The 46,178-nt window shown below is 38.8% G+C and carries 33 protein-coding genes (1 of these 33 running past the window's edge); 26 read left to right on the top strand and 7 right to left on the bottom strand.

All coding sequences use genetic code 11. The annotated features are described in order from the left end of the window. The first annotated feature begins 228 nt into the window (after positions 1 to 228). From NYP67_RS04545 to NYP67_RS04505, 9 genes are all read left to right on the top strand, one after another. The gene (locus tag NYP67_RS04545; RefSeq protein WP_016831259.1) at positions 229 to 1,113 is read left to right on the top strand and encodes a GIY-YIG nuclease family protein; all 885 of its coding nucleotides are present in this window, start codon (positions 229 to 231) and stop codon (positions 1,111 to 1,113) included. Positions 1,114 to 1,410: 297 nt separating this feature from the next. After that, entirely contained in the window at positions 1,411 to 1,758 is a 348-nt protein-coding gene (locus tag NYP67_RS04540; protein ID WP_102704549.1) for a hypothetical protein, read from the top strand. Between the two features lie 214 nt (positions 1,759 to 1,972). Further along, positions 1,973 to 2,827, top strand: coding sequence for an Abi family protein (locus NYP67_RS04535; RefSeq protein WP_032815546.1), 855 nt, complete (start codon positions 1,973 to 1,975; stop codon positions 2,825 to 2,827). A gap of 78 nt (positions 2,828 to 2,905) precedes the next feature. Further along, positions 2,906 to 4,384 (top strand): Lsa family ABC-F type ribosomal protection protein, encoded by a 1,479-nt coding sequence (locus NYP67_RS04530; protein WP_115761907.1) that lies wholly within the window; start codon positions 2,906 to 2,908, stop codon positions 4,382 to 4,384. A 1,132-nt stretch (positions 4,385 to 5,516) separates the two neighbouring features. After that, a complete protein-coding gene (locus tag NYP67_RS04525) occupies positions 5,517 to 5,696 on the top strand; it encodes a hypothetical protein (RefSeq protein ID WP_004123693.1) in 180 nt (59 codons plus the stop codon). Positions 5,697 to 5,814: 118 nt separating this feature from the next. Then, complete coding sequence (locus NYP67_RS04520; protein WP_016828761.1) at positions 5,815 to 6,207, top strand: hypothetical protein; 393 nt, start codon at positions 5,815 to 5,817, stop codon at positions 6,205 to 6,207. Between the two features lie 4 nt (positions 6,208 to 6,211). Then, on the top strand, positions 6,212 to 7,084 hold the full coding sequence (locus NYP67_RS04515) for an ABC transporter ATP-binding protein (RefSeq protein ID WP_016828760.1): 873 nt from the start codon (positions 6,212 to 6,214) through the stop codon (positions 7,082 to 7,084). After that, positions 7,053 to 7,703: a hypothetical protein gene (locus NYP67_RS04510; protein ID WP_004114692.1), complete on the top strand. Its 651-nt coding sequence runs from the start codon at positions 7,053 to 7,055 to the stop codon at positions 7,701 to 7,703. The genes NYP67_RS04515 and NYP67_RS04510 overlap by 32 nt, the downstream gene beginning before the upstream one ends. A 3-nt stretch (positions 7,704 to 7,706) precedes the next feature. Further along, positions 7,707 to 8,069: a thioredoxin gene (locus tag NYP67_RS04505; RefSeq protein WP_248901207.1), complete on the top strand. Its 363-nt coding sequence runs from the start codon at positions 7,707 to 7,709 to the stop codon at positions 8,067 to 8,069. Here the strand turns inward: NYP67_RS04505 and NYP67_RS04500 are convergent. The 3 genes from NYP67_RS04500 to tkt all read right to left on the bottom strand — a co-directional run bounded on the left by NYP67_RS04500 (position 8,066) and on the right by tkt (position 11,987). Then, the gene (locus NYP67_RS04500) at positions 8,066 to 8,287 is read right to left on the bottom strand and encodes a hypothetical protein (protein ID WP_004138138.1); all 222 of its coding nucleotides are present in this window, start codon (positions 8,285 to 8,287) and stop codon (positions 8,066 to 8,068) included. The two genes, NYP67_RS04505 and NYP67_RS04500, sit on opposite strands and share 4 nt — an antisense overlap. A 286-nt stretch (positions 8,288 to 8,573) precedes the next feature. Then, positions 8,574 to 9,677, bottom strand: a complete 1,104-nt coding sequence (gene tal, locus NYP67_RS04495; RefSeq protein ID WP_016798447.1) for a transaldolase — start codon at positions 9,675 to 9,677, stop codon at positions 8,574 to 8,576. A gap of 210 nt (positions 9,678 to 9,887) precedes the next feature. Continuing rightward, positions 9,888 to 11,987 carry a transketolase gene (gene tkt, locus NYP67_RS04490; protein WP_473411207.1) on the bottom strand — a complete coding sequence of 700 codons (2,100 nt, stop codon included), beginning with the start codon at positions 11,985 to 11,987 and terminating at the stop codon, positions 9,888 to 9,890. Between the two features lie 343 nt (positions 11,988 to 12,330). On the opposite strand from tkt, the gene hrcA reads away from it, so the two are divergent. From hrcA to fmt, 3 genes are all read left to right on the top strand, one after another. Continuing rightward, a complete protein-coding gene (gene hrcA / locus NYP67_RS04485; RefSeq protein WP_016801376.1) occupies positions 12,331 to 13,347 on the top strand; it encodes a heat-inducible transcriptional repressor HrcA in 1,017 nt (338 codons plus the stop codon). A gap of 71 nt (positions 13,348 to 13,418) precedes the next feature. Continuing rightward, on the top strand, positions 13,419 to 14,576 hold the full coding sequence (locus NYP67_RS04480) for a DnaJ C-terminal domain-containing protein (RefSeq protein ID WP_473411206.1): 1,158 nt from the start codon (positions 13,419 to 13,421) through the stop codon (positions 14,574 to 14,576). A gap of 43 nt (positions 14,577 to 14,619) precedes the next feature. After that, on the top strand, positions 14,620 to 15,600 hold the full coding sequence (gene fmt, locus NYP67_RS04475; RefSeq protein ID WP_415695195.1) for a methionyl-tRNA formyltransferase: 981 nt from the start codon (positions 14,620 to 14,622) through the stop codon (positions 15,598 to 15,600). Positions 15,601 to 15,617: 17 nt separating this feature from the next. Here the strand turns inward: fmt and serB are convergent, their stop codons facing one another. Then, positions 15,618 to 16,325, bottom strand: coding sequence for a phosphoserine phosphatase SerB (gene serB, locus NYP67_RS04470; RefSeq protein ID WP_415695193.1), 708 nt, complete (start codon positions 16,323 to 16,325; stop codon positions 15,618 to 15,620). A 272-nt stretch (positions 16,326 to 16,597) separates the two neighbouring features. On the opposite strand from serB, the gene NYP67_RS04465 reads away from it, so the two are divergent. The 3 genes from NYP67_RS04465 (at position 16,598) to NYP67_RS04455 (ending at position 19,721) form a co-directional block, all read left to right on the top strand. Beyond that, positions 16,598 to 17,440, top strand: a complete 843-nt coding sequence (locus tag NYP67_RS04465; RefSeq protein ID WP_016635339.1) for an inositol monophosphatase family protein — start codon at positions 16,598 to 16,600, stop codon at positions 17,438 to 17,440. A 180-nt stretch (positions 17,441 to 17,620) separates the two neighbouring features. Beyond that, complete coding sequence (gene ppgK, locus NYP67_RS04460) at positions 17,621 to 18,391, top strand: polyphosphate--glucose phosphotransferase (RefSeq protein ID WP_004130916.1); 771 nt, start codon at positions 17,621 to 17,623, stop codon at positions 18,389 to 18,391. A gap of 103 nt (positions 18,392 to 18,494) precedes the next feature. Further along, positions 18,495 to 19,721 carry a pyridoxal phosphate-dependent aminotransferase gene (locus tag NYP67_RS04455; protein WP_415695192.1) on the top strand — a complete coding sequence of 409 codons (1,227 nt, stop codon included), beginning with the start codon at positions 18,495 to 18,497 and terminating at the stop codon, positions 19,719 to 19,721. Between the two features lie 48 nt (positions 19,722 to 19,769). On the opposite strand, the gene NYP67_RS04450 is transcribed toward NYP67_RS04455, so the two are convergent. Then, positions 19,770 to 21,998: a beta-carotene 15,15'-monooxygenase gene (locus tag NYP67_RS04450; RefSeq protein ID WP_415695190.1), complete on the bottom strand. Its 2,229-nt coding sequence runs from the start codon at positions 21,996 to 21,998 to the stop codon at positions 19,770 to 19,772. Positions 21,999 to 22,012: 14 nt separating this feature from the next. After that, on the bottom strand, positions 22,013 to 23,614 hold the full coding sequence (locus NYP67_RS04445) for an ABC-F family ATP-binding cassette domain-containing protein (RefSeq protein WP_018615781.1): 1,602 nt from the start codon (positions 23,612 to 23,614) through the stop codon (positions 22,013 to 22,015). A gap of 295 nt (positions 23,615 to 23,909) precedes the next feature. On the opposite strand from NYP67_RS04445, the gene uvrA reads away from it, so the two are divergent. From uvrA to NYP67_RS04400, 9 genes are all read left to right on the top strand, one after another. Then, complete coding sequence (gene uvrA / locus NYP67_RS04440) at positions 23,910 to 26,888, top strand: excinuclease ABC subunit UvrA (RefSeq protein WP_415695210.1); 2,979 nt, start codon at positions 23,910 to 23,912, stop codon at positions 26,886 to 26,888. 40 nt (positions 26,889 to 26,928) lie between these two features. Further along, complete coding sequence (gene uvrC, locus NYP67_RS04435; RefSeq protein WP_415695189.1) at positions 26,929 to 29,223, top strand: excinuclease ABC subunit UvrC; 2,295 nt, start codon at positions 26,929 to 26,931, stop codon at positions 29,221 to 29,223. 57 nt (positions 29,224 to 29,280) lie between these two features. Next, the gene (locus tag NYP67_RS04430; protein ID WP_004130903.1) at positions 29,281 to 30,411 is read left to right on the top strand and encodes a GuaB3 family IMP dehydrogenase-related protein; all 1,131 of its coding nucleotides are present in this window, start codon (positions 29,281 to 29,283) and stop codon (positions 30,409 to 30,411) included. A gap of 426 nt (positions 30,412 to 30,837) precedes the next feature. Further along, positions 30,838 to 31,401 carry an alkyl hydroperoxide reductase subunit C gene (gene ahpC, locus NYP67_RS04425; protein WP_004130901.1) on the top strand — a complete coding sequence of 188 codons (564 nt, stop codon included), beginning with the start codon at positions 30,838 to 30,840 and terminating at the stop codon, positions 31,399 to 31,401. Positions 31,402 to 31,502: 101 nt separating this feature from the next. Beyond that, positions 31,503 to 33,140, top strand: coding sequence for an alkyl hydroperoxide reductase subunit F (gene ahpF, locus NYP67_RS04420; RefSeq protein ID WP_004130899.1), 1,638 nt, complete (start codon positions 31,503 to 31,505; stop codon positions 33,138 to 33,140). A 78-nt stretch (positions 33,141 to 33,218) separates the two neighbouring features. Next, positions 33,219 to 34,121: a LysR substrate-binding domain-containing protein gene (locus NYP67_RS04415; protein WP_004130897.1), complete on the top strand. Its 903-nt coding sequence runs from the start codon at positions 33,219 to 33,221 to the stop codon at positions 34,119 to 34,121. Between the two features lie 245 nt (positions 34,122 to 34,366). Further along, the gene (locus NYP67_RS04410; protein WP_060785970.1) at positions 34,367 to 37,663 is read left to right on the top strand and encodes a tetratricopeptide repeat protein; all 3,297 of its coding nucleotides are present in this window, start codon (positions 34,367 to 34,369) and stop codon (positions 37,661 to 37,663) included. Positions 37,664 to 37,718: 55 nt separating this feature from the next. After that, the gene (gene ligA, locus NYP67_RS04405) at positions 37,719 to 40,655 is read left to right on the top strand and encodes an NAD-dependent DNA ligase LigA (RefSeq protein WP_346284288.1); all 2,937 of its coding nucleotides are present in this window, start codon (positions 37,719 to 37,721) and stop codon (positions 40,653 to 40,655) included. A gap of 4 nt (positions 40,656 to 40,659) precedes the next feature. After that, positions 40,660 to 41,787: an Mrp/NBP35 family ATP-binding protein gene (locus NYP67_RS04400; protein ID WP_060785972.1), complete on the top strand. Its 1,128-nt coding sequence runs from the start codon at positions 40,660 to 40,662 to the stop codon at positions 41,785 to 41,787. An 83-nt stretch (positions 41,788 to 41,870) separates the two neighbouring features. On the opposite strand, the gene NYP67_RS04395 is transcribed toward NYP67_RS04400, so the two are convergent. After that, a complete protein-coding gene (locus NYP67_RS04395; RefSeq protein WP_060785973.1) occupies positions 41,871 to 43,238 on the bottom strand; it encodes a DUF349 domain-containing protein in 1,368 nt (455 codons plus the stop codon). A 96-nt stretch (positions 43,239 to 43,334) separates the two neighbouring features. Here NYP67_RS04395 and hisS point away from each other — a divergent pair, with 96 nt between their 5' ends. Then, on the top strand, positions 43,335 to 44,735 hold the full coding sequence (hisS, locus tag NYP67_RS04390) for a histidine--tRNA ligase (RefSeq protein ID WP_060785974.1): 1,401 nt from the start codon (positions 43,335 to 43,337) through the stop codon (positions 44,733 to 44,735). A 142-nt stretch (positions 44,736 to 44,877) separates the two neighbouring features. Beyond that, a protein-coding gene (gene aspS, locus NYP67_RS04385; protein ID WP_020758970.1) for an aspartate--tRNA ligase crosses the window boundary here: on the top strand, positions 44,878 to 46,178 show its 5' portion. 496 nt of this gene lie beyond the right edge of the window; only the first 1,301 of its 1,797 coding nucleotides appear in the window; the start codon lies at positions 44,878 to 44,880; its stop codon lies off the right edge, out of view.

Below are 46,178 nucleotides of genomic sequence, written 5' to 3'. Positions count from 1 at the left end.
AGGAGTTCTCTCAATCCACGTCGAGAGTGTCGTATTGATGTCAAAGGCTGATTAGGTGGGTGCATTTTTGCCCTTGTGTAGCAGGGCTTAGCGAGAGTTATCGTTAAAAGGTTTAATGCGTGGCGGCTTTAGGCTGGGTTCTCGAGATTCTAGATGTGATTTAGCTGTTGTTAAAATCCCTACTCTTTAAGTATAATAAGCATAAATCTGTAGATGGTGAGATAGATTATGAATAGCAGCAAGAATTTAAATATATTTTTGATGGATGGCGATGTTACGGGCAGGATTAAATGCACGATGCCTGGCTGGAGCGGTTTAGCATATAAAATTCCTAGAATTTATTTAGATAAATGCAAAGATAGGGAACAGTTAAAACAGAGTGGTGTTTATTTTTTATTCGGTAAGAACAATTTTGATGAAGATGCGGTTTATATTGGACAGGCTGGTATTAGGAAGAATGGCGAAGGTGTTTTGTTTAGAGTCGCTGAACATTTGAAAGATGACTTTTATTTTAATGAAGCTGTTATGTTTACAACTAGCGGTAATTCTTGGGGTCCAACTGAAATAAGCTATCTTGAAAATAAGTTTACTAATTTAGCAATCGATACAAATCGTTATAAGGTTCAAAATGGAAATGATCCTAATCCTGGTAATGTAACTGAAGAAAAGGAAGCTGAATTAGAGATTTACGTTGAGCAGTTTAAGATAATGCTTGGCGTATTAGGATATAGGATTTTTGTGCCGTTAGTGAAAACACCGGAATCTGTAGTTGAAGAGCGTGATGATGAATTAATCTTAGGTCTTTCTAGGAAAATCAAGAGGTCTCAAAGAAATATTGAAGCGTATTGCAAAAGAACTAATGAAGGTTTTGTTGTTTTGGCTGGTAGTCAGATAGAAGAGACGGATTCTGGATCTATACCAGATGTAATCAAAGAACTTAGAGAGCGTTGTAAGCAAAATAATGAGATAAAAGATGGTGTGTTGACTAGGAATTATCTGTTTAAGAGTCCTTCATATGCAGCTTCATTTGTTTTAGGTATGACTACCAATGGTAAAGTTGATTGGAAAACAGAAGATGGCACATCACTCAAAATGATAGAAGAAAACGCTTAAATCTGATATGAACATAGATGTTGCAATCATATACATATTTAATACTGTTGTAAGTAGGTAAAAGTCATATTCTTATTACTTACAAATTTTGTGTTTTATACAGTATGTTGGTTTAGGTGTTATTTGTAGGACGGGAATTAGGCGCATTGACGAACAAATAACGTGCTTTTTTGGGAATTATGATTAAGGCATTTATTAACTATATCTTTTGAAAACTCAATTTGTTGAATATGAAGATTGAAGTAGCATAGTGAAAAACTAATTAGGGCATGATAGGACAGGATTAAATAATGATCCGTGGGAGGAATAGTTGTGAATAAGTTTGAATTGTTTTCTATGATTTATTACGCGTTAAATCATTATTGGAAAGAAAATAAAAGTGAAGAATTGACTTCATTTTTAAGTGATATGAATCCTTTTTTATTTGATGATATTGGCTCTGCTGTTCCTTCTGTTTATGAGAAGTATAGTTTGCTAGTAAATGAAGAGATTAGCATTGATAATAGTTTTAGTATTGCTTGTAAGTATGTTGAAAGTTTAGGTTTGCAGTCTGTAACGGATGCGTTTGCTTGCGTTAGTGAGGATGATTGGAAAGCACGGTGTGTAAAATACATGTCATCAAGTCATAAAGGGCAAAATATTTAGTACTCTGTGATAGTTTGTGTTTTCGTTCTATATTTGTTTATGTTCATGAAGTTGAGTGTAAGACTAAATAATCTTGTTAGAAAGAAAAATTTGTGTTAGTTTGAAAGATTTAATAAAATACTCTCATTGGTGTAGCATATGTAGATAACAGTACCCGACGCGCCTCTTAACAATGCGGACCAAGTCGGGTCTTTTGATTTTTGATGAGAGAAATATGAAGAAATCCTATCAACCTTCTATAAGCATTGATAAGCAAATAGAAAATTTAGTGTCTTTGGGATTAGAGATAAAAGATACAAGTTATGCTAAAGATGTACTTAATAGGGTTTCTTACTATCGCCTCATTAAAGCATATAGTATAACTCTAAAAGAAGATGGTATATACATAGAAGGTACTACTTTTGAGAATATAGTCGAGTTATATCTATTTGATATGGAGTTTCGTCATATTTTATTTTCGTTGATAGAACATATAGAAGTTTATTTAAGGGCTGTAATCACTAATTACTTTTCATTAAAATATGGGAATTTTGGTTATAAGAATCTTAATAACTATGCGAAAAATAATTATCAGAAGAATACTTTAGATGAGTTAGAAAGAGAAATTAATAGGAATAGGAAATCGCCTTTTATACGTAATTTTAAGGATAATTATGATGGAGGGGAGATTCCTTTATATGCTGCTATTGAAGTAGCAAGTTTTGGTACTCTTTCTAAAATGTATAAGAATATGAAGAATGATGATAAAAAAGCAATTGCAACAACATTTGGCGTTGATTACGTTTATTTAGAGTCATGGATTGAAAATTTAGCTTATGTTAGAAATATTTGTGCTCACTACGGTAGATTATATGGTTCAAAATTAACCAAGACACCAAAATTATATAAAGAGTATTTAAAGAAAGGTGTATTGAATAATACTATTTTTGCTAGTATTCTTAATCTTAAAGTATTAGCTGAAAACGAACATTACAAGGAATTTTCTAGTAAGTTATCAAAGATAATTGATAAATATCCGTTAGTGGATTTGAAGCATTTGGGATTTGTTAATAAATGGCAAACCTTTTAACGATAGCTTTTCCTATCGTTAAAAGGTGCACCCACTTTGCACCCAGGGCGGTAAATGATAAGTTTAGGGAGGCGTTTTATGTCAGTAATTAAAATTGAAAACCTCACTTTCTCATATTATGGATATGTAAAACCCATATTTAAAAATGTATCGTTTTCCTTTGATACAAACTGGAAAACGGGATTGATAGGAAGAAATGGAATCGGTAAATCAACTCTATTTAAGTTACTTTTAAATCAAGAAACTTATCAAGGTAAAATAAGCAAGGATGTTGAATTTATTAAATTTCCACCAAATATAAGCGATACTTCAAAATTAGGAATTGAGTTATATAAAGAACTAATATCAGATGAGGAAGAATGGAAATTATTTAGAGAACTCAGTTTGCTAAATGTAGATGAGAACCTTGTTTACAGAGAGTTTGAAACGCTTTCTAAAGGAGAACAAACAAAAATCCTTTTAGCTATTTTGTTTACAAGAGGAGATGGCTTTTTACTTATTGATGAACCAACAAACCATTTAGATATGAACGGAAGAAAAATTGTAAGTGAATATCTGAAAAGTAAAAAAGGATTTTTGCTCATTTCTCATGATAGAGATTTTTTAGATGGTTGTATCAATCATGTTATTTCTATTAACAGGAATTCTATTGATGTCCAATCGGGAAATTTTACATCATGGTATGAAAACAAAGTGATGAAAGACCAATTTGAAATTAGTCAAAATGAGAGATTAAGAAAAGATATTAAACGATTAAAAGAGGCTGCAAGACAAAGTCAAATTTGGTCTGATAAAATTGAAAATACTAAAAATGGTGTGAAAGTATCAGGTGTAAAACCAGACAAAGGACATATAGGTCATCAATCAGCCAAGATGATGAAAAAATCTAAGAATTTGGAGAATAGACAAAACAAGGCAATAGAAGAAAAACAGAGTTTACTAAAAGATATCGAAATAAAGGAAAGCCTATTACTGCATCCGCTACATCATCACAAAAATCCCCTAATATCGGTTAGCAATTTATCAGCATACTATGGAGAAAGACAGATCCTAAGTAATGTAAGTTTTGAGATAAAGCAAGGCGACATAGTGGCTATATATGGGGGTAATGGTAGCGGAAAATCAACCTTGATTAAAATTTTATTAGGTATAAATCACGAGTATACAGGTGAGATAAAATTAGCAGGTAATTTAAAAATCTCGTATATTCCTCAAGACACATCTAATTTAACAGGTAGCCTAAATGAATATATTCACAAGCAAGATGTTGATGAAACATTGTGTAAAACAATTCTAAGAAAATTAGATTTTTCAAGAGAATTATTTGAAATGGATATGAAGAATTATAGTGATGGACAAAAAAAGAAAGTTTTAATTGCTGTAAGTTTCTCAAAGCCAGCTCATATATTTGTTTGGGACGAACCACTGAATTATATAGATGTAATATCAAGAATACAGATTGAGGAAATTATAAAAGAAGCAAAGCCTACACTCATATTTGTGGAACACGATAAGCGATTTGTAGAAGATATAGCTAATAAAATCATACAATTTTAATTAAAATCCAAATCCCAGTTTGTAGTGCCTTAGACTTTTATCATCATACGACATTCCCCTTGTCAGCTTCTTTCCTGCAACGAACGTTAAGGCTCTTTTCTTGATGCATGGTTATCATCAGGGTAGTTTTGATACGTTGAGAGTGTCGTATTGATGTCTAGGGCTGATTAGGTGGGTGCATTTTTGCCCTTGTGTAGCAGGGCTTAGCGAGGGCTATCGTTAAAAGTTTAGTATACGATGGCTGTAAGCTGGCTTTGCGAGATTTTTGAGTGCGATTTTTCTGTATGAGGGAACATGTCTACGCTCTAGGGTTGAGTGCACAGGATGTTAACGTACTTCGCTTGCGTTGAAAGCACACTGTGCTTTCAACTTTGAGCAAGCTCAGCGAATCGAAGTGCATTCGCGAATTATATTTAATCGCTCATGCAAGTCGATTCGCCACTTTGCACCCAGCTGGTGAAGTGGGAAATTGAAGTCATAAAACAAAAATAAGGTAAGATTTCACATATAAGGTGTGGTCGTACCTTATTTTTTGGCATATAACCCGATAATTGAGAAAAATGAGCAATCGTAATAGAGGATAGTCTGCATATTTTCATGTGAATTTTATCTTCAAAATCATACATAATTCGCGATAATTACATGAATTCCAGGATGAAAGTTGGTGGAAATATCTGGTATATATGTGTTATAACATTTTCGTTACAGTGTATTAACAAGACATCATAAATGCTTTACAATTATGGTGAGAGTTGAGAATGCAACATTCGTTTATGATGTTGCGGATTTAGCTCTATAAGAGGTTTTTTACCTGAAAGAGAAGAGATGATTATTATGAAGGAGCTAACGCTAGAAGAATCTCGTTCGATTAGAGCTGGATGGATGTGTGTTGTCTGGGGTTTCATCTGCTGGGGATGATTCTCTAGTTCTGCATGTGATTATATTACCAGATTTCATTACAACAGTATATTAGGTTAGTCTCATTATAGTGTTCTAATTGTAATCTATTTGCGTAATTTAGTATTTGAGAAAATTGATTTGATTGTATGATGCTTTTTAACATTTGTGATTAAATCTGTAGCGTGGAGGCTATGATAGCCTCCACGCCTTGAAACTTTGAGGAGCTCAATAGATGGTGGCTTATCCTTACAATATGCAAAATTTGACTTCAGATTGCGGTATTGCAGTTATCAAATCATTGCTAGAAAATTATCATAGATTTAATGAAAGAAGTTTTAAATCGGTTGTTTCTAGTTTAGATATTGAGCAAGGTTTATCTTTGTTTAATATTGAAGAGGTTTTGAAACAATGAAGATTTTTATAGACAAAGTCTTGGAGTTAAAAAAGACTGCGATGTTTTTTATTGTTACTCATGATGCAATGTTCGATAAAATTGCTGATGAAATAATAGATTTGGATGTGATTAAGAAATGAAAAGCAAAAAATGGATATTTGCAGCTACCATAGTAATCCTAGGTCTTGTCAGTCTGCTGTATGTAGGGTATAAGACAAATAATGTTCGTTTTGGTATGGTTCGTGATGATTTGCCAACACTAGTTTCAGGAGATTATAAGAATAACGATAACTTATCGTTAAAGCCAGGAGTGTATGCTATTTATGCAAAGAGAGGCAAAGGAGAGATACGCTTTGCTGGAAAGCTGTACAAGCTTGATGATGCTCTTTTTGTGCGTGCTCAGAAACAGCCAGGAAATGTTAAAAATGCTGTTATCTACGAAGAGAGTCCTAAAATTTTTATTGGTGAAGATAGTAAGATTTCTGTAAAAGGAGATCGGAAATTTTTAGTTTCATTTGTTAAGAGGTAATCTTATGAAGATATCTCATTTGAAAAAATCATATGGGGGAAAAGTCGTTTTAGATGACATTTCTTTGGAAAGCAGTGCTGGGCAAATTATTGCGTTAGTAGGCAATAATGGTTCAGGAAAAACCACGTTAATGAAGTGCATTGCAAATTTGATAGTTGATTATCAAGGCAATATTGAATTGGACGGTTCACTTTCATTTGCTATTGAGAATCCATCTTTTTATGACGAATTTTCTGTACAGGATAATCTTAGAGTGTTTGCTGCTTTGATGGGGAGAAAAGACTTTAATTGTGATAAATTATTGCATCAGGTGAGTCTCGACGAAGCAAAAAATAAAAAGTTTAAACAATTGTCGCTAGGTATGAAGCAAAAATTAAATATTGCTAGAATATTGCTCTCAAATAGTGAAATTATTCTTCTTGATGAACCTTTCAATGGATTAGATGTTCTTACTATAAAGCAGTTAAAAGACACTATCTTGTCATTGCGCTCACAAGGTAAAAGCCTTGTAATTTCAAGTCATATATTAGATGAGTTAGGTGAAATTGCTGATATTGTATGGTATTTAAAAAAAGGGAAAATTCAAAAAATTGTTAATTTTAATGATAATCTAAGAATTTATAATGTGATTGTTGTAAATGGTGTGGATATTAGTGAATTGCTTTCTAACAGATATGAGGTTTTTTGTCGTAGCAAAGATAACAAAGAATCAACTTTTAGAATTAAATTGCCTAGAGAGGATATTGCCAAGGTTCTTAAATTGCTGATTGAGCATGGGGTACAAATCGTGGAATACAGTGATATTACGCATGATATTAAAGATTTTATGTTGGAGGAAGATGATGATGAAGTACTATATAAAATCAGAAATTATTAAGTTTAGTCATCAGAAGCTTTTCTTATTGTCTTTTGTTTTGTATTTGGCATGTTGCGTGTTTATAGTATTTCAGGCTAAAAGAGGTGCATTTTTATCACAATATAAATTCTTTTCAACGATAACTATACTATTTTTAAGCCTATATCAGATATTATCAATTGGTGAATGGCAAGAGAAGAAAATTATTCATCATTATCTAGAGTATATTCCTAATAGGATTAAATTATTGTGTTTTATATATGGTGAATACGTAAGCATTTATCTAGTCGTAAATTTGGTATTTTTGTCACTAAAATACTCGTCTCTAGGGATAGTTATGCATCAACTGCTCGTATATCCGATAATTTTCCTTTTGTATATTGCTATAAATATGAATCTGTTGATATATTTTGAAAAAGTTGGTGTTACAATGATTCTTTCCTTTATATTATTATGGATATTGCCGAATTTAATAAACATAATATTGTCTCAAACATCCGTGTATTCTTTTCAGATATTTTATTATTTATCACCAGACTCGTTCACCGCTCTTACGTCTGCAACTTGTATTATTGCTCTAATGTATATTGTTGTGTTTTTCCTATTGTCGTTATTACAATTTACGAAAAAGGAGTACTGAGTTATGAAAAGTGTAGTATCTCGTATACTTCCAGCTATTGTCATAATGTTATTCGTTGGTTTTATTGCATATATTCATTTGAGTGGCTTAAGACCCTCATTTTCAGTATTACAGGAGAATAATATCTCAAATCTTAAAACTGGAGAAGTGCTCTATTTTGGTAGTTCAGGCTGTGGAGCATGTCAGGAATTCAATAAAGTTCTAAAAGAATATCAAGATGAAACGCATACTAAAATTTATTATTGGGATGCCACAGACACGAAAATTGTGAGAAAGGCAGCTGAAATAAAGATTTACAAAGCAAATTGGCGCATTTGGTTTATTAATCATCTATCCCAGCCCCATATAAAAGTAACTCTCATTTAAATTTCATCATATTTCTTTTTTAATTTATCCATATTTTCAAGGTCAATCCACTCCTCGCTAAAACCACAGGCAGTGCAAATATACCTATCAACAGGTACTGCCGACATAATTGTATGTCCAGTCATAACATTATTTCCAGTCCCATAAGCCCCAGCAGATCCAGGCACAAATATAATTTCACTTCCCCCACACTTTGGGCATTTTTTCGTATTTTTCATAGATCCTCCTTATTAATCTAATAATGTTCTTTTTATTGTTTTGAAAAATTGCATAAAAATAGGCAGGAACACATACCTATCCATCATATATATTTCTGCCGATTAAAAAATTCTACGTGAAAAGAGACAGCACTACACTGTCTGTCTTTCTCAATTACTTAGCTTAGAAAATAACACTGGGTAGCTTTTTTATTGCGATTGATAAAAACGCAAAACAAAACCGCACATGCAAGTGGATTAGTTCACACATGTGCGGTTTATGTTTAGCTATTACTGATTAATCAAATCAGGCGTTTACGCGATCGATGCCAGACTGTACGTCTGCAATCACGGAATCCCAAGACTTGATGAAGGCGGCAACACCGTCGGCCTCAAGCTTGTCGGTAACGTCCTTAATGTTAATGCCAAGCTCAGCAAGCTTGTTCATAACAGCGTGGCTCTCTTCGTAAGTGCCCTTAATGGAAGCAGCACCGTTGCCGTGATCAGCAAGAGCGTTCAAAGTCTTCTCTGGCATGGTGTTAACAACATGCTCAGCAACCAACTCGTCAACGTACTTGCAATCGGAGTAAGCTGCGTTCTTGGTGCCAGTGGAAGCCCAAAGTGGACGCTGCTTCTTAGCGCCCTTGGCCTCAAGCTCAGCCCAACGTGGGTCGGCAGCGAACTTCTTCTCGAAGAGTTCGTAAGCCAAGCGAGCGTTAGCAACAGCAGCCTTGCCTTCAAGAGCCTTAGCTTCAGCAGAACCGTTAGCTTCGAGGAGCTTGTCAACAGCGCTATCAACGCGGGAGACGAAGAAGGAAGCTACGGAACCAATGTGCTTCAAGTCGTGGCCGTTAGCAGCAGCTTGAGCAATACCTTCGATGAAGGCGTCGATAACCTGCTCGTAGCGCTCGAGGGAGAAGATCAAGGTTACGTTCACGGAGATACCCTTAGCGAGGGTAGCGGTGATAGCTGGAAGACCTTCCAAAGTTGCAGGAATCTTGATCATAACGTTTGGACGATCAACCTTTGCCCAAAGCTCTTCAGCCTGCTTTTCGGTGTTAGCAGTATCGTGAGCCAAGCGTGGGTCAACTTCGATGGAGACGCGGCCGTCAACAAAGTCGGTCTTTTCTGCAATCTCACGGAAGATATCAGTTGCGTTACGAACGTCGGTGGTTGTCAACTCGCGAATAGCGGTCTCAACGTCAACCTTGCCGAGTTCCTTAAGCTGTGCGTCGTATGGGCCAACCTGGCTCAAAGCCTTCTGGAAGATAGATGGGTTGGTAGTAACACCAACAACATTCTTGTTAGCAATCAAATCTTGCAAAGAGCCAGACTCAATGCGGGTACGGGACAAATCGTCCAACCAAATAGAAACGCCGGAATCGCTAGTGCGCTGCGTTGCTTCAGTCATGTTATCTCCTTAACACTGTGCTCCACCAATTGGAACACGTTGGTAGTGTTGGCGTTTTACAGGAAACAGCGGTTGATGTTAAACAATTTGTAGCTTAACATCAACACGCCTTTGCTGTTTCCAGTGAAGTTGCTAAATTAGCACTTCGAGTTTTTGTGATGAATCAATTTTATTTTGACACATCAAGTTTTATTTTGATTACTTGCTATCTTAAGCGCGTGCTTCTTCGATAGAAGCCTTAGCAGCTTCTACTACGTGCTCAGCAGTAATGCCCAAGTCGATCATGTTCTGACCGCCGTCACCCTGCAAGCCGTACTGTTCGATAGAAACAGCCTTGCCGCAATCGCCAAGATACTTGTACCAAGGCAATGCCAAGCCAGCTTCGATGGAAACGCGAGCTTTAACAGACTTTGGAAGGATTGCTTCCTTGTACTCTTCGTCTTGCTCTTCGAACCATTCGAGAGATGGCATAGAAAGAACGCGAGCCTTAATGCCTTCAGCTGCCAAAGTCTTGGCACCAGCAACAGCCCACTGAACTTCGGAGCCAGTAGCCATAATGATTACGTCTGGAGTGCCTTCGCAATCAACCAAAACGTAAGCGCCATGCTTTACGCCTTCGCGAGCCTTCTGAGCAGTTTCTGCGAGAGTTGGAACGCCTTGGCGAGTCAAAATCATAGCGGTTGGGTAGCTGTTCTTCTTCTCGAAGAAGTAGCGGTAAGCTTCAGCAGTCTCGTACTCATCTGCAGGGCGCACAACCTCAAGCTGAGGAATAGCGCGGAAAGCAGCCAAGTGTTCGATTGGCTGGTGAGTTGGACCATCTTCACCCAAAGCTACGGAATCGTGAGTCCAAACGTAGAGGTTTGGAATCTCCATCAAAGCTGCCAAGCGAACTGCTGGACGCTCGTAGTCAGAGAACTGGAAGAATGTGCCGTTGAATGGGCGAGTGTTAGAACCAAGCAAAATACCGTTGGTAATAGCACCCATTGCAAACTCACGCACACCAAAGTGAAGCTGACGACCGTACTCGGAAACGTTTGGCCAAGTGCGAGTTGCATCCTCGGATGGGCCGAAGGAGTCAGCACCCTTAATGTTGGTGTTGTTGGAGCCGCCCAAATCAGCAGAACCGCCCCAAAGTTCTGGCATGACAGCAGCAATTGCGTTAAGAACTGCGCCAGAAGCCTTACGGGTAGCAACCTTGGAACCAACTTCGAAGCCAGCAACCAAGTCGTCAATAGCCTTGTCGAAGCCTTCTGGAAGCTTGCCAGCCTTAAGACGATCGTAAAGAGCAGCCTTATCTGGGTTGGCAGCAGCCCACTTTGCAAGAGCTTCATCCCAAGCCTTGTGAGCAGCCAAACCGCGCTCGGCAACCTTGCGAGCATGAGCCAAAGCTTCTTCGTCGATTGGGAACGAAACTTCTGGATCGAAACCGCAAAGTTCCTTCAAGCCCTTAACAGCTTCTTCACCAAGCTTAGAGCCGTGAGAAGCTTCGTTGTTGGTCTTACCTGGGGTTGGCCAAGCAATCAAAGTATTAACCTTAATGAAGTGAGGCTTATCGGTAACTTCCTGAGCCTTTTCGATAGCAGCAGCCAAAGCCTGAACGTCTTCCTTGTAGGAACTGTCTGGCTGAATGAAGCTAACTTCGTCGGTGTACCAACCGTATGCACGGTAACGAGCAAGAATATCTTCAGAGAAGGTGAGCTTAGTATCGCCTTCAATCTGAATGTGGTTTGCATCGAAGATTACAGTCAAATTGCCAAGCTTTTGGTTTCCAGCCAAGGAAGCAGCTTCAGAAGAAACGCCTTCCTCAACGTCGCCTTCACCACAAATAACCCAAACCTTGTGGTCGAATGGGGAAGTGCCAGCTGGAGCTTCTGGGTCAAGAAGACCGCGCTCAAAGCGCTGACCATAAGCGAAACCAACAGCAGAAGCAAGACCCTGACCAAGTGGGCCAGTAGTCATTTCAATGCCTGGAGTTAAGCCATATTCTGGATGACCAGGAGTACGCGTGTCTGCACCGCCACGGAAATACTTAAGATCGTCAAGAGTTAAGCCGTAACCAGAGAAGAACAATTGCACGTATTGCGTAAGCGAAGCGTGACCGCCAGAAAGAATAAAACGATCGCGGCCAGCCCACTTTGGGTCAGCAGGATCGTGCTTAATGAAGTGCTGGTACAAGGTGTACGCAATTGGTGCCAATGAAACAGGGGAGCCAGGATGTCCGTGTCCTGCTCGCTCAACAGCATCAGCCGAGAGAACCTTCGCCATCTTTACGGCGCGCTCGTCTAATGCAGACCAGTTGAAATCGGTCATGTAATCTACTTTCCTTCCAATAATTCGGGTTTTTGCGCACAGCTTGCGCTGGCCATTACCCTCACATTGCCCTTTAATCCTATCTTTTATATCAGACGAATTTTTAACAAAGTGTGTCAAAAGTTAACAAAAGTTTATATTTATAGTTAGTTGTTATTCTGTAAAAGTGATTTATTAAAAATACTTAATAATACTTAATCACATATTGTTATCACATATTATTTTGGCATATATAATAGTTAGCAGTGAATTAATAAACGATTAGTGCTATTTATAAAAATTATTAGCGCTATTTAATCGAGTTTGATGTTTTAATAAAGGAGAATCAATGCAATCACGACGCATGATGATATTGCGTGCGGTTGTTGAAGATTATATTCGTTCGCATGAGCCTGTTGGGTCTGCATCTTTAGCTAAAAATCACAAATTAGGCGTTAGTTCTGCAACGATTCGCAACGATATGTCTCTTCTAGAAGAAGAAGGCTACTTGATTCAGCCACATACTTCTGCTGGAAGAATTCCTACAGAAAAAGGCTACAGGTATTTTGTTGATGGCTTAGCTGCGTTAATCCCGCTTTCTAATGCGCAAAGACGAGGGATTCGCACGTTTTTAAGTGGATCTGTTAGTTTACAAGACACTCTACAACGCTCAGCGCGACTTCTTGCAAGCATAACTGGTCAAGTCGCACTCGTTGCGTCTCCTGCATTGTCGAAGTCAAAAGTAAAAAGAATTGAGATTGTTCAAGTATCGTCTTCAACTCTTCTAGTTGTTGTTATTACAGACGCTGGAGGAGTTGCGCAACACATGATTCAAGCCTCTAACATAAATCCAGACGACTTATTGCATTTAGTTAATATGGTTAATGAGAGCTGCGTTGGAGCCTCTCTTTTAGATGCTTCTAAGCGTGTTTATTTGCTTGCAAATCGCAAGGATTTAGCGTCTGCTTTGCAAGTTATTAGTCAACTTGCTAACGCATTAGAAGATATGCATAATGGCGAGCATTCTCACGATTTGTATATGGCTGGAGCTTCTCAACTTGCGCATAGACAAAATATTGGCGATTTTGCGTCTCTTTTTGACGCTTTAGAAGAGCAAGCTGTTATTATGCGTTTAATGACTTCGCTAAGTGAGGAGGCAAATGATTGCGCAAGTGGCGTTAGCGTTGCAATAGGCTCGGAAACTCACACGCCTGGTCTTTTAAATGCTTCTGTTGTAACAAGCGCTTACGGATACAATTCAGATTCCGATTCGGCGTTTATTGGCTCAATCGGACCTACGCACATGGATTATGCTGCAACAATGACGGCTGTTAAAGCTGTAGCAAAATATCTTAATACGTTTATATCTGAAAATTCATAAAAGCAAATTCATAAAAACTAGCTGGCTGTGCCTTATGCAAAAATAATTTTAGAACATAAAAGGGGAGTTAAGTGACTGACTATTACAAGATTTTAGGTGTTGATTCTAACGCTAGCGACGATGAGATTCGCAAAGCTTATAGAAAGTTAAGTCGAAAGTATCATCCAGATATTGCAGGTCCTGAGTTTGAAGACAAGTTCAAGGAAGTTAACGCTGCATACGACGTTTTGTCTAATCCAGAAAAACGCAAAATGGTAGATATGGGCGTAGATCCAAACAATTTATCGGCATCGGGTGCTGGTGCTGGCGCTGGCGCGTATGCCAATATGAATATGGATATGGGAGATATTCTAAACCAGTTCTTCTCTGGGTCTTTTGGTGCTAATGCTGGATCTCCTATTCCGCGCGTTAATCGCGGTGAAGATTCGCTAACAGAAGTTAAGGTTGACCTTAAAACTGTTGTTTTTGGCGGAAACGCTAAGGTTCATGTTTCAACTTTCGGTCTTTGCCAAGATTGTGCTGGAAAAGGTTCGGCAGATAAAACAGATCCTGTAACTTGCTCAGAGTGCAATGGTGCTGGTTTTGTGCAACGAGTTACTCGCACAATGTTTGGTCAAATGATGTCTTCGGAGCCGTGCCGTGCATGTGAAGGCCACGGAACGATTATTAAAAATGTTTGCCCAAATTGCCACGGCCATGGTCGCGTTCGTACTTCTCGAGAAGTTGGAATCACGATTCCTGCTGGAATTAAAGACAATTCTCGCTTACGACTTGCGTCTCAAGGAGCAATAGGCGAATGTGGTGGTCCTGCTGGCGATTTGTATGTTGACGTTCGCATTCGTAAAGACGAGCAATTTACTAGAGACTTAAACGATTTACATTGCTGGATTGACGTTCCAATGAGCTGGGCTGTGCTTGGTCACAATGTTGATATTGATACTTTTGATGGCAAAAAGAGTGTTGAAATTCCTGCTGGAACGCAAAACGAAGACACGATTCCTCTTTACGATTTGGGTGTTACTGTTTTTGGAAGTAAAGATAGAGGAAATATTATTGTTCACATTCTTGTTAATATTCCAACAAAGCTTAGCGAAGAAGAGCGTAGTTTGATTGAAAAGTTTGCAAACTTGCACGATGAAAAAGTTAGAGAAGTAAAGCAACATGCTATTGCAGAGCCAGTGGGCAATAAAAAGGGATTCTTTAGCAAGCTAAAAGATGCATTTTGCTAGGATTTAGGATTTTACGGATTCTTATATTTTAAGGAGTTAACTTATGGTATTGCCTATTTTATTTGCTGGAACTCCAGATGTTGCTGTTGCTCCTTTGCGCGCGCTTGTTGAAGATAAAGAGCATTTTGATGTGCGAGCTGTTCTTACTCGCCCAGACGCTCCGACTGGTAGAGGTAGAAAGCTTGTTCCTAGTGCTGTTAAAAAAGCTGCGATTGAGCTTGGAATTCCTGTTCTAGAGGTTAATCCTAGCAATGAGCAAGAGTGCGTGAGTGCTCTAAAAGCTACTGGCGCAAGGATTGCGGCCGTTGTTGCATATGGAAAGATTCTTAGGCAGTCTGTTTTAGATGCTCTTCCTTTAGGATGGTACAACTTGCATTTTTCGCTTCTTCCGCAGTGGCGAGGTGCTGCTCCTGTTCAGCGCGCAATATGGGCTGGAGACGATATTACAGGTGCAACAGTTTTTAAGATTACGCGCGGAATGGATGAAGGTCCGATTCTTGCACAAATGACTACAAAGATTGGACCACACGAAACAGCTGGCGATTTGCTCACGCGATTAAGCAATGATGGCGCAAATCTTCTTTGCTCTGCTCTTGTTGGCATGGAATCTGGTCAAATTGTTCCTGTTGAGCAAGACTCTACGCCTTGCCAAATTGCTCAAAAAATCACTGTTGAAGATGCTCATATTCGTTTTGATATTCCATCATTTGCAATCGATAGGCAGATTCGCGCTTGCACGCCAAATCCTGGAGCTTGGTGCAATCTGCATGTTGATTCTAGTGATTTGCAAACAATCACTTTGCACGTTCTTGCTTGCGCATTAGCAAAAGATGAAGATATTGAATTACATAGTCTAAACGAGCTTAAACATGGGCAGATTCTTGCAAAAAAGCACAATGTTTGGGTTGGATGTGCAAGTGGAGCTATTGAGCTTTTAGAAGTTAAAGCGCAAGGTAAAAAAGCTATGAATGCTGCAGATTGGGCAAGAGGAGCGCACTTAAGTAGTGAATCCTACTTGGATTAAAAGTTAGTGAGTAAACGTTAATTTAGTAAATCTAAAACTAGGCTTAGGTCTCGCGTATCTATGCTTGCTTTAGCTTGACTTTTTAATAACTGCTTTGCGCAAAATGCTACGCCTAATCCTGCTGTTTTAATCATATCTATATCGTTAGCGCCGTCTCCTATTGCAACGCTTTGAGCAATATCAATATTGTTCTTGCGCGCCCAATTAGTCAATGCTTTTGCTTTATATTGACGATTTACTATTGGATCAATAACTTTTCCACTTAGTTTAGAATCTACGACTTCTAGATTGTTTGCAACCCAAAAGTCTATGTTTAGTTTTGGCAAAAAATCGTCTAAAACTTGCTTGAATCCGCCGCTAACAGCTCCAACTTTCCATCCAAAAGAGTGCAATGTGCTAATAAGCTTTTTAGCTCCATTTGTTACATGAATATTCTGAGCAACTTGTTTAACGCAAGAATAGTCAAGTCCCTTAAGCATAGAAACTCTTAGCTTTAGCGACGTATTAAAGTCCATTTTTCCTTGCATTGCTTTAGATGTTATGTATGCTAAATCGCAGCCAACTCCAGCAATATCTCCTAATAAATCTATAACTTCTTCTTCAATAAGAGTGGCGTCTACATCTAAAACAAGAAGCCCTGGTTTTTTTAGTGAAGGAGTATGTGAAGGAGTGTTTGAAGGAGTGTTAATTAAGTTTTGTGTTTTTAAGTCTGGTACTTTAGTCATGTTATAATCTTTTAAGAGAGATGTTAGGTTTAAATTAATTCTAAGGCTGGTTTAAGAAATTTAGGATTTTGTTTCGCTACGCGTTTTTGCATGTGAATCTTTTCTATAAAACTATTAAATGTGAAAGTTTATTGATTTTATTTGAATATTGCGTGTGGAAGTTTGGTTTAATTTGATTAGTTGAGTAAAATAGTTGCAGATTTATGGATAGTTGCAGATTTTTGGAATAGATAAATAATCAAAATGTGGGGAATTAAAGAGGTGAGTAAAGTATGGCAAGTATGAATTTACGCGATGTTGCTCTTGAAGTTGCTAGAATATTGGAAGATGTTGGCAAGCACGCTTATCAAGACCAATTAAATCCTCGAGATATGGCAAGCATGATGGTTTTGGGGGATCCTAATCAAGCAGATTCTGGTTTTGGAGATAAGCTCGTACGCTTTATTGAAAATCGTCTTACGTACATAAACACATTCCAGGGATTTTGGCGTAATCGTCCAGAAAATTGCAATATTGGTGATCGTTTTTGGTGCGTTGGAAATATTGACGGTGCTATTAACTTTAATCGAGATATGGCAGAGTGGACTCTAACTGTTTCGCTTTTTGAGTTCAACGATCAAGGCTCCGCAAGGCCTGTTCTTGGAGTTGTTCATGCTCCAGCTCTTGGTCTTACTTATTTAGCAGCTAAAGGCCAGGGTGCTATTCGTATTCGTAAAACTCCTAATGGAGAAAAGCGAGAGAAAATCACTCCTTCTACAACATCAACATTGCACGGTTCTGTTGTTTGCTACGGAATGTCTTATATTCCAGGCGAATCTAAAAGAGCTTTGGATGTTGTTTCTTCGCTTGAGGAAGAATGTCCAGCAGATATTAAGCGCATTGGCCCTGCTTCTCTTGATTTATGCAAGGTTGCTGATGGCACTTACGACGCTTATTTTGAGCCGCATCTTCACGAGTGGGATATTCCAGGCGTTTCCGCTGGTGCTGTTGTTGTTAAAGAGGCTCAAGGTCATGTTCGACAATGGAATGGTGACTCAATCCATTGGAGACGCGAAAACGACGTTATTGCTTCGAATGGTTTAATAAATAAAGAACTTCAAAATTATTTGCGATAAATTAGAGTTAAAAATCTTAGCAATTGTTTGCATGATTTTTAATATTAAAGCTTTAATTTTGAGAAAAACATTTATGCAATCGTTATCATTAAATAGACAATATATAAGCGTGTCGCTTTAGCAATATTGTAGAATGAACATGATATCCCATTGTCCGACATTCAGAGGGGAGTGTTAACGATGATTGACACTGCACAAGCATTTGGCGTAGATATTGGTGGCTCTGGTATTAAGGCTGCACCAGTTAATTTGGAAAAAGGCGAGTTTGCAGAACCGCGATATAAGATTCTCACTCCAGCGGTTTCCACACCTCAAGCTGTTGCAGATATTGTTCGTCAGCAGCTCGAGCATTTTGATGTGCCTGAAGATGTTCCTGTTGGTATTGCTTTCCCAGCGCCTATTAAGCCAGGCAAGAAACTTGAGTTTATGGCGAATCTTGATCAATCTTGGATTGGTGTGGATGTTACAGAAGTGTTTAGTGAAGCTTGCGGTCGTCCTGTTACGGTTGTTAACGATGCCGATGCTGCTGGTCTTGCGGAACAGCATTTTGGTGCAGCAAAAGATAAAGATGGCTTAGTTATTGCAACAACATTAGGCACTGGAATTGGAACCGCTTTGATTTACAATGGCGTTCTTATTCCAAACACAGAGCTTGGTCATATTCAGCTAGAAAAAGGAAAGGGAGATGCAGAAAAGTATGCTGCTTCTTCTGTTCGCGAAAAGTTGGATATGGGTTATAAAAAGTGGGCTAAGCGTTTAACTAAGTATTACGGATTAATGGAAAAGTACTTTAATCCAGACTTGTTTGTTGTTGGCGGTGGCGTTAGCCGTGTGAGCGAGAAGTTCTTGCCGCATATCGATATTAAGACTCCTATTGTTGTTGCGTCTTTGCATAACGAAGCTGGCATTATTGGTGCAGCTTACTATGCAATGCAACAAAGAAACAAGTAAAGTTTTAATATTTTATTTGTTTTGTTTACTTTATTTGCGCTGGATGCTTTTGCGTTCAGCGCATTTTTTTATATTTGGTTATGCAATGCGCTAGTGTAGTCGAGTGCGATTTTCTTCTAGAGTTGATGTAAGTGAGCCAAATCCAATTATACTGGCTCAACGCGTTGCTATGTCTAAAGGTATTAAACTTACAAAACTTAACGATTCAAACCCAACAGTGCATGGTCTTGCTCCAAAATGTTTAAGCGCAAAATATACAGCAGATCCTAGAGGGCCAATCGAAGTTAGGCGCATTCTTGCTGATTTTATAAATGCTAGAGATAATCGCGTAGATCAAAATATTGCAAGTCAAAATATTGTAGATCAAAAAAGTAATTCACCAAAAGCTCTTAATCCAAATAATCTATACGTATTATCGTCTACTTCTCAAGCATACGCATGGCTTATGATGCTTCTGTGCGATTGTGGCGATTCAGTCTTAGCTCCAACTCCTGGGTATCCTCTTATTGAATCTATTGCAAGACTGCAAGGCGTAAAATCTATACCATATCCGCTTGTTTACGATGGTTCTTGGACTATTGATATTCCAAGAGTTAAAGAACTTTTGCAAAACGCAAATAATCGTATTCGTGCTCTTGTTTTAATAAACCCAAATAATCCAACAGGCTCTTATGTTAAGCCAGAAGAAAGAGCGCAATTGTTGAGTTTGTGCAATAAAAATAATGTTGCGATTATTGCAGATGAAGTTTTCTACGATTACTCTTTAGAACCATTTGCCAAAAATTCAAGACTTGCAGGAGAACAATCAACACTTGTTTTTGCTTTAGATGGATTTTCAAAAATGCTTGCAGCTCCGCACGCAAAAGTTGGGTGGATTGAGGTTTCGGGACCAAGTCAAGATGTGCAAGAAGCAATGAAACGACTTGACGTTATTGCGGATGATTTTCTTCCGATTGGCGCAACTGTATCGGAAAGAATTCCAGAATTATTGCAATGCGCTAAAGAGCAGACTGCTATTGTTCAAAGTCGAGTACGCTCTAATCTTAAAACGCTTAGAAAAATGCTTGCAAACTACCCAAATTGTTGCGTTAGTGCATTGCGTGCAGAAGGCGGATGGAATATTTTGTTGCGCGTTCCTTCTTGTATAGATGATGATTTATTAGCTTTGCGCTTAATTAAAGACTACAAGCTGGTTTCTCAGCCTGGATATTATTTTGACATGCCAACCAATGGCTACTTAGCATTGTCTTTACTTCCTAAAGAAGATCAATTTGAAAATGGCGTTACTTTGTTACTTAATACTGTTCACAAAATGCTAGAAGAGATGTAGAAAAATCTAGAAAGTAATCTAGGAAGGTTCGAGTTCTTAAAATATAAACTAGATTAGAGTAAACCAGCATCTAACGTAATGCCAAAGCCCTGGATTGAATCGCAAAACTGAATCTTCTCTTCCTGGAACAAACCAACCTAAGAAAGCGATTGCAATAGAGAAAAATAGCATTGCTAAAATTACAATGCGTATTGTGTAACACATAACTTTTGTGCGCAAAGTTGTGCAATCTTCTACGTTTGCGTATTTTTCTAGAAAAACAGTAATTCCGATTATTGCGCTTAGTGAGAACGCCCATCCAAAGTCAGCAATATAACGCCATCCAATTCCTGCTTTTAAGCTGTTGAAAACAACAACAATCATTGCAAGAATCAAAGCACATATAGTAAGTCTTGACGCAAATTTGCTCATTTTTTTAGTCATTAACAAAGAACAAATAACGCCAATAAATGCCAATGGAGCAAGGGTAAACATTCCGCCAATCATTGGCTCTGCGTATTGCCATCTATTGAAAGCAATAGGATTAATCGAAATCCAAGGGAAAGCTGGTGTAAAGCGCAATGGCAAAGCTAAATAACTTAAAATTGAAGGAATGATGTTTTGCACAGGAAGGCGCATTGTAGTCATGTCTGTAATAGTAATTTGATATTCGTTACCAAAGTTAAATGGCGACCCAAATCTTAAAGCGTTATACAATCCTATTGGTATTGCAACTATTACAAACGGCACAATCACGCTTAAAACTAGCTTTATTATTTGCTTTAAGTCTTCTTTTATAATTTTCTTGCTAGAAATTAAATGCTTAAAATAGAAGTAAATATTGTTGTAAAAAAGCGGTATTGCAAGCAAAAACGCGATTATAAATGTTGGTCTGCATCCTAGATTTAGAGATATAAACAAAGATCCTAATGCAATGTGCTTAGCAGATATTTGATAAATAGAATTGTAAGATTCGTTGGATTCTTGTGCTTGATTTTCATCTTTTGCAATGCCATTTTTAGCAGCGCCAAGATAAAACCATAATCCTAAAGATGTAAAGAATAGCGAAGCTGCCATTGGAACACTATAGAATGATGTTCTAAACCACAAGTAAACCGTGTTAGATGTAATAAAGAACAATGCTAAGCAAATAGACACGCAAGCAAGAGACGCTCGTTTGTTTATTCGTTCAATAAGTCTAATCACTAGAAGAGAGCCCGAAATTAAGAATCCCACTAGGCATATAAGAGTTGCGATTGTTGTTGGAAGCATTGCTCCGCCATTAATCCACAAACTCGATATAAGTCTATAAGGCATAAAGAATAAAACAGCTGGAATTACACCAAAATACGAGTACCAATGACCGTTGTAGTATGCGTGATCCCAATAAATATTGTGCACTAAATCAGAAAGAAGCTTGTTTCTTGCAATTGGATCGTACGGATTAGTAAGATTTTGCATTTGCTTAGGAACAGGCAAGTCAAGATATGTTTTGCCTTTAATAAGAGCGTCTGCTGTGCGCGCATATTGATCAAAATCGTACGTGTAGTTTCCAGCAACGTCAAAATGCATTGGAATACCGTTAAAAACATTCCAAACGATTGCAACAACAGCTATAGCAATAAATGGAGTCCAAGATAAAACGAGTAAAAGTCTTTGATTAAAACTTTTTGTATTAAGTTTTATTTTCCACAATTTAGACCAAGGATTCCACAAAGAAATCAAAATTGAAACGACTATAAGAAGAAGAACGCGACCCCAATTCCAGCTGAAAGGTGCTCTAACATTTGCTTTTGCGTCCTCAACGTCTACAACGTCTCCTTTAGGGTGTTGTATCCATAATCTAAGCGTGCTTTTAACTCCAACTGCTTGATCTGGAACAGGAAGCATAGCAAAACTAATAGCTCTAGGGTTGGTGCTTAAAGGCTTTCCAGCGATTTTATTAACATCAATGCGTACATGCACGTCTGTTTTAACAGGACTTTTGCCAATTTTTTTCGGCGTAATTAGTGAAGGCTTAAGCTGAATGTACGGCGAAGACCCGTCGGAATTAACTTCTAAATAAGATTCCGAAGGGTCTGTAATTAAAAGTCCTCCAGAAGAAAGTCTTTTAATTCCAGGGCCAGTAAGATTGTGAGCAAACATGCTATCTGTGCTGCCAGTAACGCTATTCCAAAATGGAATATTCCCAACAGTGCATTCAAACAATGCTATTAACAGCAAGATTGCTAAAGGCGCGCGAAGCACGCGAAAAATGTTGCGTAACGCGCAATTGGCAAAATTAGCTGTTTTTTTCATAGAAATCTAAAATCCTATTCTTCCGCTACCAAATCAAGATAGTCGTCGCTCCACAAGTCTTCGTCGCCGTCTGGCATAAGAAGAACTCTTTCTGGGTTTAGCGCAAGAACTGCTCCTTCGTCGTGAGTAACTAACACAATTGCGCCTTCGTACTTAGAAATAGCTTTAAGAATTTCTTCGCGAGAAGCTGGGTCTAAGTTATTAGTAGGCTCATCAAGTAAAAGAACGTTTGCTTTAGAAGTTACAAGAGTTGCCAATGCTAGGCGAGTTTTTTCGCCGCCAGAAAGCACTTTAGCAGGTTTCATGGCGTCGTCTCCCGAAAACAGGAAGCTTCCAAGCATTGATCTTGCTTGAGTGTCGTTTAATTCTGGAGCAACGTGTTGAAGATTTTCTAAAACAGTTGCATCTAAGTCTAAAGTATCGTGCTCTTGCGCAAAATATCCTATTTTGCATCCGTGTCCATATTCAACAACGCCAGTATCTGCGCTTTCTTCGCCAGCAAGAATGCGCAAAGTGGTAGTTTTTCCAGCGCCATTGTATCCCAAAATAACAACTCTCGAGCCCTTGTCTATAGCCAAATTTATTCCAGCAAATACGATGTTTGAACCATAAGCTTTTGAAATATCTTTAGCCATAATAGGAGTGCGTCCGCAAGGAGCAGGCTCTGGGAATCTAATATCTGCTACTTTTTCGCGGCTTTGAGCTTCGCTTGTTTCGTTCAATAAGCGTTCGGCTCTACGCATCATGTTTTGAGCTGCTACTGCTTTAGTCGCTTTTGCGTGAAGTCGGATTCCTTGCTTCATAAGTCGCTCCGCCTTCTTTTCTGCAACTTCGCGCTCTCTTCGTCTTCGCTCTTCGTCTACAACGCGCTGATGCAAGTATGCTTTCCAGCCCATTGAATACATGTCTATTTGAGCCAATTGTGCATCTAAATGCCAAACTTTATTAACAACTTCGTCTAGCAACTCTGTTGAGTGAGATATAACAAGGAATCCACCAGAGAATTTTTTCAGATAGTTTCGCAACCATATTATGGAATCTGCGTCTAAGTGGTTAGTAGGCTCATCTAAAATCAGCGTATCTGCATTAGAAAAAAGTATTCGCGCAAGTTCGATTCGTCTGCGTTGTCCACCAGAAAGTGTTCCAAGAGCTTGTTTCATAACTTCTTGTGGGAGTCCAAGGCTATTTGCCATTGATATTGCTTCTGATTGAACAGCGTACCCACCAGCTTTTTCAAAGTCATTAATTGCTTTATCGTAGCGATTCATGGCTTTTGTCATAATGTCTGGATCTGGATTCGTCATGTCTTTTTCTGCTTTTCGTATACGAGATACGATTGACGAAATATCGCGAGCGCTCATAATTCTATCTAACGCGCTTTGCTCTGGATCTGCTGCATGCGTGTCTTGTGGAAGATATCCTAACGAGCCGCTTACTTTTACGCTTCCGCCAGCTGGAAGTGTTTCTGCAGTAATTACGCGCGTAAGTGTTGTTTTTCCAGCGCCGTTTCTTCCGACTAAGCCTATTTTGTCGCCTTTTGTAACGTGAAAATCTGTTGGGTTTAATAGCGTGCGCGCACCAATTTGTATAGTAAGTCCTTGTGCGTCAATGGCCATTTTTTACCCACCCCTTAAGTTCTATTCTTGCAAAATCGTAATTAAGATATTAATTGAAATATGTTAACCAAACTCCCGATTATACCGTTAGGCTTGCATAGGATTAGCAACACGCAGCAAGCAACATATTTCGAACATGTGTTCTATAATGAATGATATTATAAAACAGGCACGTAATCAAGATTTAGTTTTGCAATTTTGATTCATATACGCTAAAGCATCTTAAGGAGGCAGAATGCAAAAACACTTGGATTCTTTACAAAGTAAGCAGTCGCTTTCAATAAAAGATGCAAACATGAGCGCTACAAGCATGAATACTAAAGATGGAAATAATAATCAAAAAAACAATGTACTTCAATCGTTTATTGATTCGGCGCCAATTATAAAAAATAATGGTAATTTAATATACGACTTAAGTAAGGTTCCTTCCGACTTAAAAATAACTGTTCAAGGTGCAAGAGAGCATAATCTAAAGAACGTTAATTTGCAATTGCCTAGAAATAGGATGATTGTTTTTACTGGATTATCTGGTTCTGGTAAATCTTCTCTTGCTTTCGACACTCTTTTTGCAGAAGGTCAAAGGCGTTATGTGGAATCCTTAAGCGCGTATGCAAGGCAATTCCTTGGAAGAATGGATAAGCCAGACGTAGACTTTATTGAAGGCTTAAGCCCAGCAGTGTCTATTGACCAAAAAACCACTAATCGCAATCCTCGTTCTACTGTTGGCACAATTACGGAGATTTATGACTATTTAAGGCTTCTTTTTGCTCGCGTAGGTGTTCCACATTGCCCTAAATGTGGCGAAATCGTTAGTGCGCAAACCCCTCAACAAATAGCTAACGCATTGCTTTCTTTGCCGCAAAAAACAAGGTTGCAATTACTGGCTCCTATTGTTAACGGCAGAAAAGGTGAGTTTAAAGATACTATTACTCTTCTTAGGTCAGACGGCTATTCTAGAGCGCTTGTAGATGGGCAAATGCGAGAGCTTTCCGAAGATATTGTTTTAGAAAAGCAAAAGAAACACACAATCGAAGTTATTGTAGATAGATTAGTTATAAAAGATGGTATACGTACACGTCTTACAGATTCTATAGAAACAGCATTAAAGCTTTCTAAAGGTATTGTTGTTGCGGATTTTGTAGACGAAGATGCTTCTTCTAAAAACAGGCGTCAAAGTTTTTCCGAAAATATGGCGTGCCCTAATAGTCATCAATTTAATCTATTAGAGATAGAGCCAAGAACGTTCTCATTCAACGCTCCGTATGGAGCATGCCATGATTGCTCTGGAATAGGTTACAATCTAGAGATTGACCCTGCTCTTGTTGTTCCAAATACAGAAAAATCACTTAACGAAGGTGCTATAGAACCTTGGGCATTGAATAAAGCAGCTGGAGAATACTACAAGCACGTGTTAAAAGGCTTAAGCATAGAGCTTGGCTTTAGTATGGATACGCCGTGGGAAAATCTTCCAAAAGATGTGCAAGATTCAATACTCTATGGCCATGATTTTGAAGTAAAAGTATCGTATAAAAATCGATGGGGTAGGCAGAGAGAGTATTCAACAGGATTTGAGGGCGTAGTGCGTACTCTTATGCGCAAGCATGACGAAACAGACTCAGATCAAATGCGTCAATACTACGAGTCATACATGCGAGAAGTGCCATGTTTAACATGCAAAGGAAAAAGACTTAATCCAGAAGTCTTGTCTATTAAAGTTGGCTCGTGCTCAATCGCAGATGTATGCGATATGCCTATTGAAAAAAGTCTTGAGTGGATTAATTCGTTAAATCTAGAAGGCGCAAAAAAGATAATTGCTAAAGAGATTGTAAAAGAAATCAAAGCAAGATTAGGATTCTTAAATGACGTTGGCTTAAACTACTTAACTCTTTCTAGAGCAGCAAAAACTCTTTCTGGCGGAGAAGCTCAAAGAATAAGGCTTGCAACGCAAATAGGGTCTGGACTAGTTGGAGTTATGTACGTTCTTGACGAACCGTCTATTGGTCTTCATCAAAGAGACAACGAAAAGCTTATATCTACGTTGCACAATCTTAGAGATCTTGGAAATACGCTTATAGTTGTAGAACACGACGAAGATACAATACGAAAGTCAGACTGGCTTGTAGACATTGGTCCAGAAGCTGGAGAAAACGGCGGAGAAGTTGTATATTGCGGCCCTGCAAAACACATAACAGAGGCAAAGCGATCAATCACAGGAGACTATATTGCAAAAAGACGCACAATAGATGTTCCTAAAAAGCGCCGTAAAATCAACAAAAGTCGTATGTTAACTATTGTTGGTGCAAAAGAGCACAATCTTAAAAACATAGATGTAGAAATACCTTTAGGCGTATTTACTTGCATAACAGGAGTTTCTGGATCTGGAAAGTCAAGCTTAATAAACTCAATACTTTACCCAGTTTTGGCAGATAAGCTAAACGGCGCTCGCATTGTTCCAGGATTGCATAAGCGCGTTGATGGAGTAGACAATTGCGATAAGGTTGTTCACGTAGATCAAAATCCTATTGGTAGAACACCAAGATCAAATCCTGCTACATATACTGGAGTTTGGGATAAGATCCGTTCGCTTTTTGCTCAAACTCCAGAAGCAAAAGTTAGAGGGTACGGCCCTGGAAGATTCTCGTTTAACGTAAAAGGCGGAAGGTGCGAGGCTTGTAGCGGAGACGGAACGCTTAAAATCGAGATGAATTTTTTGCCAGACGTATACGTGCAATGCGAAGAATGCCACGGAAAAAGATATAATCGAGACACTCTAGAAGTAAAGTACAATGGTAAAACTATTTCAGACGTGCTAGATATGCCAATATCGCAAGCTGCTGTGTTCTTTAAAGCATATCCGTCTATTTCTAGATACTTAGAAACTTTAGTTAAAGTTGGCTTAGGATATATTCGGCTTGGTCAAAGTGCTCCAACACTTTCTGGCGGAGAGTCGCAAAGAGTAAAGCTTGCTACAGAACTACAAAAGCGTTCTACTGGAAAAACCGTTTATATTTTAGATGAACCTACTACGGGCTTGCATTTTGAAGATGTTCGTAAGCTTTTAAGTGTTCTTCAATCTTTAGTAGATAAAGGCAATAGTGTAATAGTTATTGAGCACAATCTTGATGTTGTAAAATGCGCAGATTGGATTATAGATTTAGGCCCAGAAGGAGGAGATAAAGGCGGCGAAATCGTAGCAACTGGAACTCCAGAAGATGTTGCAAACGTGCAATATAGCTGGACGGGTAAATTCTTAAAGTCAATGCTCAAAGAGTAACAAAATCAGAAGTTATAAGTAAAAATTTATGAATAATTTTATGAATAATTTCATGAAAGGAGGTGAGATAATGAATATTCTAAATTCTAAAGAATCAAATATTAGAGAAGATAGAGAAACTAGAGAAAATATAGAAGATAGAGAAACTAGCAGGGGAGAATGGAAGAAAACTCACCAATCTAAATATTGTGAAAGTCATGCAAGCTACTTTGAGAATTTGTCAAAAAACGATTTTGGTGCTCCTCTTTTAGGAGATAGTCGTGATTTATTTAGGCCAAAAACTTCCGATATTCCAAATCAACCTGGAGTATACAAGTGGAGAGATGAGCGTGGAAAAGTAATATACGTTGGAAAAGCAAAAAGTTTAAGAAACAGGCTATCGAATTATTTTCAGCCATTAAATCAGCTTCATCCTAGAACGCAATCAATGGTATTAACAGCTAGAAGTTTAGAATGGACTGTTGTAAACACGGAGCTTGAGGCTTTAACGCTTGAATATACTTGGATTAAAGAGTTTAATCCAAAATTCAACATTGTTTTTAAAGATGATAAAACATACCCATATATTGCTGTATCGGTAAACGATGATTTTCCAAGAGTTTGGATTACTAGAAATCGAAACTCAAAGTCAACGCAATATTTTGGACCGTATGCAAAAGTTTGGCAATTAAAGCACAGCTTGGATTCTTTGCTAAAAACTTTTCCAGTTAGAACATGCAGACAGTCTGTTTTTAATAAAGCACAAAAAACAGGAAGGCCTTGTCTTCTTGCGTCTATTGGAAAATGCTCTGCACCTTGCGTCCAAAAAGTAGACAAAAAAACGCATAGAAACAATGTTGAACAATTAGTTGGCATTTTAACTGGCGCTATTGGAGATTCCTACATTAACGATTTAACTAGAAAAATGAAGGAGTTAAGCGATAATTTAGATTTTGAAAATGCTGCAAAAATAAGAGACAAAATCAATATTTTTAGAACTGTTATTCAACAAAATTCTGTTGTTTTTAACGATCAAGTAGAAGCTGATGTTTTTGGATTTAGTGCAGATTCGATTGATGCATGCGTTCACGCGTTTTTTGTTAGAGAAGGACTGATTCGCGGAGAAAAAAATTGGCAAGTCGAAAGAAGCGAAGACATTAGTGATGCAGATATAATCGCAAATTTGCTTATACGAGTTTATTCTGAATATGAATCAAATAATGATTTGCAATATGAAAACTCTTTAAAAATAGAGCAATCCAGGAATGCGTTACAAATCGACTATTCTAGTGGCCAAAATATAAATTCGTCGTATAGAGCTAAAGAAACAAAAGAACGCAAAAAGCGCCAAGAAACAACTGGAAGAGGGGATTTGCTTGACCCTATTTGCCCGATTCCTAGGGAGATTATTGTTCCTATTGAATTAGATAACTCTCAAAAAGAAAATCTTGAAAGCTGGCTTAGTGGTTTAAGAGGTTCAAAAGTAACTATTAAAGTTGCAGAACGTGGAGATAAGCGCTCGCTTATGGATCAAGCAAACTTGAACGCTGAGCAGTCTCTAAAACAGATGAAAACAAGTAGGATTTCTACTTTAGAATCTAGAACTAATGCTATGAATCAAGTTGCTGCAGCTCTTTCAATGAGTGAAGCTCCTTTGCGAATTGAATGCTATGATATTTCAAACTCGGCTGATGGAAGATATCAAGTTGCATCAATGGTTGTTTTTGAAGATGGAATTGCTAAACCTAGTGAATATAGAAGATTTTCTATAAAAGGACCTAATGGCATTGGCCAACTAGACGATTTAAGCGCATTATATGAAACTATTTCTAGACGTTTTAAGCATAAAGATGAAAGTAATAGTGATGTGGATGATGATTGCGTAGAAAATCGCTCACAATCATCCTCAAAAAAATTTGCGTATACGCCAAATCTTGTAATCGTTGATGGTGGTATTGAGCAAGCAAAAGCAGCTCAAAAAGCAATGATTGATTGCAATGTTAAAGGCATAACAGTATGTGGATTATCTAAAAAATTAGAAGAAGTTTGGCTGCCTAATAGCCAATACCCAATTATTCTAAAAAGAAGCTCCGAAGGATTGTATTTGCTTCAAAGAGCTAGAGACGAATCTCATCGCTTTGCTATTGCTTATCATAGAAAAAAACGTGCAAAGGCAATGCTGCATTCATCTATTGACTCAATTCCTGGAGTTGGCGAATCTTATAAAAAACGTTTGCTTCGCGCATTTGGCAGTGTTAAAAATCTAAAAGAAGCAAGCGTAGAAGAGTTGCAAAAAGTTCCTGGAATCGGTTTGTTAAAGGCTAAAACTATTTATGAGTTTTTGCACTCTCAATAAATCTCAACAATTCTATGGCATGTTGATTAGTCATGATAAGCAACTAGCCTTATAAGTATGTCTCAAGAAATCGAAATAGGTTTGGGCAAAAAAGCCCGAGTTGCTTACTCACTAGACGATATTGCTATACTTCCTTCTCGTCGTTCTCGCGACCCAAAGGCTGTATCTACATCATGGCAAGTCGACGCTTATAGTTTTGACGTACCAGTGATTGCTGCGCCAATGGATTCTGTTACAAGCCCAGATACGGCTATTGCAATGGGTCAAATGGGAGCATTGGGCGTGCTTGATTTGGAAGGATTGTGGACTCGTTACGAGAATCCAGAACCACTTCTTAAAGAAATCTCAGAACTTAAAGACGAAGTCGCAACTAAGCGCATACAGGAGATTTATTCGGAGCCAATCAAGCCAGAACTTATTGTTAAGCGCTTGCACACAATTCGCGATGCAGGTGTTACGGTTGCAGGTGCTCTTTCTCCGCAACGCACTCAAGAATTTTATTCTACTGTTCTAGAAGCAGGCGTTGATTTATTTGTTATTCGCGGAACTGCTGTTAGTGCAGAACACGTTTCTAAAGACCATGAGCCTCTTGACTTAAAGAAGTTTATTTACGATTTAGACGTTCCAGTTATTGTTGGAGGTTGTGCAGACTACACTTCCGCATTGCATCTTATGCGAACTGGTGCTGCTGGAATCCTTGTTGGTTTTGGCGGTGGAGCAGTTTCTGCAACAATGAATACGCTCGGAGTTCAAGCGCCTATGGCAACTGCTATTGCAGACGTTGCAGAAGCTCGCAGAGATTATATGGACGAGTCTGGCGGACGATACGTTCAAATTATTGCAGATGGCGGAATGGGGACGTCTGGAAACTTTATTAAGGCGCTTGCTATGGGAGCAGATGCAGTAATGCTTGGAACTCCTTTAGCGCGTGCAACTGAGGCTCCAGGACGCGGAATGCATTGGGGAGCAGAAGCTCGTCATCCTTCTTTGCCGCGCGGTATGCGCACGAATGTTGGAACTGTTGCTCCTCTTGAGAATATCTTGTTTGGACCAAGTCATATGGCAGATGGAAAGACTAACCTTATTGGTGCTTTAAGACGCACTATGGCATCTACTGGATATGTTGATGTTAAGAGTTTCCAGCGTTGTAGTGTTGTTTTTAACCCATTCCATCAAGATATAAGGTAAATCATTAAAATCCTATTATTATCTTATTAATGATTAATAGAATTGCGCGCTTGATTCAATTTTGAGTGCGCAATTCTTGTTTATAGGCTAAAAGTGCGTAAAGCTAAGATGATGAATGTTCTTAAAATAGAATTAGTAAGTTAGCTTTTGGCTCATAATCCCATTTTTGATAGTTTTGTTTTGTTTTTGCTAACAAACTTAATATTCCAGAATTTTGTAAAGTCAAGTTAGTTTTCAACGCCATTATTGATATAACATGTGTAAGTCTATAGAGATTATCTATATATATAGGATTATTAATATAAATAATCTATTATAAAAATACGGTTAAATCTAGATTCCTAAGCAAACTATTTAACACGTTTAACTAAAAATATTGCAAAAGCAATAAAAGATTTTAGCAAACAAGTAAAGATTGGAGTTATTATGAGCCTTATTGGTACGCATATTCTTCCATTTAAGGTAAATGGATACAAGAATGGCAATTTTGTAGAAGTAAGCGACAATGACGTTCTTGGAAAATGGGCTATTTTCTTCTTCTATCCAGCAGACTTTTCATTCGTGTGCCCAACAGAGCTTGAAGATCTTGCAAACCACTATGAAGAGCTTCAAAAGTTAGGTGTAGAAGTTTATTCTGTTTCAACAGACACACACTTTGTTCACAAAGCTTGGCACGATGATTCTAAAGCTATTGCAAAAGTTCAATACACAATGCTTGGAGACCCAAATGGCGCGCTTTCTAGAAACTTTAATGCGCTAAATGAGGAATCTGGTTTAGCTCATCGCGCAACTTTTTTGGTGGATCCTCAAGGCAATATTCAATTCTATGAGATGACAGCAGATGGAATCGGCAGAAACGCCGACGAGATGCTTCGCAAAGTTAAAGCTGCTCAATTTATTGCAGCCCATCCAGGAGAAGTATGCCCAGCAAAGTGGGAGCAGGGAGAAGAAACACTTGCTCCATCTATTGACTTAGTTGGGAAAATCTGATTTTAACAGTTGATTTTATTTGCTTATTTTAACTGCTGATTTTATCGACTGATTTTAACACAATTTACACGTTGCTTTGATTGCTACAGAAAGTGAAAATAATGACTTTATTAGATTCAAATTTAACTACTCAACTTGCTGGATTGTTAGAAAAAATGGTTAATCCGATTAATCTTGTTGCGTACGTTGATAGCAGTGAAAATTCTCAAAAAGTTATTGAGCTTTTGCAAGAAGTAGCAAATCAAAGCAACAAAATCACTGTTATAAAAGATGATAAAAGTAGCACGAAGCGAATCCCAAGTTTTTCAATTACTAATCCGCAAAATAACGTTTCTGTAAGTTTTGCAGGTTTGCCACTTGGTCACGAGTTTAGCTCTTTAGTTTTGGCTATTTTACAAGTAAGTGGTTATGCTCCCAAAATAAGCGAAGACCAGCGCAAAGCAATTTTGCAACTTGGAAGTCATGATATTACTACATACATGTCTGTTACTTGCATTAATTGCCCAGAGGTTGTTCAGTCACTTAATACAATTTCGATTATCAATCCAAAAGTAAAGCATATTGCTGTAGAAGGAAGCGCTTTCAAAGACGAGGTAGATGCTCTTGGCGTAATGAGTGTTCCTGCTGTTTTTGAAAACGGAAAGATGATTTCTTCTGGAAGGTCATCTATAGACGAATTAGTTGCGATGCTTTTAAGACAAGAAGAAAATGGGGATTCTAGCGATTCGAGCGATTCTAGCGATTCTACGGAGGCTAGCGATTCTTCACTAGCGCAAAAAATGAACGCTAAAAACCCATACGACGTTCTTATTGTAGGCGGAGGTCCTGCTGCGAGCGCTGCTGCGATTTACACAGCTAGAAAAGGTCTTAAAACAGCAATGATTATGGACCACAGAGGCGGTCAGGTTGTTGAAACAGAAAGCATTGAAAACCACATTTCTCAAACGCACACAACAGGCGCAAAACTTGCTAACGATTTAACAAACCACATTGCTCAATACAATATTGACGTATTTACTCCCGATTGGGCTACGTCTTTAGACGTTGCAGAAGAACCTTACGGATTACACACGATTAACACTAAATCTGGCGGAAGTCTAAAAGCTAAAGCGGTGATTATTGCAACAGGCGCTACGTGGAGAACACTTGGCGTTCCTGGAGAAGATGAATACAGAAACAGGGGAGTGTCGTTCTGCCCGCATTGCGATGGCCCTTTGTTTAAGAACAAGAATGTTGTAGTTGTTGGTGGAGGAAATTCTGGAGTCGAAGCTGCAATAGACTTAGCAGGAATTGCAAATCACGTTACTGTTATAGAGTTTATGGATTCTCTTAAAGCGGATCAAATATTGCTAAACACTTTGCATTCTCTTTCTAATACGAATGTAATAACAAGTGCATCTCTTAGCAAAATAGAAGGAGATAACAAAAAAGTTAGCGCAGTGCATTATATGGATCGCAATGAGAATAATGCGGAAAATCGTGAGAAAATTTTGCACACAGACGGAGTGTTTGTTCAAATTGGTTTAATGCCAAATACAAAGTGGGTGGCAAATAAACTAAGCTTAAACAATCGGGCAGAAATAGTAACAGATAGAAAAGGATGCACGAGTATTCCTGGCATTTTTGCTGCTGGCGATTGCTCGGATGAGCCTTATAAGCAGATTGTTACAGCATACGGGTCTGGCGCAAATGCAGCTCTTAGCGCTTTCGACTATTTAATTAGAGACCCACATAATTAAAATCATGCCTGGAACATTCATAGAACGCGCGTAGAATACGCATATAGCACGCCTATAAACGCATAGAAAGATAAATACTTGAACATTAAATCGCTTGAATACTTAATTGCTTTTGCAAAAGAAGAAAGCTTTACAAAAGCTGCCGAGCGCATGCACGTTTCTCAGCCAACTTTATCTACGCAGATTAAAAAGCTAGAAGACACGCTTGGAGTTTGTCTTATTGAGCGAACTCCTGGAAAGCAGATTCTAACTCCTGCAGGAAGAGAAGTAGTGTATTATGCAAAGCGTATTCATTCGGATGTTTCTAACATTTATCAAGCAGCAAGGCGCCTAGAAGATCCTTGGTCTTCTACAATAGTTTTGGGCATTTTCCCAACATTATGCCCATATCTTTTGCCTAGAATAATACCTGTTTTGCGTAAGATTAAGCCGAATTTTACTATTCGTTTTGTTGAAGAAAAGTCTGCAACTTTAATCGAATTGCTAAATAATGGTCAAATCGATGCAGCAATATTGAGCGAAAAGTTAGACGAATCGTCAATAAAGGTTAATCACATTTTTGATGAAGATTTTGTTTTAGCAGCGTCAACAAATTCGCAATTGGGAAACCAAAAATCTCCAATCGACTTGTCTCAATTATCTAGTCAAAAAATACTTCTTTTGGAAGATGGACATTGTATGAGACGAAGTATGATTGATGTTTGTCAAAAGGTTGGAGCAAAACAGTCCGAATTTTGTGCAACATCTTTGGAAACCTTACGATACATGGTTGTTGGAAGCAAAGATGTAACATTGCTGCCACGTCTTGCAACTCTCCCTCCTATTGTTCAGCCAGCTGGTTTAACAATTCGCGAGTTTAATAGTCCAAAGCCCTACCGCTCACTGTACTTAAATTGGCGAGCTGCTTCTCCAGTAGACAAGATTATGGAAGGATTATGCACGATTATTTATGGAACTTGCGCGAATTTGCATAAAAAATAGTTGCAATCACATATTTTAATATTTGATTATTTGCATATTTAACATGATTTAGCAGATTTTTAGCAGAATCTTAGTAAGATTTTCGATAAAATTTGATTGCATGCTTGCGATTCAACAATCATTTATATTTAGAATATTCGCTATACTTAGAATGTTTAGTAAGAATCAATAAGATACGTATAAATCAATTGTGTAGAATTTTATTGTCTTACGTTAAAGTTGTGCAATAAGAAAGAATGGGGATTATGCAAAACCAAGTGCAATCTAGCAATAACGCTGATTCAATCTGCCATGATGCAAAAAATTGCAATTATGACGCAGATAGAAGCATGCAGATTGCGCTACGTACAATCGATACGCTTTGGGAAAGCAAAAACTCAATTCCTGTTAAGCTATTTTCAAAAAAACATATTTTTAACGATTTTCCTTTTATGCCTAGCTCAACAAAACTTGGTTGGATTAAGATTTATGGCAAAAAACAAGGTATTTCAATTGGATTGTTTAGCAAAGATTGCAAACGTTTTTACCAAGTTGCTGTTGCTGATTTAGAAGGCAGAGTTTACGAAGGGCACACTGTAACAATTGAAGATACAACGGAAAATATACCCGAATTGTCTTTTGTTGAGCAAAACTCTATGACTCTTTCTAACTCACATAGATTCTACGGTTGCATTGATAAAAAAACTACTCGAGAAAGCCATAAAGCGAGCCATAGCGCAAGCCATATCAAAAAAAGTTGTTTTAAGAATAAGTCAAATAATGATTTAGTTGTTATTAAGGGAGATGTTGTTGTTCAGACTTCTAAAGATGACGGAATTCAATGGGTGTCGTCTTGGATTCGCAAAGCAAATACTAAAAAAGAAACTTATACGCTAGAAGAAACGCGTGTAGATTTGCCTAATAATTTGCGTTGCAATCTTAGTTATTTTGACGCAATCGCTATATCCTATTTTGCATCATTCTTTGTGCCAGATATGTTGTTAGCTTTTAGTGGATTTGGGTCTGGAAACATATTTAGGCATCTTACAAAAGAAGCACCTTTGAGCGCTATTAGGAGAAGCGTTTGCGATGCAAACACAGCAGAAAGAGCTGGTTTACGCGTTTCTGCAATGGAGAAATATTTTACGTACTTAATGGCAGACGCTGGAGCATTAGAGGATGCTGGGGCATTAGAGGCTGAACACGCCGCTGAAAGATTGCACTTGCAAAAATCTAAATGTTCAGACGCAAACTTTTTAGTTTGGGATGATTCTTTGGAAGCAAAATCCGCGTTAAAAGCTTTGCGTATAGAAGGAGCAATAAATAGATTCCAGTCTATTAGCAATTGCTTAGAAGAAAACTGCTCTAATGGCGGTGATTTAACAGAAAATAACGCAACTTATAATCAAGTTTGCGCAATGGATATGGCTTTTATAAACGATCCAGCTTTTTGCGCAAGTGGCGAAATTGACATGAATTCTTTTGGCAATCCGTTGCAAGACAACAATATTAGGCCATTATTGCATTTGCTTAATCGTGCAAGAAAATCTAATGATTTGTATATTTATAAAGCTAACGGATCTTCTAATTGTGAATGGTCGTACAGGCAAAGACTTTCTGAACTAATCAGAAGTCTTTATTTGCCTTTTAGGTTCGATGCTGATTTTAGATCTAATTTAGATAGTGGAAATGTTGCATTAGCATTTATGGCAACAGGCAATTCAATGATGCCTACTTTAACATACGATTCTGCTAAAAAAGATTTTGTTCCAATAAGCGAACAAAATAGATCCAAAATGACAACTAACTACAATCTTCGTATTGGATTAATATTGGCTACTATTGCTTTTGGAGCTAGCGAAGAAGTGCAAAACGTTTCAATACGATTGGATTCAATCGGCTTAGAGGAAATGGTTGCAGCACAAGACGTTGCAATGAATAAAATTTTAAGCCAAACGATTAATGCGATTAATCACATGAATAAAAATGCTTCAAGAGCAAAAGGCGATCCAAAAGATGGAGATATTCATGGAGACGTTAGCAATGGATTTGCTAATTTAGGATCGAACGCAGATAGTAGCTCGGATAGTGCTTCAGATAATTTTGTTGAAAGCGTTGTAGAAAACCTTGAAGATGCAAGCGCAAACAACAGTGATAACAGTAGTAACACTAATCGTAGTGATAATAGCGATAGCAATAATAGCGCAAAAAACGAAGACCCAATAGCAGCTTTTAGCAAATCGCCTTCGATTATACCTTTGCTAACTGTTACTTTTACTAGAAAGTCGTTCTTAAAACACATACGCGCATACGGATTAAATAATCCTCTTGAAACCTATAAAAAGTTTAATGCAACTTTGCAAGTCGACGAAAACGGCGCATTAAGCCAAATTGAGCCAACGTTTGACTTAAGAGACAGCTGCTTTGCGCCGCATGGTGCTCAAGAAGAACCAGAGTTTTCCGACATAATTTTTGACGCAAAGTCGCAAGAATTGTTAGCGACTCAAGATGCAAAAGGCCTTTCAATCCAGCGCGAAGACGTTTTACAACAAGCGGTTGCTGATTTTAATCACATAGCGTCTAAAGCAATTATGACGAATGCAGAAAAAGCTCGTATGGCAATGGGTATTGTTGAAAGCATTAACGATCCAGAGCTAAATAATCAAGCAAACCATGTAATAAGCGCGTTAATAGACGAAAAAGAAATACCAGAAATATCGTTTAGCGCTTCAAAAGATATTTACAATATGCGAGTGCGTGCTCACGAACAATTTATGAGTGGAGACTTAGACAGTGCAATCGAAGAGTATGAAAACAATATAAAGCATTTTGACGATATGTTTGCTTCTGGAGACGTTGTTCCAAGATACTTTAACTCGTATGCTGAGCGCGTTGTTTATAATCGCATGTTTGCAACGCAAAACGAGCAAATGAGGCTTATACCAGACGGACTTTTCTACGCGCATATGGAGATTGCGGATTTACTCGGCCAGCTTGGAAGAAGTAAAGAGGCGCTAAAACATCTAAATACAATGGTTTCTTACGCTCCAACATATGTTATATCTCACTTAAAGCTAGCTTCGCAATTATCTCGTCAAGAAGATTGGCCTTCTGTAGAAGCAGTATGCTTAAACGCTTTACAAGTCTGTTTTGATAGAGAAGACGCTGCGTTTATTTACTACAGGCTAGCATATGCAGAGTGGATGCAAGATAACTTCCCTCTAGCTGTTGCTGCATATATGGTTGCAGATGACTTGTTTAGCGAAAAAAATGAATCTCTAGAAGTAGAGCTTGCAGAACTCTTAAGTAGAGTTGAATCTCAATGCATTTCTGTTCCTAAAAGCTTGCATCAAGCAAAAGAAATGCTAGAAATAAATAATGTTGTGAATTGGCCAGATGTTAATGCGTATGAGATTATTGACGAAGCTGCAAAAGTCACTGTTAATGAGGGTATGTTTGTTATTGCGCGAACTCTTTCTGTTGCTAGATCTAGAATGCTTTTTAGAAACGATTCTTCTGAAAGTATTGTTCAAATGCAATTTTTGCGATCTCTTAACGCTTAATAAATTCTTGTTAAATAAGCTATAAAATAGAATAAACGCTTTGAAGGGAAGACTCATGGCTGCATCTAATGGTGATTCAATGCAACATTCAATCGGTGCTCAATTGTCACTTTTTGATGATCTAGATAGTGTTAATAATGCTGAAAATATGCAAAATAATAATGAGCCAAGCGTTAATGGCAAATTTGCATCAACGATTCAAAGCGCAAAGCAATCACATGATGTAACAAGTGATTTAAGTGAGTCTAACACTTTTAGTTCAATCGCAGATTTTGACAATTGGATTGCTAAGCTAGAGCCATCAGATTCGGGCGCAATGCAATTAGCTAAGCTTGATCCTTCGCTTTTAACAACAGAACAAGGCGCAAGATTATGGGCAAAATTGGCTGCATGGGCGCAAGCAGATCAAATCGCATACTATGTTGACGATTCTCCAACAAGCTCCGACGCAGCTTACGATGCAAGAATGCGATTTTTAAGCGCGCTTGAGTCTACTTTTCCGATTCTAGACACGCCTCAATCGCCAACGCATAGAGTTGGCGGAACTTTTTCTAACGATTTTGCGCCAGTTCGTCATCCTTCAAGAATGATGAGCTTGGATGATGTTTTTTCGATTGATGAATTAAAATCCTGGTATAACAGCATTATTCGAGACTTGCAATGGCCCGAAAATAAGCCGCTGCCAATGACATGCGAAGTAAAAATCGATGGACTTGCGCTAAATCTTATTTATCGAAATGGAACTTTGGAACAAGGGCTAACCCGAGGAGACGGTGTTACTGGAGAAGACATATCGCTAAACGTAAGAACAATCGAAGAAATTCCTACGCAATTGCATGGTGAAAATCCAGACGATATTCCAGAATTTGTGGAAATCCGCGGCGAAGTATTTATGAAGTGGGCGGATTTTAGAAAGCTAAACATTGAGCAAGAAGATTTAGGAAAGCCTGCTTTTGCAAATCCAAGAAATGCGGCTGCAGGATCTTTAAGACAAAAGGATCCTAGAATTACATCTACAAGACGCTTGAGTTTTATAGCACACGGATTAGGAAATCTAAAGTGGAAGGACTTAGCGCAAAGCGGTGGTGAATCTAATGCTCATGCTCAAACATCCTTCAACCAATCGGACGCTTACGAATTGTACAAAAAATGGGGTATTCCTGTTTCTCCATATACGCGCAAGGTTACGTCTTTTGAACAAATAGAAGACATGATTGACTACTATGGCGAGCATAGAAACACTATTATTCATGCTCTAGATGGAATTGTAGTAAAAGTAGACGATCGCGCATTGCAAAAAAAGCTTGGTGCAACTTCTAGAGCGCCGCGTTGGGCAATTGCGTACAAGTATCCGCCAGAAGAAGTTAATACGCGCTTAAAAGATATTGTTGTTCAAGTTGGAAGAACAGGAAGAGTAACTCCAGTAGCTGTTTTAGAGCCAGTAACTGTTGCAGGCTCCACTATATCTCGTACGACTTTGCACAATCCATACGAAGTTGAACATAAAGGTGTACTTATTGGAGATACTGTTGTTGTGCGTAAAGCTGGAGATGTTATTCCAGAATTAGTTGGACCTGTGCTCAAATATAGAAATGGCAGAGAAAATGAATTGAAAAAATTTGTTATGCCAGAGTATTGTCCATCTTGCGGAACAAAACTTGCTCCTACAAAAGAAGGCGACAAAGATATTCGCTGCCCTAATGTAGAAAATTGCCCAGCTCAGCTTACTGAGCGCATAATCAACTTGGCTTCAAGACAAGCTTTTGATATTGAAAATCTTGGCGAAGCATCCGCTCTTGCTCTAACTAACCCAGAAGATTCTAGGCCAATAACGTCAAAAGTTTATATTGAAGATAAAAGCATAAGCAAAATAGTTGTTGAGCGTGGATCTTCTAATCCGCCGATTCTACCAGAGTCGAATTGCGATCTTCCTGCTCCTCAAGCTCCTGTTCTTACTAGCGAAGCCGATATTTTTAACCTTAGTGCTAACGATTTAAGAAATGTTAAAGTTTGGAAGGAAATTCCGCTTGTTGAAGAATGGGAAGAAGTAGGAAAAGACGGAAAACTCAAAAAACGATCTAAAAAGATTGGCGGAAGTGGATTATGGAGGCAAGTCTCAGCTTTTTGGACTAGGCCTCTAGAAGCTACTAGAAGAAAGTCGAATGATGATTCTAAAGATTCTAACGACTCTAGTAATTCTAGCGACTTTAGTAATTCTAACGACTTTAGTAGTGATGAGTCTAACGAATCTTTTAACCCAAACTACCCACTGTTTGAAGTTCCTGTAGATGCGTATGTAACAAAGCTAGTTGAAAAGAAAATTCGCATAAATAATGTTCTTAAAATAGTTGAAGCGCCAGAATACACTCGTCCTAGCGAAACAACAAGAGCAATGCTAGAAGAAATAGCTCAAAAAGGTAAGTCTGCGCCTCTTTGGCGTGTGCTAGTGGCACTTTCTATTCGCAGGCTTGGGCCTCCAACAGCTCGTCTTATAGCTGCAAGATTTAGCTCAATCGAGAATATTGCAAATGCGACTATTGAGGACTTAACTCAAATTGATGGCGTTGGTCCAGAAATTGCTCAAGCTGTTTACGATTGGTTTGAAAAATCAAAAGATTCTAACGATTGGCATAGCGAAGTTTTAAGAAAATGGAAAGAAGCTGGAGTTGTTGGAAACGATTCCGCACAATCCAATAATCTTGAGCAAACGCTTAGTGGCAAAACTGTTGTTGTTACAGGGTCTTTAGAAGATTTCACACGAGACTCCGCTAAAGAAGCTATTGTATCTAGAGGTGGAAAAGCTGCATCTTCTGTTAGTAAAAAAACGTATTGTGTGATTGTTGGAGCAAATGCTGGATCTAAAGAATCTAAAGCAGAAGAACTTGGCATACCAATGTTGAACGAGAATCAATTTAAGATTTTACTTAAAACGGGTAGTGTTGAATCTGCACTAAAAAACGATATTACACTTGATTCGCAAAGTGAATTGTAAAAACATGAGTAATAATCTTGTTGAATTAGAAACGCGTATTTACGACTTATTGGGTAGTGTGATTGATCCAGAATTAGGACGTTCTGTTACCGAATTAAACATGGTTACGGGCGTTCGTGTAAGCGAAAAATCATGCGAATCAAATAATCATAATCCAACTTATAGCGTTTCTATAGATATTGAGCTTACTGTTCCAGATTGCCCATTAGCTCAAGTTATTACGCAAAGAGTTCAATCAGTTGTAGCAAAGTACCCAAATGCAACGCTTATTCCAACGGTAAACGTAAGCGCTATGAGCAAAGATAAGCTTGCAAAGCTTGTTTCGGATTTAAAAGAGGAGCGTAAAGAAAATCCGTTCAATAAAAATGGTGTTAGAACAAGGATTTTTGCTATTGCATCTGGAAAAGGCGGAGTTGGAAAGTCTTCTATAACAGCTAACTTAGCTGCCACTTTTGCATCTCTTGGCTACAAAACAGCAGCAATAGATGCAGATGTTTATGGTTTTTCATTACCGCGCATGTTTGGAATTACAACTCAACCGACTAATCTGAACGGCATGCTTATGCCAGTTGAAGCTTGGGGAGTTAAGCTGATTTCTATTGGAATGTTTGCTGGAACAGATCGCGCGATTTTGTGGAGGGGACCTCGTTTGCAACGTTCTCTTGAGCAATTTTTATGCGATGTTTGGTGGGCAGATCCAGACGTGCTTCTTTTAGATTTGGCTCCTGGAACTGGAGATATGGCTTTAGCTGTTGCGCAATCATTGCCGAATGTGGAGCTTGTTGTTGTTACAACACCTCAGCCTAGTGCTTCGGATGTTGCTGTTAGAGCTGGGCTTATGGCTTTGCAAATTCCAGTTAATGTGCGCGGTGTTGTAGAAAATATGAGTTGGTTCGATAACAATGGAGCACGCTTAGAAATCTTTGGTTCGGGAGGCGGAAAGCGTGTTAGTAATCAGCTTTGCAAAGCTCTTGGTAAGAACGTTCCTCTTCTTGCTCAAATCCCGTTAGATACAAGCATTAGAGAAATTGGAGAATCGGGCAGACCTGCTGTTCTTACAAAAGAAGGCAAACTAGCAAACACTCAATTAGCGAATACATTTGTTAGTCTTGCAAAATCATTAATCGATTAATCGATAAAAAATGAGGCCACTTGACTTTTCGTCAAGCAGCCTTATTTGCAATATGCTTTATTTTATTAAGACATTAAAACAAACTACTTAATAGCGTTAAGCCACTGTTCTTTAGTTGCTTTTTCTGCCTGGAGCTTAGCTTTACGCTTTGCATCTTTTTCGCTTGCAATCTTAGACTCAAGTTCCTCGAGTTGAGCCTTTAATTGCGCAGCAAAACTAGACTTGCGAGCATCTGCTTCTGGGTCTGCATCCTTCCAAGCAGCATCTTCAACAGCCTTAATCTTCTTGTCTACATCGTTCAAACGAGATTCAATTCTGCGCATATCTTCGCGTGGAACAAAACCAATCTTGTCCCATTCTTCTTGAATCTCAGACAATGCTTTGCGAGCAGCTTTAGCAGCTTCTTCGTCTTTAACAGGAACAAGAGCTTCTGCCTTAACGAGCAATGCTTCTTTCTTGCTAAGATTTTCTTTTTCGCCAGCGCTCATCTTTTCTCTATCTTCTTGACGAGCATGGTAGAAAGCATCTGCAGCTTCGCGGAACTTAGTCCACAATTCGTCGTCGTGTTGACGACCAGCATTTCCAGCCTTCTTCCAGCGATCCATCAAAGCATTAAACTTCATTGAAGTTTCACGCCATTGAGTAGAGTCCTTTAGGCTTTCTGCTTCTTTTATGATTGCTTCTTTAATCTCTTTAGCACTATTGCGCTCATTGTCTCGCTCTCTAACCCAAGCAGAGCGAGCTTGAGAGAACGCAGAGCGAGCCTTGGAAAAACGCTGCCAAAGAGCATCCGCATCCGCCTTGTTTAAGTGAATTGTAGTGCGCTGATGCTGCTGCCACTTATCGAACAGTGAACGAAGCTTATCGGAAAGCGAGCGCCAATTTGTAGACTCGCCCATTTGTGCAATAAGCGCTTCTGCCTGTTCAACAATGGCTGTGCGATCTTTAAGAGCCTTCTCTAGCTCCTCTTTACGAGCTTTAGCGAGTTCATCTTTTTTAGATGCAGCTTTAGTTTTTAGCTCGGCGTGTCGCGCGCTTAAAGCGGCAAGATCTCCAACAACAGATGGCTCCTTAAGCTCCGCATCTAAAGTAGCTAAGGTCTCGTCAATTTCCTTTGGCCTTACGTTAGAAGATTCAAGTCTTTTTTCGAAAAGATCAAGCTTGATTTTTAAGTCAAGATAACGGTGTACGTAGAAAGTCAAAGCGTCTTCTGGAGTGCCAGTGGAGTATTGCCCTACTTCGCGTTCTCCACCAGCTTCTCGAACATACACATTTCCATTTTCATCAACGCGCCCAAAGGTTTTTGCGGTTTTAACGTCTTCTTCGCTATAAGAAATAGCAGGAACGGCAGCAACAACGCGAGCTTTATTTGCTAAGCTTGCAGGCGAAGGAGCATGCGGTTTTGGGGTAGTTTGTTTAGTAGTTTCTTCAGCTTTAGTCTGTTCGGTCACGGGACGACTCCTTAGAGCATATGCACGGTAATAGTGTTACGAATAAGTATGACGGTAAGCCATGATTTTTCCGTAACATAACCTATTATAGTGGACATGGTACAAGGCTCATCAATATCTGGTTTTCCCGAGTGGCTTCCAAGTGAGCGCGCTGTTGAGCAGCGTGTTATGGACACATTGCGGGAAGTCTTTGAATTAAATGGTTTTATAGGCATTGAAACTCGTGCTGTTGAGCAGGGTTCAAGCTTGTTGAAAAAAGGCGAAACTAGTAAAGAAATATATCTTTTATCTAGATTGCAAGAAGTGGGTCACGAAAGCGACACACCAGTTGAAAATCGCATTGGATTGCACTTTGATTTAACAGTTCCTCTTAGTAGGTATGTTGTTGAACACACTGGCGATTTAGCATTCCCATTTAAGCGTTGGCAAATGCAAAAAGTTTGGCGTGGAGAGCGTCCACAAGAAGGACGTTTCCGCGAGTTTGTTCAAGCAGATATTGACGTTGTAGGAAATGGCGACTTGCCATCTCACTACGAAGTGGAGCTTCCGCTTGTTATGGTCGAAGCTTTGGAGCGTTTGCGCAAGTTTGGATTGCCAAAAGCCACTGTTCACGCGAATAATCGCAAGCTTTCCGAAGGTTTTTATAGAGGAATTGGCTTAAGTGATATTGAAGGTGTTCTTCGAGAAATCGATAAGCTAGATAAGATTGGCGCAAAAGAAGTTGCAAATCTTCTTGTAAAAGAATGCGCAGCTTCGGATTCTCAAGCTGAAGCATGCTTAGAGCTGGCAGAGCTTAGCGCTAATAGTGGTGAAGAGTTAAAGACTAAATTCAACGATTTATGCGATAAACACAATATTTCTAGAGATTCTAGCAATGAATCTTACGCTTTAGCTATTGAAGGCGTAGAAACGCTGGCAATGATTGTAGACGATGCATCAAAAATTCGTCCAGGATCTGTTGTTGCAGATTTGAAGATTGCGCGCGGTTTGGATTATTACACTGGCTCAGTCTACGAGACATTCTTAGAAGGCGCTGAATCCCTGGGGTCAATCTGCTCTGGCGGAAGATACGACAATCTTGTTTCTCAAGGAAACAAAAAGTATCCAGGAGTAGGTCTTTCTATAGGACTTTCGCGCTTGCTTTCTTACATGCTTCACACAGCTGGAGCTACAGTTTCACGCGTTTCTCCTGCTGCAGTAATGGTTGCAGTTTGGAACGAGGAAGATAGGCCAGCTTGTAACAATATTGCTCAAAAGCTTCGCTCTAGAGGAATTGCAACAGACGTTTCTCCAAGTGCAGCAAAGCTTGGTAAACAAATCAAATATGCAGATAAGTTGGGTATTCCATACGTTTGGTTCCCAGCAGATAGCACAGATTCTGAATCTAGTCATGATGAAGTAAAAAACATTATTACAGGAGAGCAAGTTTGCGCAGACGTTACGTCTTGGCAGCCAGATGATGCATATGCACATCAAACTGTTTCTTGCGCTCAATAATTGCGATTTACTTTTAAGATTTAAGATTTAAGATTTGCAATTTGCTTTTTAAGATTTTAATATTTGAAAGCGCGATTCATGCGGTAAACTATTAAAGTCAAAACAAAAATTAACAAAATTATTCAAACAAGGAAGTGGACTTATGAGCCAGACGGCGTATCGCACACACCATGCCGTTGAAGTGACTGAGACATTAGTTGGACAAAACGTAACCATTGCTGGTTGGGTTGATCGTCGCCGCGACCACGGTGGCGTTGCCTTTGTAGACGTTCGAGACAACACTGGCTTAGTACAAGTTGTTATTTACGATGAAGAAACTGCGCGACCATTGCGTAGCGAGTTTGTTGTGCAAGTTACTGGCGAAGTTCGCTTGCGTCCAGATGGCAATGAAAATGACCATTTAGCAACAGGAAAAATCGAAATCGTTGCAAATAAAGTAACAATTCTCGCTAAGTCCGATGCGTTACCATTCCAAGTTTCTACAGCTTTGGAAAACGAGTCCGAAAACAAGCTTCCTAGCGAAGACGTACGTTTGAAGTACCGTTATCTTGATTTGCGTCGCCCATCAATGCAGCGCAATTTGAAACTTCGCTCTAATATGGCTAAGGCTGCTCGCCACGCTTTGGAAGATATGGACTTTACAGAGGTAGAAACACCAACGTTTATTAAGTCCACTCCAGAAGGCGCTCGCGATTTTGTTGTTCCAGCGCGCTTGGTTCCAGGCTCTTGGTACGCTCTTCCACAGTCTCCTCAGCTCTTAAAGCAGTTGCTTATGGTTTCTGGTGTTGAGCGCTACTATCAGCTTGCTCGCTGCTACCGCGATGAAGACTTCCGCGCAGATCGTCAGCCTGAGTTCACTCAGCTCGATATGGAAATGAGCTTTGCAAGCCAAGAAGATGTTATGGCTATGGCAGAGCACGTTATTGCAGCTATTTGGAAAGAAGCTGGTCACGAGATTACTCTTCCTTTGCCTCGAATCACTTGGCAGGAAGCAATGGATAAGTACGGTTCCGATAAGCCAGATTTGCGTTTTGGAAACCCACTTATTGAGTTGACTGACTTCTTTAAGAACACTCCATTCCGCGTGTTCCAAGCTCCTTATGTTGGCGCTGTGCTCTTTAAGGGCGGTGCAGATACACCTCGTCGTCAGTTTGACGCATGGCAGGATTGGGCTAAGCAGCGCGGAGCTAAGGGCTTGGCTTATGTAGTCTTTGGTGAAGATGGCGAGCTTAAAGGTCCTGTTGCTAAGAATCTTAGCGAAGAAGAGCGTGCAGGACTTAAGGAAGCTGTTGGTGCGCAAGATGGCGATGCTGTGTTCTTTGCAGCAGGCAGCCGCGAATCTTCTCAGCTTTTGCTCGGTGCTGTCCGCGTAGAGCTTGCTAGCCGCGCAGGATTACTTCACCCAGACGAGTTTGCTTTTACTTGGGTTGTTGACTTCCCACT

The organism is Gardnerella sp. c23Ub_4 (genome assembly GCF_055804115.1).
Note: the sequence above shows the minus strand (reverse complement) of the source record. Positions and strands in the feature narration are given on the sequence as shown.

Coding starts and splice junctions, on each gene's coding strand:
- NYP67_RS04545 (WP_016831259.1), top strand. CDS start 229: ATGAATAGCAGCAAGAATTTAAATATATTTTTGATGGATGGCGATGTT.
- NYP67_RS04535 (WP_032815546.1), top strand. CDS start 1,973: ATGAAGAAATCCTATCAACCTTCTATAAGCATTGATAAGCAAATAGAA.
- NYP67_RS04530 (WP_115761907.1), top strand. CDS start 2,906: ATGTCAGTAATTAAAATTGAAAACCTCACTTTCTCATATTATGGATAT.
- NYP67_RS04525 (WP_004123693.1), top strand. CDS start 5,517: ATGGTGGCTTATCCTTACAATATGCAAAATTTGACTTCAGATTGCGGT.
- NYP67_RS04520 (WP_016828761.1), top strand. CDS start 5,815: ATGAAAAGCAAAAAATGGATATTTGCAGCTACCATAGTAATCCTAGGT.
- NYP67_RS04515 (WP_016828760.1), top strand. CDS start 6,212: ATGAAGATATCTCATTTGAAAAAATCATATGGGGGAAAAGTCGTTTTA.
- NYP67_RS04510 (WP_004114692.1), top strand. CDS start 7,053: ATGAAGTACTATATAAAATCAGAAATTATTAAGTTTAGTCATCAGAAG.
- NYP67_RS04505 (WP_248901207.1), top strand. CDS start 7,707: ATGAAAAGTGTAGTATCTCGTATACTTCCAGCTATTGTCATAATGTTA.
- NYP67_RS04500 (WP_004138138.1), bottom strand. CDS start 8,287: ATGAAAAATACGAAAAAATGCCCAAAGTGTGGGGGAAGTGAAATTATA.
- tal (WP_016798447.1), bottom strand. CDS start 9,677: ATGACTGAAGCAACGCAGCGCACTAGCGATTCCGGCGTTTCTATTTGG.
- tkt (WP_473411207.1), bottom strand. CDS start 11,987: ATGACCGATTTCAACTGGTCTGCATTAGACGAGCGCGCCGTAAAGATG.
- hrcA (WP_016801376.1), top strand. CDS start 12,331: ATGATGATATTGCGTGCGGTTGTTGAAGATTATATTCGTTCGCATGAG.
- fmt (WP_415695195.1), top strand. CDS start 14,620: ATGGTATTGCCTATTTTATTTGCTGGAACTCCAGATGTTGCTGTTGCT.
- serB (WP_415695193.1), bottom strand. CDS start 16,325: ATGACTAAAGTACCAGACTTAAAAACACAAAACTTAATTAACACTCCT.
- NYP67_RS04465 (WP_016635339.1), top strand. CDS start 16,598: ATGGCAAGTATGAATTTACGCGATGTTGCTCTTGAAGTTGCTAGAATA.
- ppgK (WP_004130916.1), top strand. CDS start 17,621: ATGATTGACACTGCACAAGCATTTGGCGTAGATATTGGTGGCTCTGGT.
- NYP67_RS04450 (WP_415695190.1), bottom strand. CDS start 21,998: ATGAAAAAAACAGCTAATTTTGCCAATTGCGCGTTACGCAACATTTTT.
- NYP67_RS04445 (WP_018615781.1), bottom strand. CDS start 23,614: ATGGCCATTGACGCACAAGGACTTACTATACAAATTGGTGCGCGCACG.
- uvrA (WP_415695210.1), top strand. CDS start 23,910: ATGAGCGCTACAAGCATGAATACTAAAGATGGAAATAATAATCAAAAA.
- uvrC (WP_415695189.1), top strand. CDS start 26,929: ATGAATAATTTCATGAAAGGAGGTGAGATAATGAATATTCTAAATTCT.
- NYP67_RS04430 (WP_004130903.1), top strand. CDS start 29,281: ATGTCTCAAGAAATCGAAATAGGTTTGGGCAAAAAAGCCCGAGTTGCT.
- ahpC (WP_004130901.1), top strand. CDS start 30,838: ATGAGCCTTATTGGTACGCATATTCTTCCATTTAAGGTAAATGGATAC.
- ahpF (WP_004130899.1), top strand. CDS start 31,503: ATGACTTTATTAGATTCAAATTTAACTACTCAACTTGCTGGATTGTTA.
- NYP67_RS04410 (WP_060785970.1), top strand. CDS start 34,367: ATGCAAAACCAAGTGCAATCTAGCAATAACGCTGATTCAATCTGCCAT.
- ligA (WP_346284288.1), top strand. CDS start 37,719: ATGGCTGCATCTAATGGTGATTCAATGCAACATTCAATCGGTGCTCAA.
- NYP67_RS04400 (WP_060785972.1), top strand. CDS start 40,660: ATGAGTAATAATCTTGTTGAATTAGAAACGCGTATTTACGACTTATTG.
- hisS (WP_060785974.1), top strand. CDS start 43,335: ATGGTACAAGGCTCATCAATATCTGGTTTTCCCGAGTGGCTTCCAAGT.